At 49.3% G+C, this 57671-nt stretch carries 55 protein-coding genes, 3 tRNA genes, 1 pseudogene and 1 other annotated feature (2 of these 60 only partly in view); of the genes and pseudogenes, 23 read left to right on the top strand and 36 right to left on the bottom strand.

Annotated elements, in window-relative coordinates; genetic code table 11:
• A protein-coding gene (gene ribF / locus A9B99_RS14755; RefSeq protein WP_064598720.1) for a bifunctional riboflavin kinase/FAD synthetase crosses the window boundary here: on the bottom strand, positions 1–83 show its 5' end (the start). 853 nt of this gene lie to the left of the window's left edge; the window shows 83 of its 936 coding nt (coding positions 1–83); the start codon lies at positions 81–83; its stop codon lies beyond the left edge, outside the window.
• 329 nt (positions 84–412) lie between these two features.
• On the opposite strand from ribF, the gene rpsT reads away from it, so the two are divergent.
• Positions 413–676: a 30S ribosomal protein S20 gene (gene rpsT / locus A9B99_RS14750; protein WP_058912180.1), complete on the top strand. Its 264-nt coding sequence runs from the start codon at positions 413–415 to the stop codon at positions 674–676.
• Between the two features lie 68 nt (positions 677–744).
• Here the strand turns inward: rpsT and nhaR are convergent, their stop codons facing one another.
• From nhaR to dnaK, 4 genes are all read right to left on the bottom strand, one after another.
• The gene (nhaR, locus tag A9B99_RS14745) at positions 745–1650 is read right to left on the bottom strand and encodes a transcriptional activator NhaR (protein WP_064598718.1); all 906 of its coding nucleotides are present in this window, start codon (positions 1648–1650) and stop codon (positions 745–747) included.
• Between the two features lie 79 nt (positions 1651–1729).
• On the bottom strand, positions 1730–2899 hold the full coding sequence (gene nhaA, locus A9B99_RS14740; RefSeq protein WP_064598716.1) for a Na+/H+ antiporter NhaA: 1170 nt from the start codon (positions 2897–2899) through the stop codon (positions 1730–1732).
• 268 nt (positions 2900–3167) lie between these two features.
• Entirely contained in the window at positions 3168–4313 is a 1146-nt protein-coding gene (gene dnaJ / locus A9B99_RS14735; RefSeq protein ID WP_064598712.1) for a molecular chaperone DnaJ, read from the bottom strand.
• A gap of 247 nt (positions 4314–4560) precedes the next feature.
• Positions 4561–6477 (bottom strand): molecular chaperone DnaK, encoded by a 1917-nt coding sequence (gene dnaK, locus A9B99_RS14730; protein ID WP_064598710.1) that lies wholly within the window; start codon positions 6475–6477, stop codon positions 4561–4563.
• Between the two features lie 290 nt (positions 6478–6767).
• Between dnaK and satP the strand changes: the two genes are divergently transcribed.
• A complete protein-coding gene (gene satP / locus A9B99_RS14725) occupies positions 6768–7340 on the top strand; it encodes an acetate uptake transporter (protein ID WP_064598708.1) in 573 nt (190 codons plus the stop codon).
• A 50-nt stretch (positions 7341–7390) separates the two neighbouring features.
• Here satP and A9B99_RS14720 read toward each other — a convergent pair whose 3' ends face one another.
• From A9B99_RS14720 to tal, 3 genes are all read right to left on the bottom strand, one after another.
• Positions 7391–8701, bottom strand: a complete 1311-nt coding sequence (locus A9B99_RS14720; protein ID WP_064598706.1) for an MFS transporter — start codon at positions 8699–8701, stop codon at positions 7391–7393.
• Positions 8702–8828: 127 nt separating this feature from the next.
• Positions 8829–9416, bottom strand: a complete 588-nt coding sequence (gene mog / locus A9B99_RS14715) for a molybdopterin adenylyltransferase (RefSeq protein WP_064598704.1) — start codon at positions 9414–9416, stop codon at positions 8829–8831.
• Positions 9417–9544: 128 nt separating this feature from the next.
• Complete coding sequence (gene tal / locus A9B99_RS14710; protein ID WP_064598702.1) at positions 9545–10498, bottom strand: transaldolase; 954 nt, start codon at positions 10496–10498, stop codon at positions 9545–9547.
• A gap of 201 nt (positions 10499–10699) precedes the next feature.
• Between tal and A9B99_RS14705 the strand changes: the two genes are divergently transcribed.
• The 3 genes from A9B99_RS14705 (at position 10700) to A9B99_RS14695 (ending at position 14852) form a co-directional block, all read left to right on the top strand.
• Complete coding sequence (locus A9B99_RS14705; RefSeq protein WP_064598700.1) at positions 10700–12127, top strand: alanine/glycine:cation symporter family protein; 1428 nt, start codon at positions 10700–10702, stop codon at positions 12125–12127.
• Positions 12128–12218: 91 nt separating this feature from the next.
• Entirely contained in the window at positions 12219–12992 is a 774-nt protein-coding gene (gene yaaA / locus A9B99_RS14700) for a peroxide stress protein YaaA (protein ID WP_064599008.1), read from the top strand.
• Positions 12993–13301: 309 nt separating this feature from the next.
• Positions 13302–14852, top strand: coding sequence for an AbgT family transporter (locus A9B99_RS14695; protein ID WP_064598698.1), 1551 nt, complete (start codon positions 13302–13304; stop codon positions 14850–14852).
• Positions 14853–14947: 95 nt separating this feature from the next.
• Here A9B99_RS14695 and thrC read toward each other — a convergent pair whose 3' ends face one another.
• The 6 genes and pseudogenes from thrC to yjjY all read right to left on the bottom strand — a co-directional run bounded on the left by thrC (position 14948) and on the right by yjjY (position 21208).
• A complete protein-coding gene (gene thrC / locus A9B99_RS14690) occupies positions 14948–16234 on the bottom strand; it encodes a threonine synthase (protein ID WP_064598696.1) in 1287 nt (428 codons plus the stop codon).
• A 3-nt stretch (positions 16235–16237) separates the two neighbouring features.
• Positions 16238–17167: a homoserine kinase gene (gene thrB / locus A9B99_RS14685; RefSeq protein ID WP_064598695.1), complete on the bottom strand. Its 930-nt coding sequence runs from the start codon at positions 17165–17167 to the stop codon at positions 16238–16240.
• Positions 17168–17169: 2 nt separating this feature from the next.
• Positions 17170–19632, bottom strand: a complete 2463-nt coding sequence (gene thrA, locus A9B99_RS14680; protein WP_064598693.1) for a bifunctional aspartate kinase/homoserine dehydrogenase I — start codon at positions 19630–19632, stop codon at positions 17170–17172.
• A 25-nt stretch (positions 19633–19657) separates the two neighbouring features.
• Positions 19658–19774, bottom strand: a sequence feature (Thr leader region).
• A complete protein-coding gene (thrL, locus tag A9B99_RS24520) occupies positions 19713–19778 on the bottom strand; it encodes a thr operon leader peptide (RefSeq protein ID WP_414855556.1) in 66 nt (21 codons plus the stop codon). It overlaps the preceding feature by 62 nt.
• Before the next feature lie 205 nt (positions 19779–19983).
• Positions 19984–20670 (bottom strand): tRNA/rRNA methyltransferase, encoded by a 687-nt coding sequence (locus A9B99_RS14675; RefSeq protein ID WP_064598691.1) that lies wholly within the window; start codon positions 20668–20670, stop codon positions 19984–19986.
• A gap of 396 nt (positions 20671–21066) precedes the next feature.
• A pseudogene (yjjY, locus tag A9B99_RS23895) lies at positions 21067–21208 on the bottom strand (YjjY family protein).
• 97 nt (positions 21209–21305) lie between these two features.
• Here yjjY and arcA point away from each other — a divergent pair.
• A complete protein-coding gene (arcA, locus tag A9B99_RS14670; RefSeq protein WP_064598689.1) occupies positions 21306–22022 on the top strand; it encodes a two-component system response regulator ArcA in 717 nt (238 codons plus the stop codon).
• A gap of 64 nt (positions 22023–22086) precedes the next feature.
• Here the strand turns inward: arcA and creA are convergent, their stop codons facing one another.
• Entirely contained in the window at positions 22087–22554 is a 468-nt protein-coding gene (gene creA, locus A9B99_RS14665) for a protein CreA (protein WP_064598687.1), read from the bottom strand.
• Positions 22555–22759: 205 nt separating this feature from the next.
• Here creA and robA point away from each other — a divergent pair, with 205 nt between their 5' ends.
• Positions 22760–23629, top strand: coding sequence for an MDR efflux pump AcrAB transcriptional activator RobA (gene robA / locus A9B99_RS14660; protein WP_064598686.1), 870 nt, complete (start codon positions 22760–22762; stop codon positions 23627–23629).
• Between the two features lie 7 nt (positions 23630–23636).
• On the opposite strand, the gene gpmB is transcribed toward robA, so the two are convergent.
• Positions 23637–24284, bottom strand: a complete 648-nt coding sequence (gene gpmB / locus A9B99_RS14655) for a 2,3-diphosphoglycerate-dependent phosphoglycerate mutase GpmB (protein WP_064598684.1) — start codon at positions 24282–24284, stop codon at positions 23637–23639.
• A gap of 52 nt (positions 24285–24336) precedes the next feature.
• On the opposite strand from gpmB, the gene yjjX reads away from it, so the two are divergent.
• Positions 24337–24849, top strand: a complete 513-nt coding sequence (gene yjjX / locus A9B99_RS14650; protein WP_064598682.1) for an inosine/xanthosine triphosphatase — start codon at positions 24337–24339, stop codon at positions 24847–24849.
• 5 nt (positions 24850–24854) lie between these two features.
• Here the strand turns inward: yjjX and trpR are convergent, their stop codons facing one another.
• Together trpR and sltY are read right to left on the bottom strand one after the other, a co-directional pair.
• The gene (gene trpR, locus A9B99_RS14645; RefSeq protein ID WP_064598680.1) at positions 24855–25181 is read right to left on the bottom strand and encodes a trp operon repressor; all 327 of its coding nucleotides are present in this window, start codon (positions 25179–25181) and stop codon (positions 24855–24857) included.
• A 55-nt stretch (positions 25182–25236) separates the two neighbouring features.
• A complete protein-coding gene (sltY, locus tag A9B99_RS14640; RefSeq protein ID WP_064598678.1) occupies positions 25237–27171 on the bottom strand; it encodes a murein transglycosylase in 1935 nt (644 codons plus the stop codon).
• A gap of 234 nt (positions 27172–27405) precedes the next feature.
• Here sltY and ettA point away from each other — a divergent pair, with 234 nt between their 5' ends.
• Positions 27406–29073 (top strand): energy-dependent translational throttle protein EttA, encoded by a 1668-nt coding sequence (gene ettA / locus A9B99_RS14635; RefSeq protein WP_064598676.1) that lies wholly within the window; start codon positions 27406–27408, stop codon positions 29071–29073.
• A gap of 131 nt (positions 29074–29204) precedes the next feature.
• On the opposite strand, the gene nadR is transcribed toward ettA, so the two are convergent.
• From nadR to serB, 3 genes are all read right to left on the bottom strand, one after another.
• Positions 29205–30452, bottom strand: coding sequence for a multifunctional transcriptional regulator/nicotinamide-nucleotide adenylyltransferase/ribosylnicotinamide kinase NadR (nadR, locus tag A9B99_RS14630; RefSeq protein WP_064598674.1), 1248 nt, complete (start codon positions 30450–30452; stop codon positions 29205–29207).
• 151 nt (positions 30453–30603) lie between these two features.
• The gene (gene radA / locus A9B99_RS14625) at positions 30604–31995 is read right to left on the bottom strand and encodes a DNA repair protein RadA (RefSeq protein ID WP_064598672.1); all 1392 of its coding nucleotides are present in this window, start codon (positions 31993–31995) and stop codon (positions 30604–30606) included.
• A 29-nt stretch (positions 31996–32024) separates the two neighbouring features.
• Positions 32025–32996 carry a phosphoserine phosphatase gene (serB, locus tag A9B99_RS14620; RefSeq protein WP_064598670.1) on the bottom strand — a complete coding sequence of 324 codons (972 nt, stop codon included), beginning with the start codon at positions 32994–32996 and terminating at the stop codon, positions 32025–32027.
• 110 nt (positions 32997–33106) lie between these two features.
• On the opposite strand from serB, the gene A9B99_RS14615 reads away from it, so the two are divergent.
• The gene (locus tag A9B99_RS14615; protein ID WP_064598669.1) at positions 33107–33763 is read left to right on the top strand and encodes a YtjB family periplasmic protein; all 657 of its coding nucleotides are present in this window, start codon (positions 33107–33109) and stop codon (positions 33761–33763) included.
• A gap of 109 nt (positions 33764–33872) precedes the next feature.
• On the opposite strand, the gene deoD is transcribed toward A9B99_RS14615, so the two are convergent.
• From deoD to A9B99_RS14550, 13 genes are all read right to left on the bottom strand, one after another.
• Positions 33873–34592 carry a purine-nucleoside phosphorylase gene (gene deoD / locus A9B99_RS14610; protein WP_036106415.1) on the bottom strand — a complete coding sequence of 240 codons (720 nt, stop codon included), beginning with the start codon at positions 34590–34592 and terminating at the stop codon, positions 33873–33875.
• Between the two features lie 131 nt (positions 34593–34723).
• Complete coding sequence (gene deoB, locus A9B99_RS14605; RefSeq protein ID WP_064598668.1) at positions 34724–35947, bottom strand: phosphopentomutase; 1224 nt, start codon at positions 35945–35947, stop codon at positions 34724–34726.
• A 73-nt stretch (positions 35948–36020) separates the two neighbouring features.
• Positions 36021–37343 (bottom strand): thymidine phosphorylase, encoded by a 1323-nt coding sequence (deoA, locus tag A9B99_RS14600; RefSeq protein WP_064598666.1) that lies wholly within the window; start codon positions 37341–37343, stop codon positions 36021–36023.
• A gap of 53 nt (positions 37344–37396) precedes the next feature.
• Complete coding sequence (deoC, locus tag A9B99_RS14595; protein WP_064598664.1) at positions 37397–38176, bottom strand: deoxyribose-phosphate aldolase; 780 nt, start codon at positions 38174–38176, stop codon at positions 37397–37399.
• A 274-nt stretch (positions 38177–38450) separates the two neighbouring features.
• Positions 38451–39728 (bottom strand): NupC/NupG family nucleoside CNT transporter, encoded by a 1278-nt coding sequence (locus A9B99_RS14590; RefSeq protein ID WP_064598662.1) that lies wholly within the window; start codon positions 39726–39728, stop codon positions 38451–38453.
• Between the two features lie 159 nt (positions 39729–39887).
• On the bottom strand, positions 39888–40679 hold the full coding sequence (locus A9B99_RS14585; protein WP_064598660.1) for a TatD family hydrolase: 792 nt from the start codon (positions 40677–40679) through the stop codon (positions 39888–39890).
• The gene (locus A9B99_RS14580; RefSeq protein ID WP_064598658.1) at positions 40676–41740 is read right to left on the bottom strand and encodes a patatin-like phospholipase family protein; all 1065 of its coding nucleotides are present in this window, start codon (positions 41738–41740) and stop codon (positions 40676–40678) included. The genes A9B99_RS14585 and A9B99_RS14580 overlap by 4 nt, the downstream gene beginning before the upstream one ends.
• A gap of 104 nt (positions 41741–41844) precedes the next feature.
• Positions 41845–42006: a DUF1328 family protein gene (locus A9B99_RS14575; protein ID WP_064598656.1), complete on the bottom strand. Its 162-nt coding sequence runs from the start codon at positions 42004–42006 to the stop codon at positions 41845–41847.
• Positions 42007–42118: 112 nt separating this feature from the next.
• On the bottom strand, positions 42119–42736 hold the full coding sequence (gene osmY, locus A9B99_RS14570; RefSeq protein ID WP_064598654.1) for a molecular chaperone OsmY: 618 nt from the start codon (positions 42734–42736) through the stop codon (positions 42119–42121).
• 377 nt (positions 42737–43113) lie between these two features.
• Positions 43114–44703 (bottom strand): peptide chain release factor 3, encoded by a 1590-nt coding sequence (prfC, locus tag A9B99_RS14565; RefSeq protein WP_064598652.1) that lies wholly within the window; start codon positions 44701–44703, stop codon positions 43114–43116.
• A gap of 94 nt (positions 44704–44797) precedes the next feature.
• Positions 44798–45475, bottom strand: coding sequence for a pyrimidine 5'-nucleotidase (gene yjjG / locus A9B99_RS14560; protein WP_064598650.1), 678 nt, complete (start codon positions 45473–45475; stop codon positions 44798–44800).
• Positions 45476–45504: 29 nt separating this feature from the next.
• Positions 45505–45948 (bottom strand): ribosomal protein S18-alanine N-acetyltransferase, encoded by a 444-nt coding sequence (gene rimI, locus A9B99_RS14555; protein WP_064598648.1) that lies wholly within the window; start codon positions 45946–45948, stop codon positions 45505–45507.
• Positions 45917–46330 (bottom strand): DNA polymerase III subunit psi, encoded by a 414-nt coding sequence (locus A9B99_RS14550; protein WP_064598647.1) that lies wholly within the window; start codon positions 46328–46330, stop codon positions 45917–45919. The genes rimI and A9B99_RS14550 overlap by 32 nt, the downstream gene beginning before the upstream one ends.
• 104 nt (positions 46331–46434) lie before the next feature.
• On the opposite strand from A9B99_RS14550, the gene rsmC reads away from it, so the two are divergent.
• The 4 genes from rsmC to A9B99_RS14530 all read left to right on the top strand — a co-directional run bounded on the left by rsmC (position 46435) and on the right by A9B99_RS14530 (position 47913).
• Positions 46435–47463, top strand: coding sequence for a 16S rRNA (guanine(1207)-N(2))-methyltransferase RsmC (rsmC, locus tag A9B99_RS14545; protein ID WP_064598645.1), 1029 nt, complete (start codon positions 46435–46437; stop codon positions 47461–47463).
• Positions 47464–47599: 136 nt separating this feature from the next.
• Positions 47600–47686: transfer RNA gene (locus A9B99_RS14540), tRNA-Leu, on the top strand.
• A 26-nt stretch (positions 47687–47712) separates the two neighbouring features.
• Positions 47713–47799: transfer RNA gene (locus tag A9B99_RS14535), tRNA-Leu, on the top strand.
• Positions 47800–47826: 27 nt separating this feature from the next.
• Positions 47827–47913: transfer RNA gene (locus A9B99_RS14530), tRNA-Leu, on the top strand.
• Positions 47914–48023: 110 nt separating this feature from the next.
• Here the strand turns inward: A9B99_RS14530 and A9B99_RS14525 are convergent.
• Positions 48024–48269 carry a DUF1435 family protein gene (locus A9B99_RS14525; protein WP_231889199.1) on the bottom strand — a complete coding sequence of 82 codons (246 nt, stop codon included), beginning with the start codon at positions 48267–48269 and terminating at the stop codon, positions 48024–48026.
• 289 nt (positions 48270–48558) lie between these two features.
• Here A9B99_RS14525 and A9B99_RS14520 point away from each other — a divergent pair, with 289 nt between their 5' ends.
• Together A9B99_RS14520 and fhuF are read left to right on the top strand one after the other, a co-directional pair.
• Positions 48559–49629 (top strand): GGDEF domain-containing protein, encoded by a 1071-nt coding sequence (locus A9B99_RS14520; protein WP_064599006.1) that lies wholly within the window; start codon positions 48559–48561, stop codon positions 49627–49629.
• Between the two features lie 85 nt (positions 49630–49714).
• Positions 49715–50500 (top strand): siderophore-iron reductase FhuF, encoded by a 786-nt coding sequence (gene fhuF / locus A9B99_RS14515; protein WP_064598641.1) that lies wholly within the window; start codon positions 49715–49717, stop codon positions 50498–50500.
• A gap of 194 nt (positions 50501–50694) precedes the next feature.
• On the opposite strand, the gene A9B99_RS23890 is transcribed toward fhuF, so the two are convergent.
• Positions 50695–51354: a helix-turn-helix domain-containing protein gene (locus A9B99_RS23890; RefSeq protein ID WP_064598639.1), complete on the bottom strand. Its 660-nt coding sequence runs from the start codon at positions 51352–51354 to the stop codon at positions 50695–50697.
• A gap of 759 nt (positions 51355–52113) precedes the next feature.
• Here A9B99_RS23890 and A9B99_RS14505 point away from each other — a divergent pair.
• From A9B99_RS14505 to opgB, 7 genes are all read left to right on the top strand, one after another.
• A complete protein-coding gene (locus A9B99_RS14505) occupies positions 52114–52890 on the top strand; it encodes a threonine/serine exporter family protein (protein ID WP_064598636.1) in 777 nt (258 codons plus the stop codon).
• Positions 52881–53354: a threonine/serine exporter gene (locus A9B99_RS14500; RefSeq protein ID WP_064598633.1), complete on the top strand. Its 474-nt coding sequence runs from the start codon at positions 52881–52883 to the stop codon at positions 53352–53354. Before A9B99_RS14505 ends, A9B99_RS14500 begins: the two co-directional genes overlap by 10 nt.
• Before the next feature lie 263 nt (positions 53355–53617).
• Positions 53618–54046, top strand: coding sequence for an organic hydroperoxide resistance protein (locus tag A9B99_RS14495; RefSeq protein WP_064598630.1), 429 nt, complete (start codon positions 53618–53620; stop codon positions 54044–54046).
• Positions 54047–54224: 178 nt separating this feature from the next.
• Positions 54225–54770, top strand: coding sequence for a primosomal protein DnaT (dnaT, locus tag A9B99_RS14490; RefSeq protein ID WP_064598627.1), 546 nt, complete (start codon positions 54225–54227; stop codon positions 54768–54770).
• A gap of 2 nt (positions 54771–54772) precedes the next feature.
• Positions 54773–55516, top strand: a complete 744-nt coding sequence (gene dnaC / locus A9B99_RS14485) for a DNA replication protein DnaC (RefSeq protein ID WP_369936274.1) — start codon at positions 54773–54775, stop codon at positions 55514–55516.
• Positions 55517–55604: 88 nt separating this feature from the next.
• Positions 55605–56087 (top strand): YjjA family protein, encoded by a 483-nt coding sequence (locus A9B99_RS14480; protein WP_082917882.1) that lies wholly within the window; start codon positions 55605–55607, stop codon positions 56085–56087.
• A 633-nt stretch (positions 56088–56720) separates the two neighbouring features.
• Positions 56721–57671 carry the 5' end (the start) of a phosphatidylglycerol--membrane-oligosaccharide glycerophosphotransferase gene (gene opgB, locus A9B99_RS14470; RefSeq protein WP_064598619.1) on the top strand. It continues 1338 nt past the right edge of the window, so 951 of the gene's 2289 nt are visible here — the first part of the coding sequence; the start codon lies at positions 56721–56723; its stop codon lies beyond the right edge, outside the window.

Raw genomic sequence — 57671 nt, 5'->3', positions numbered from 1 at the left:
TGAACACCATCGAAATTTCCGATGGTTAACACACATCCGCGAGGTATCTGACTGAGATTATGTATGCCGCGTATCAGCTTCATGACTGGCTCAAAACTGTGGAAATTGGCGGATTATACCTTGTACAGCGGTTAAGGTTAACCCGCGATTGATGCTGGTAAGCGATAAACTGCCCGCCTTCAGGCTAAAGGCCGTTCTTTTTGTGTAAAAAGCACCTTACTGGGTACAATTTTCTCACTGCAGGACTATATTCGCAGCACGCAAACTGATAGAATCTTGCGCCACAATCAGGTAACAGGTGCCGCTTCATTAACGGCGCTTATTTGCACAAATCCATTGACAAAAGAAGGCTAAGAGGGCATATTCCTCGGCCTTTGAATCGTCCACATAGATTATATTTGGGAGTTGGACCTTGGCTAATATCAAATCAGCTAAGAAACGCGCCGTACAATCTGAGAAGCGCCGCAAGCACAATGCAAGCCGTCGCTCTATGATGCGCACCTTTATTAAAAAGGTATACGCGGCGATTGCAGCTGGCGACAAAGAAGCTGCACAGAAAGCATTTAACGAAATGCAACCGATCGTGGATCGTCAGGCCAGCAAAGGTCTGATCCACAAAAACAAAGCAGCGCGTCATAAAGCTAACCTGACTGCGCAGATCAACAAACTGGCTTAATATTGTTTGTTGTTGCTTTATAAAAAAACCGGCGCAAGCCGGTTTTTTTATTGCTCTGACATAAAGTCTCAGGTCACTTTTTCGGGCAGGCGAAACAAGGCGCTGTAATCACGATTGCAGATACGCTGTACTGCCGGATGCTGAATCATACGTTCAGCAAAAATGGCATGATACTCTTCCATTACGTTGTCGATACGCCCTATCTCGGTAATATTTTCGTCCTGATAAAAATCCTGCCCATACAGTGTAGGAGCCACAAAGATCGCGTTGTGCGCCGCACCAAAAGCTTTCATTAGCGCCGCATCGTCGAACTCACCCAGAATTTCCACCTTCAGCCCCTGCGAATTAATCCAGTTAAGGATTTGCCGTCCCAGCATAGAGCGTCGCCCGGGTATTAACAGCTTACGCTCCTCCAGGCAGGCAGGAAAAGCCTGGTGTGGCAACGGATGTTGCCCCCAAAAGCTAACACTGCACTCGCCAATTTTGACTGAGAACAACCCCTCTTGCTGGGTCGAATCTATAGGACAATCAGAAATAATCATATCCAGCTTATGCTGACCAAGTTGTTCCAGCAGCATTTCATGGGTGGACTCAAAGCAACGTAAATGAATTTGCTCATCCTCGACCACAACAGCATCCAGTACTCCACTGACCAGGCGCTTGGACAAGGCATCGGCCACCCCGACATCAAACAATAGATGTGACTCTTTGCGATAATTGATGATATCCAGCATCTCCTGGCTTAACGTGAACATACGGTCCGCATAGCGGAACACCAGTTCACCCAGTTCACTGGGTTCCAGGCCACGCCCCTTTCGTTTGAATAACTTTCCTTGTAAACGTTCCTCCAGCGCTTTGATTTGCCCGGTAATGGTTTGAGGCGTCAAATACAGCGCCTCTGCAGCACCTACAACAGATCCTTCCTTGTAGACATGCCAGAAATAATACAAGTGGTTAAAGTTTACATGAGACATTTTGTCACTCCCTGATAATGATTACACCACTGCCACCTCCTGGTGGCAGTGGGCATTGCTCACTTAAAAAAATGATACATCAGGTACGTGCGGCACTCCTTGCACGTAACAAGGCATATCCGGTGATTGCGGCAATAACAGAGCCAACCAGAATCCCCAACTTAGCAAGATTGATAAGCATCGGATCCAGGTCGCCAAACGCCAGTGACGCGATAAAAATTGACATGGTGAAACCAATACCGCACAGCACACCAATGGCCAAAATATCTTTGCCCGTAGTGCCTTCCGGCAAGGCGGCAAGCTTCAGTTTAATTGCCAGCCAACTAAACAGTGCAATGCCTACGGGTTTACCAATAAACAAGCCAGCAATAATGCCCAGAGGCAGAACAGAGAACATACCGTTCACATCGACGCCCGCTAACGACACACCTGCGTTGGCGAAGGCGAACAAGGGCAAAATCAAATAGGCCACCCACGGGTGCAACACATGCTCAAGTTCACGAGCTGGCGAGTGCCCATCTTTTTCTTTCAATGGGATAAGGAAGCCAACAATCACCCCGGCAAGGGTAGCATGAACGCCTGACTTCAGCACTGCTCCCCACAACACAGCCCCTACCAGAATATAAACCCCGGTACGCCGTACATTGAGCAGGTTCAGTACAACTAACACCGCAACTGCGGCTGCGGCCACCAGTAACGACATCACTGAAAGGTCACTGGTATAAAATAGCGCGATAATAATGATGGCACCCAGATCATCAATGATAGCTAACGCCATCAAAAATATTTTTAATGATGCCGGTACACGGTTACCCAGTAACGCCAAAATTCCCAGTGCGAAGGCAATATCTGTCGCGGCAGGAATCGCCCAGCCTTCACGGGTCACCGGGTCTGCACCGTTAAATAACAAATAAACCAGTGCAGGCACTACCATACCTCCCACAGCCGCGATAGCCGGGAAAGAGGACTGGCGCAGGCTTGCCAACGACCCCACCATCATTTCGCGTTTCACTTCCAGCCCTATGACCAGGAAGAAGATAGCCATCAGGAAATCATTCACCCACAACAGCAGGTTCTTATTGATCTCCAGTAAGCCAAACCGGAACTCCACAGGCAGAGACAGGAAGGACTGATAAGCCTGGCTGGTTGCGCCCAAATTAGCCATTAACATAGCCAGAGCCGCCGCAATGATGAGAATCACGCCACCAGACGCATCACTACTAAAAAAACGTTTTATGAATTTCGTCATGAATTACAACCTAACATTCACTGTTATACATTTCGGTTTAATAGAACTGTTAATAAGCATAGCGGGAGAAACTCATCGTAAAAAGCAGGTTATATAAGGTAGTAACTTCGGTTTTTACGATCATTCAGCGGGAGTAAGGTTGTATTTTTCGTATTGTTTACTTCTGTGTCATATTCAGCGTGGTACGAAATACAAAAAAGGAAAACCCGAATCAGTGTAAGCCGACCCGGGTTTTATCAGATGACCTGCATTACATTTATTATGGCAATTAGCGGGTTAAGTCATCGAAGAATTTTTTGACGCCATCGAAAAAGCTCTTGGAACGGGGGCTATTTTTTTCGCCAGTCGGTCCACCAAAGCTTTCCTGTAATTCTTGCAGTAGCTGTTTTTGGCGATCATTGAGACCAACCGGAGTTTCCACTACAACCCGGCACAGCAAATCCCCCTGGGCGCCACCACGCACAGATTTCACACCCTTACCACGCATCCGGAACAGCTTACCCGTCTGTGTTTCTCCCGGTACTTTTAGTTTCACCCGTCCATCCAGGGTTGGTACTTCAATTTCGCCCCCCAGTGCTGCCATGGCAAAATTAATTGGGACTTCACAGTACAGGTTGTTGCCTTCACGTTCAAAGATTGGGTGCTGTTTAACCTGAACCTGAACATACAGGTCCCCGGCTGGTGCGCCATGCTCCCCTGCTTCACCTTCACCTGACAGACGGATTCTGTCGCCGGTGTCCACCCCTGCCGGAATTTTAACAGACAAGGTTTTGCTCTTTTCGACACGACCGTGGCCATGGCAACTGTTGCAGGGATCTTTGATAATCGACCCACGCCCCTGGCAATGCGGACAGGTTTGCTGCACAGTGAAAAAGCCCTGGCGCATTTGAACCTGGCCTGAACCATGACAGGTTGGGCAGGTTTGCGGATTCGACCCGGGTTTCGCACCACTACCATGGCAGACATCACACTCTTCCAGCGTTGGAATACGGATTTCTTTTGTCACGCCACGGACAGCTTCTTCCAGCGTTAATTCCATGTTGTAACGCAAATCAGCGCCACGCGCGGCCCGCGTTCTGCGGCCACCGCCAAAGATATCGCCGAATACATCACCAAAGATGTCGCTGAAATCAGCACCGCCACCGCCGAAGCCACCACCCCCATAACCACCACCACCCATACCGCCTTGCTCAAAAGCAGCATGACCATACTGGTCATATGCGGCACGTTTCTGTGCATCAGTGAGAATTTCGTAAGCTTCTTTTATTTCTTTAAATTTTGCTTCGGCGTCTTTATCGCCCTGATTACGGTCAGGGTGATATTTCATTGCCAGGCGCTTGTAAGCCTTTTTGATTTCACGCTCTTCCGCTGTTTTCGGAACGCCCAAAACCTCGTAATAGTCTTTCTTCGCCATTGTGTGTCTGCCCTTAGAGCCTGTTCCACAGGCACTACAGTTATCGCTACATCAGGCAAATGCCTCACTACCCAGTGAGCAGGCAGCCAGAAAACATTGCCGGGAACGGCTCATACCTAATCTGAAGATAAAACCAAACTGCAGAATTAAGTCGCCTGACATACGTACACGGGCGTGGAGTTGCCTCTACGCCCGTGCTGGTTACCGATCATAAACGCTTGTATGACCGCGCCCGCAAGTTGGGCGATTATTTTTTATCTTTAACTTCTTCAAATTCTGCATCGACAACATCGTCGTCTTGTGCAGCATTGCTATCCGCTGAACCCGTATCAGCCTGCTGCTGAGCATGCTGCTGCTGAGCAATTTCCATCAGTTTTGCAGAAACCTGAGCCAGCGCCTGCATTTTTGCTTCGATCTCTGCTTTATCTTCACCTTTCAGTGCTTTATCCAGGTCACTCAAAGCAGCTTCGATTGCAGTTTTGTCATCTGCCGGCAGTTTGTCGCCAGCTTCTTCCACCTGCTTACGGGTGCTGTGCAGCAAATGGTCGGCCTGGTTACGGGTCTGAACCAGTTCTTCAAACTTACGGTCAGATTCAGCGTTAGCTTCTGCTTCACGTACCATTTTCTGGATTTCATCTTCATTCAAACCAGAAGAGGCTTTGATAGTAATCTGCTGCTCACGACCAGTGTTTTTGTCTTTTGCAGAAACGTGCAGAATACCGTCAGCATCGATATCGAAGGTAACTTCGATTTGCGGCATACCACGCGGCGCCGGGTTGATACCATCCAGGTTAAACTGCCCCAGAGATTTGTTATCAGCCGCACGTTTACGCTCACCCTGCAGAACATGGATGGTCACTGCTGACTGGTTATCTTCCGCTGTAGAGAACACCTGGCTGTGTTTAGTCGGGATAGTGGTGTTTTTAGTGATAAGCGCAGTCATCACACCACCCATGGTTTCAATACCCAACGACAACGGCGTAACATCCAGCAGCAGAACGTCTTTAACATCACCAGTCAGAACACCACCCTGAACCGCAGCACCAATTGCAACGGCTTCATCCGGGTTAACGTCTTTACGTGGTTCTTTACCAAAGAATTCAGCAACTTTCTTCTGAACCATTGGCATACGAGTCTGACCACCAACCAGGATAACGTCGTTGATATCGGATACAGACAAACCAGCATCCTGCAGTGCAACTTTCAACGGTTCAATTGAGCGTGAAACCAGGTCTTCAACCAAAGATTCCAGTTTGGCACGAGTCACTTTGATGTTCATGTGTTTCGGGCCAGTGGCATCTGCAGTGATATACGGCAGGTTCACATCAGTTTGCTGTGCAGAAGACAGCTCAATTTTTGCTTTTTCTGCCGCTTCTTTCAGACGCTGCATCGCAAGCGGGTCGTTACGCAGATCGATACCCTGATCTTTCTTAAATTCGTCAACCAGATAGTTGATAAGACGGCTGTCGAAGTCTTCACCACCCAGGTGAGTATCACCGTTGGTTGCCAGAACTTCGAAGGTTTTTTCGCCATCAACTTCATCAATTTCAATGATAGAGATGTCGAAAGTACCGCCACCCAGGTCGTACACAGCGATAGTACGGTTACCGGTTTCTTTATCCAGGCCGTAAGCCAGTGCAGCGGCAGTAGGTTCGTTGATAATACGTTTTACTTCCAGCCCTGCGATACGGCCAGCATCTTTAGTTGCCTGACGCTGAGCATCGTTGAAGTAAGCAGGGACAGTGATAACAGCTTCAGTTACGGGTTCACCCAGGTAGTCTTCTGCTGTCTTTTTCATTTTTTTCAAAACTTCAGCAGAAATCTGCGGCGGAGCCATTTTTTGGCCTTTCACGTCCAGCCATGCATCGCCATTATCAGCAGCCAGGATTTTGTACGGCATAATAGTTACATCGCGCTGAACTTCTTCATCCTGGAAGCGGCGACCAATCAGGCGTTTAATCGCAAACAAGGTGTTTTGCGGGTTAGTCACTGCCTGACGTTTAGCCGGCTGACCAACCAGGGTTTCACCATCCTGAGTATAAGCAATGATTGAAGGCGTAGTACGATCACCTTCAGCGTTTTCCAGAACTCGTGCCTGGGTGCCGTCCATAATCGCTACACAAGAGTTGGTTGTACCCAGGTCGATACCAATAATTTTACCCATCTAAACGTCTCCACTAAAAAATCGCTTCATGTGGTTGTGAACCTGTTATGCGGCCAAAAAACAGTGTTTCAACTGCCTTTACCGTCTTTTTTTCAGATTCAACAACTTTCGATAACCAGAAGATGGGGGCATACAACTCACCATCAAGGGGGGAGTGAAAAAAATTTTTTAATTCATAGCCGATAGGATCATAGACGTGACATAAAACACTAATTACGATACTGCGCCCTGACAGACCTATAAGGGCAATCTACAGTTTTATTGGTTTTACTCACTTTATTAGAGGCATTATGGGCAACACTACGCTGGCTAACCCCGCTCCACTGGGTTTAATGGGCTTCGGTATGACTACCGTTCTGCTTAATCTGCACAATATTGGGTTTTATCCCCTGGATAGTATTATTCTTGCCATGGGCATTTTTTACGGCGGTATTGCACAAATCTTCGCAGGGCTGCTGGAATTTAAGAAAGGCAATACATTTGGGCTAACTGCTTTCACCTCTTACGGCAGTTTCTGGTTGACCCTTGTAGCAATTATTGTATTACCTCACTTCGGCGTTGCTGACGCAGCAAACCCACATTTTCTCGGCCTCTATTTGGGTTTGTGGGGTGTATTCACACTGTTTATGTTCTTCGGCACACTGAAAGGCGCACGCGCATTACAATTTGTCTTCCTGAGCCTGACAGTGCTGTTTATGCTGTTATGTCTGGGGCATATGACTGATAACGAAAGCATTGTTCATGTTGCAGGCTGGATTGGGCTGGTATGTGGCGCAAGCGCGATTTACCTGGCTATGGGCGAAGTATTGAACGAGCAATTTGGTCGCACCATTCTGCCAATCGGCGCCGCTTCAAATCACTGAGTCACAGGGTAAAAATGGTTAAAGTGGCACATCACAGTGCCACTTTTTTATCATGCGGTTGTCCCCGCTTTTTCCGTCGCCTGCATGCTTGCTTTATCCAGCATATTAGGTAACACCAGCCCAATACCAATTCCAAGTAATGATAGCGCCACTACATACCATGACGGTGCCATAGGCGATATGCTCATCAGGACAGTGACCAGTACTGGTGTCAGGCCACCGAAAATGGCGTATGCAAAGTTGTAGGAAAAAGAAATGCCGGTAAACCGAACTTCTGCCGGAAATGACCGCACCATAACAAAAGGAACCGCGCCTACAACACCAACGCTGAAACCCGCCAGCCCATATAATTCAAACAGGTACTCAGGCATAACAGTGGCAAGGTGGTAGAAGCACCATGACGATACTGCCAGCAGGATCCCCCCCACAGTAAAAGTGCGGCTGGCGCCGAAGCGGTCTGCCGCCAGCCCGGCTACCAGGCACCCCATGCACAACATCACAGTAGCCACACTATTTGCCTGTAGTGTTAATGCGGGAGCCAGGCCCGTCTGTTTTTGCAACCACACGGGTGACATCAAGATAACCACGACAATACCGGCAGACAACAACCAGGTGAGCAGCATAGAAACAGCCACTGCTTTCTTGTGATGTATCACAACCGATTTCAGGGGCAATTCTTCAGCCAGCGCTTTTTGGCGCTGCATTTCAATAAATACGGGAGTTTCCTGCAACCAGCGGCGCAAATACATAGCGACCAGACCGAATCCCCCACCAATAAAGAAAGGAATACGCCAGGCCCAGTCATGAATGGCACTTTTGGTAAATGCAGTATTAATGATAGTCGCGACAACCGAGCCCAACAGAATCCCCACTGTCAACCCGGCGGTCAATGTTCCGCAGGCAATACCAATGCGTTTGGAAGGAACATGTTCTGCCACAAAAACCCAGGCACCTGGAACCTCACCACCAATCGCCGCCCCTTGCAATACGCGCATTAGCAACAAAAGCAATGGTGCTGCCACCCCCAACGAGTTGTATGTGGGTAATAAACCAATAGCGAGCGTGGGGAGGGCCATGAGTAAAATACTCAGGGTAAACATCTGCTTACGGCCAGCTTTATCACCAAAGTGCGCCATCACAATACCACCTAATGGGCGCGCCAGATAACCTGCAGCAAAAATACCGAATGTTTGCACTTGCCGCAGCCAGTCTGGCATATCTGCCGGAAAAAACAGCGCCCCTACCACCGCCGCAAAAAAGACAAAGATGATGAAATCATAAAACTCCAGCGCACCCCCCAGGGCAGCCAGAGTCAACGTTTTATAATCCTGCCGGTTCAGAGCTCTGTTCGTATCAGACATAAAAAACCATTTGTAAATAGATGGAAGAAAGATTTATTTACAAAAAACTGTAAAGTAAAACTTACTATATCGTCAAAAATACATAACGCCCACTACAAATCGCTTTTATACCAGACAGTCTCTAAAATCAGGATTCACTACTGCGAATAGCACTCTTCGGACGAAAAGCTGCTACAACTGCGGGGTTAGTTTCCACATAAGGCCCCTCCATCAACTGTATACAATAGGGTACACTCGCGAAGATACCTGGTATCAAAACCGTTCCATCCGCTGATTTCACCCCTTCCAGTGTTTCCTGAATGGATTTAGGCTGCCCGGGCAGGTTAAGAATAAGCGCCTGTTTACGGATAACACCGACCTGTCGGGATAAAATCGCCGTAGGTACAAAATGCAGGCTAATCTGGCGCATTTGTTCCCCAAACCCCGGCATTTGGCGATCAGCAACAGCGAGGGTGGCATCTGGTGTAACATCCCTGCGCGCCGGGCCGGTTCCCCCAGTGGTAAAGACCAGGTGGCACCCCATTTCATCAACCAGCTCACACAATGTTTGCTCAATGACCAGCTGTTCATCAGGAATCAGACGGGTTTCGAACATAAATGGTGTAGTCAGTGCGCTGGCAAGCCAGCTTTCCAGTGCCGGGATACCTTTATCCTGGTAAACACCACTGGAAGCACGGTCAGAAACAGAAACAAGGCCAATACGGAGTGTGCTCATAATCAATTCCGGTCAGTAAACATAATGTTCTGATGATACACCGTGATACAGAGCGCAGACAAAAATGCAGGCAAGAAAGACGAGAAGAGATAATCATACGGCCGGGGCACCGGCCGTATTCAGGGCAATTACAGTAAATCGCCCACCATTTTTTCCAGTTTCCCCTGGTCAACAGCAAACTTACGGATGCCTTCGGCCAGTTTATCAACTGCCATAGGATCCTGGTTGTGCTGCCACAGGAACTGAGATTCCGTCATACGTTCCGGACGCGCTTTCACTTCACCAGAGTAAGACAGCTTACGCTCAACAGCGCCCTGTGCTTCAGAGAGCTCTTTCAACAATGCAGGAGCAATGGTCAGGCGATCACAACCAGCCAGTTCCAATATTTCGCCTACATTACGGAAGCTTGCCCCCATGACAACAGTTTCATAGCCATGTTGTTTGTAATATTCGTAAATTTCAGAAACAGAAACCACACCCGGGTCTTCGCTTGCGGCGTACTCTTTTTTATCGGTATTCGCTTTATACCAGTCAAGAATACGGCCAACAAAAGGAGAAATCAGATACACACCAGCTTCAGCACAAGCGCGAGCCTGAGCAAAAGAAAACAGCAATGTCAGGTTGCAGTTGATGCCTTCTTTTTCCAGTTGTTCTGCTGCACGAATTCCCTGCCAGGTTGATGCCAGTTTGATCAGAATACGATCATTACTAATACCGGCATCGTTATACAGCTTGATCAGGCGTTTCGCCTTAGCAATGCTGGCTTCAGTATCGTAAGACAGACGTGCATCCACTTCGGTGGAAATACGGCCAGGGATTAATTTAAGAATTTCGAGACCAATGTTTACAGCCAGTTTGTCTGTTGCATCAACCAGTTGCTGTTCACGGTCACTGCTTTGATCGCGAGCCCAGGTTACGGCTTCATCGATTAACTTGCGGTATTCCGGGATCTGCGCAGCATTAAGAATCAGAGATGGGTTAGTGGTGGCATCCTGCGGCTGGTAAAGTTTCATTGCCGCGATGTCTCCGGTATCAGCAACAACCGTAGTCAGCTGACGCAAGGAGGTCAATTTATCCGTCATGATTATTCACTCATCAAAACTGCTTGTTAGGGAGATGTAACCGGTCTGACCCGATGATAACACGGTGTGTTTCAGGTGCAACCTGCAGCAAACGCCACGGGCTCATTATGGTAAACTCCACTCACAAACTGTACGCCCCCGGTTGGATTCAGCCGTCATGGCGTGAACTGTTCCAGAAAATTGATGTTTTAAAAGGAAAAAATGCAGGACTTTCTGGCATTTATCAACCAAGTGCTGTGGGGAGCAATTTTACTCTACCTGGTTCCGGCCACCGGAATCTGGTTTACGTTGCGCTGTAGCTTTATTCAGTTTCGTTACTTTTTACCGGCTGTCAAAAGTCTGAAAATCACCTTTCGCACCAAAAATAAAAATATCACGCCTTTTCAGTCAATTTGCACCAGTATGGCGGCGCGTGTTGGCAGCGGAAATTTGGCTGGTGTGGTTATTGCGCTGGCCGGAGGTGGCCCCGGCGCACTCTTCTGGATGTGGTTTGCAGCCCTCACAGGTATGGCGACAACATTTGCGGAATGTACCCTGGCACAATTGTACAAAACACCTAATAAAAACGGTGGATTCCGCGGAGGCCCGGCCTGGTATATGGCTCATGGCCTGGGTATGCGCTGGATGGGCATTGCATTTTCATTATTCTTACTGGTTGCTTTCGGGCTGGTATTTAATACTGTTCAGGCCAACGCCATTGCTGTGGTGATGTCAGGTTCATTCTCTGTTACTCCGATAATCAGCGGCAGTGTGCTGGCCATTATTGCCTGTCTGGTTTTCACCCGTGGGTTACCTGGAATTGCCAGGATCCTACAATGGTTGGTGCCACTCATGGCCATACTGTGGATTAGTGTCAGCCTGTGCGTTATGTTTACCCATATTGAACAAGTCCCTGGCGTGATGCGGCGGGTTATCGAATATGCCTTTGGCTGGCAGCAAGTCACATCGGGCGCTCTGGGTTATACCCTGAGCCAGGCAATTGCAAGCGGTCTGCAACGAGCCATGTTCTCCAATGAATCTGGCATGGGCTCAACCCCAAATGCAGCCGCTGCTGCAGAAGCCATCCCTGCTCACCCGGCTTCTCAGGGTATTGTTCAAATGGCGGGAGTAATGTTTGACACATTTGGTATCTGTACCGCAACTGCCGCTATTGTTCTGCTCTCGGACAGCAATACCGATGTGATTGACCGGGCAAACAGTATCAATATGCTACAAAATGCGCTCAGCACACTTTCCGGAGCATGGGGAGCAGACTTTGTTGCTTTTATTACCGTGTTATTCGCATTCACTTCTGTGCTGGCGAACTACAGCTATGCAGAGAACAACCTGTCATTTTTACACCTGGATTCTCCCCGTATCGTGACATTGCTTCGGGTGATAGTCAGCCTGACATTACTGGCCGGAGCCCTTTCCAGTATCGACCTGGTGTGGTCGCTGGCAGATATTATTATGGCGTTCATGGCAATCACCAACCTGACAGCGATTTTGCTGCTTTCGCCCGTCGTGCGCGACGTCACCCTGGATTACCATCGGCAACGAAAACTGGGCCAGACACCAACGTTTGATCCCGACAGGTTCCCTGATATTAGCGGGCAGTTATTCCCAGGCGTTTGGAAGGTGAAAAAATAAAAACATCTCAACCAATCATAACCATTGATAAGCCGCCACTGAAAATTTGCTACAGTGGGCACAAAGAAAAAGCAATATGGAGCACGCAGTTATGCTGATTTTAATTTCCCCTGCAAAGACACTGGATTACCAAAGCCCACTGGCAACCACTCGCTTCACCCACCCCGAACTGCTGGATTACAGCCAGCAATTAATCACTGAAGCCCGTAAATTAAGTGAGGCACAAATCGCGTCATTAATGGGAATCAGCGATAAACTGGCGTCATTAAACGCGACGCGTTTTCACGACTGGCAGGCCAGTTTCACGCCGGAAAATGCCCGCCAGGCAATCCTTGCCTTCAAGGGCGATGTGTACACAGGTTTACAGGCGGAATCCTTTTCTGAAGCCGATTTCGATTTTGCTCAGTCGCATTTAAGAATGCTGTCAGGATTATATGGCGTACTACGCCCACTGGATCTGATGCAGCCTTACCGGCTGGAAATGGGCATTCGCCTGGCGAACCCTAAAGGCAAAGATCTCTACCAGTTTTGGGGAGATACCATTACAGATAAACTGAACCAGCACATCACTGAACAACAAGAGCAGGCTGTGGTGAACCTTGCGTCAGATGAATACTTCAAATCGGTAAAAATCACAAAACTGAAGGCGCCCATCATCAAACCGGTGTTCCTTGATGAAAAAAATGGCAAATACAAAGTCATCAGCTTCTATGCCAAAAAAGCCCGTGGCTTGATGAGCCGGTTTATCATTCAGCACCGCCTGACCACCCCCGATCAGCTCGCAGGGTTTAACGAGGAAGGCTATACCTTCGACAGCGCAACCTCGACGGACCAGGAGCTGGTCTTCCGCCGCCCGGAACAATAAAGCATCAGGCTGGCCCTCCGCCAGCCACACTACCTTGCTCTCATTCTTGTCATTATATTCCCCTGCTATTTTGCTTAAGTTCAAGATTTATACTTTATAATTCGCTTTTAATCATATTATCCACTATAAAAGCCATGCATTTTAAATGGCTATGAAGACCAACAACGGACTATCCCCAACAGATGCTGGGTGTAATACATGCCAAGACTCTGGCCAAACTCACATCTGGTGCAGCCAATAGCTGAGCAATCTGTTCCCAAGAGCTATTGCCGCAAAATACGAGGGATCCATGCACAACAGAGGAATATCATGCAAAGCACAACAAGGAACAAGGAAGGGCGTTTTTTATCAGGTTTTCTTAATGCTGTAGAAAAAGCCGGGAATAAATTACCCGAACCGGCACTGATCTTTTTTTATATGTTGCTGGGAGTGATGGTGCTGTCTCTCGTTCTCTCCTGGGTTGATTTCGGCATTATTAATCCAGTAACCAGTGAAGCCGTTAAGGTCAACAACCTGCTGGCGCCAGCAGCGCTGGTTAGCTCACTCACCAATATGATAACCACCTTCACAACGTTTGCTCCTCTGGGGATTGTGTTAGTTGCCATGCTGGGTGTGGGGGTTGCTGAACGCTCCGGTTTTATCAACACCGCGCTGAAAAAGATGCTGAATGTCACCCCGCGCCGGTTATTAACCCCCATGCTTATCTTTGTTGCCATGTTCAGCCATGTAGCTGCAGATGCCGGTTACGTATTGGTGATTCCACTGGGCGCGATTATTTTTATGTCTGCCGGGCGACATCCCCTGGTCGGTATTGCCGCAGCGTTTTCCGGTGTCTCGGGTGGTTTCGCCGCGAATATGGTACCAACCGGTAACGATGCATTGTTGCAGGGCTTCACTCAGGCAGCAGCACAACTACTGGACAACACTTACACCGTTAACACGCTGTGTAACCTGTTTTTCGGGATTGCATCATCAATTGTGATTACCCTTGCGGGGTGGTGGGTAACAGAACGTATCGTTGAACCTCGCGTATCCAAAATGCCAATAGATGGCGATTATGTTCATGATGAAGATATGTCGAGCTATTCTGCAAAAGAGAGCAAAGCATTTATTTTGGCAACGCTTGTCATGCTCCTTGGGTTGGGTTTGCTCGCCGCTGTCTCCTGGCCGGCTGACTCCATTATGCGTGGGGAAGATGGTTCACTGACGGGCTACAGCGCGCCAATCATGAAAGCGATTGTGCCGCTTATTTTCCTGGTATTTATCATCCCCGGCACTGTCTACGGCTATGCATCAGGCACATTCAGCAAAGGCAAAGATGTTATTGATGCCATGAATGACACCATGAGCAAAATGGGGTCTTACATGGTAATGGCTTTCTTTTGTGCCATGTTTATCAAAGCGTTTGGCGATTCCAATATTGGTACGCTGTTAGCGCTGGCAGGTGCCGATGCCCTGAAAGCGATGTCGCTACCCGGGGGCGTAACTATTATTGGCATGATTGTGCTGACTGCAGTTGTAAATATTCTGATTGGTTCGGCTTCAGCTAAGTGGGCACTGCTTTCGCCTATCATGGTACCAATGCTGATGGCTGTCGGAATCTCACCGGAATTAACTCAGGCTGCTTTCCGCATTGGGGATTCGACGACCAACATCATTACGCCGTTAATGGTCTTTTTTCCGTTAGTGGTAGTTTACTGCCAGCGCTATGTCAAAAGTGCTGGTGTCGGCACTCTGGTTTCCATGATGTTGCCTTATTCCATGGTTCTGTTCGTTGTCTGGAGCTTGTTCCTGCTCCTGTGGTGGGGACTGGGTATGCCACTGGGCCTGGCCGCACCTTATACGTATCCGGCTCCCTGATCAGGCAATCATGTCCTGGCTAAAGTTATAAAGTAAAAAAAAAGGCCACTTCACTGAAGTTGGCCTTTCATATATTTCAATGTGCTCAGGCGTGATTATTTGCCGCGCAGCATAAATGTGCGCAACTGTGCATAATCGGCTGGTAAGAAGTGAGACAGCAGTTCAAGATCAGCCCTTGCAGCCAGCTCTTCAGGCAATGGCAGCGTTTTATCCAGGATAACCTCAACACTTTCTTTAAATTTAGCCGGATGCGCTGTACCAAGGAACAGCCCGTATTCTCCGTTATGTAACTGGTCACGTAATGCCCGGTAGGCAATTGCCGCATGAGGTTCTGAAACATAACCGAGTTCGTCCAGAGTACGCATAGTGGCTTTCGTTGTGTCGTCATCAACAGTGGCATAACCCAACTCATTCAGGCGCCAAATCTTACGACGGAATAACTCTTCCACGCGCGGCCAGTTATTGGGCTGGCTGACATCCATGGCATTAGAGAGCGTAGCAACTGTCGCGTTAGGCGCCCATTCACCACCAGCCAAATAGCGCGGAACGGTATCATTCGCGTTCGTTGCTGCAATAAAACGTTTAATCGGTAAACCCAGTGATTTAGCCAGCAGGCCGGCAGTCAAATCGCCAAAATTACCGCTGGGCACAGACACTACCAGTTGGTTCCGGGCTTCTTGTGGCAGTTGCGCTACCGCTTCAAAATAGTAACAAATTTGCGCCAGTAACCGACTGATGTTAATCGAGTTAGCAGAATTCAACCCAAGCGCTACTTTCAGCTCTTCATCATCAAAAGCCTGTTTAACCAAAGCCTGGCACGCATCGAAATCGCCTTTAACAGCAACCGTTTCGATATTACCCCCGAGAGTGCAGAACAATTTTTCCTGCAACGGGCTGATTTTCCCTTCCGGGTAAAGAATCACCACGCGCACATTCGGCAGGCCGAAGAAAGCATGGGCAACAGCGGCACCGGTGTCACCGGAAGTTGCGGTCAGAATAGTGACCGGCTTGTCTCCACTAATATGTGCGAGGACCTGAGCCATAAAGCGGCCGCCAAAGTCTTTGAACGCCAGTGTGGGCCCATGGAACAACTCCAGGCAACCCACATCACTTTCTACTGGCTTGACTGGCGCCGGGAAAGTAAATGCAGCCTTAACCAGAGCCGCCAGTTGTGCCTCAGAAATTTCATCACCAATAAATGCTGACAGAATCTTGCTACTACGCGTGACGAAATCCATCTCCAGCATTTCATCAATGTCGGTGAGGCTGAATTCAGGAAGCTCATGAGGGAAAAACAGGCCCTGATTACGGCCAAGCCCCTGAGTTACGGCCTGTGAAAAGCTGACCTGCTCATTGTGATCTTTCAGATTATAGAGTTTCATTACTTATCCCATTACTCGTGCACCTGCCGTATCGAGACGGCAGATATGTACAAAGCCTTCCTGATTCTGGACGTAATTCTGGCTTAACCAGTCTGCGACCCGTTGGGCGGCACCAGTCTGGTTGCAGACGGCAAACATCGTCGGCCCAGAGCCAGAAATGCCACATGCCAGTGCTCCCAGTTCCGTCGCTGCCTGGCGCGCGGCTTCAAAGCCAGGCAATAACTGAGTTCGATAAGGTTCAGCAATTACATCCTTCATTAACGCTGCAGCAAGATCCGGCTGACCAGTATGACAGGCATGAATAAACCCCCCCAAATAGCGACCATGACGGATACAATCCTGGCGGCGATATTCAGCAGGAAGAATCGCCCGGGCCTGTGCTGTAGACACTTTAATTCCCGGGTAAGCCATCACCCATTGCCAGTCATCAAAACCTGGCACCGACTGGCTGATTATCCCTTGTTCTTCCAGCATAAGTTGCATTCCCCCCAGAAAACAGGGAGCAACGTTGTCGTAATGCACACTGCCGGAAATGCGCCCTTCCATTTCCCCCATCAGGCCAAGCAGTGCCGTGTCATCCAAAGGATTGCCACAAAACTCATTCATTGCCATCAACGCAGCAACCACCGAGCAGGCACTGGACCCAAGCCCGGACCCGATAGGCATATTTTTTTCCAGCGTCATCGCTACCGGAACCTGTTTGCCGATGGCCTGACAAAAACGTTCCCAGCACTGCCAGACAATATTATCCTCAGCCCGGGGTGGCAATTTGCTGACAAAACGCCCAACATTTTTCAGTGAAAAAGTGTTAGCAGGTTCCACTGAAACACAATCACCCAGCAATGCGCCATCCAGAGGAGACACTGCCGCGCCTAATACATCAAACCCTACACTCACATTGCCAATGGAGGCAGGTGCGTACACAGTAACCATTCTTAAACTCCCAACTTCCATGACAAAGTGCGCAGCAGGTCGGCAAATACCCCGGCAGCCGTCACATCATTTCCTGCACCATACCCACGTAACACCAACGGTAACGGGTGGTAGTAATGGCTGTAAAATGCAAGCGCGTTTTCGCCATTTTTTACTTTGAACAAAGGATCGTTGCCATCAACAGCGTCGATTTTCACCACACAACGCCCGTCTTCCTGAATCTGACCGACATAACGCAGAACCTTGCCTTCATCGCGCGCCTTAGCAATGCGGGCAGAAAAGAGATCATCCAGTTCAGGTAAACGTGCCATAAATTGAGTAACATCACCCGAAGAATCGAAGTCAGGCGGCAGCACCGGCTCAACAATAATGTCGTCAAGCTCAAGTTCGTGGCCATTTTCCCTTGCAAGGATCAATAACTTGCGCGCTACATCCATACCCGACAAGTCATCACGCGGGTCCGGCTCGGTATACCCCAGCTCCCGTGCAACGCGAGTTGCCTCTGACAGTGACACACCTTCATCCAGTTTGCCAAAGATAAAAGAAAGCGAACCAGACAAAATACCCGAGAAATGCTGCAATTCATCACCGGCGTCCAGTAAGTTCTGCAAGTTTTCAATAACCGGCAACCCTGCGCCTACGTTGGTATCATAAAGGAACTTACGGCGTGATTTTTCTGCGGCCTGTCGCAACTCATGGTAATAAGCCATGGATGAGGTATTCGCCTTTTTATTCGGCGTAACCACATGAAAACCTTCTCGCAGAAAATCAACATATTGGTCAGCGACTGACTGGTTTGATGTGCAGTCAACTATCACCGGATTCAGCAGGTGATATTCTTTTACCAGGCGAATAAGACGGCCCAGATTAAAGGGTTCTTTGGCCTCACCCAACATAGACTGCCAGTTTTCCAAATCCAGGCCATGCACGTTAGTCAGAAGCGCCCGGGAGTTCGCCACACCACAAACACGCAAATCAATGTGCTTGCGCTTGAGCCAGGGTTGCTGACGTTTAATCTGCTCGATCAACGCACTACCAACACCACCCACGCCAATCACAAAAACTTCAACAACCTGGTCCGTATTGAATAACATCTGATGGGTAACCCGAACCCCGGTCGTTGCATCATCATTATTGACCACAACCGAGATTGAGCGCTCCGAAGACCCCTGGGCAATGGCAACAATGTTGATATTCGCACGAGCCAGTGCAGCGAAGAATTTAGCAGAGATACCGCGCAGGGTGCGCATACCGTCACCGACGACCGAGATAATGGCCAGCCGCTCAGTTATCATAAACGGTTCCAGCAGCCCTTCTTTCAGTTCAAGGTAAAACTCATCTTCAAGCGCTTTGCTCGCCCGCGAACATTCAGACTGCGGTACACAAAAGCTGATGCTGTACTCAGAAGATGACTGGGTTATCAATACCACAGAAATACCATTACGCGACATGGCAGCAAACACTCGGGCGGCCATTCCCACCATGCCTTTCATGCCCGGCCCCGACACACTGAACATCGCCATATTATTCAGATTACTGATACCTTTTACCGGCAGGTTATCATCATCTTTATTGGCTCCAATTAAGGTTCCTGGTGCATCAGGGTTTCCGGTGTTTTTAATCAGGCAGGGAATTTGAAACTGGGCGATGGGGGTGATGGTGCGGGGATGAAGGACTTTAGCGCCGAAGTAAGAAAGCTCCATGGCCTCCTGATACGACATCGATTTCAATAACCTCGCATCGGGTACCTGCCGCGGGTCACAAGTGTAGACGCCGTCGACATCGGTCCAGATTTCGCAACAATCCGCCCTCAGGCAGGCTGCCAGTACAGCGGCAGAATAGTCAGAGCCATTGCGGCCCAACACCACCAGTTCATTTTTTTCATTACCGGCAGTAAAACCGGCCATCAGGATCATATTGCCTGCAGGAATCCGACTGGCTGCGATACGGCGAGTCGATTCAGGGATATCTACGGTAGATTCCAGGTAGTGACCATTGGCAAGCAGTTTTTCGACGGGATCAATTACCGATACTTGATGACCGCGAGCAGTAAGTAGTGCCGCCATAATCGCAATGGATAATTTTTCCCCACGCGAGATAAACGCAGCGTTAATGCTGTCAGGGCATTGCCCCAGCAAGCTGATACCATGCAGAACATGCTTAATCTGGGCAAATTCATGCTCAACAACATTTTTCATTTCAACCAGAGGGAAACCGGGCTGAAGCTGAGCCAGTCCGTTAAGCAAATCCGCAAAGATTTGCCCGGCGTCGCTGATATTCGGCATGGCGTCCTGGCCGCTAATGGTTTTTTCTATCATCGCGACCAAATGGTTTGTAATTTTCGCCGGCGCAGAAAGCACGGTGGCGACCTGTTCCTGTTGCGCCTTGCTTTCCAGAATCTCAGCTACGCACAGAAAACGTTGTGCGTTTGCTACTGAAGTACCGCCGAATTTCAACACTCGCATGGTTGTTACCCCTTGAACATAAGCCGAAAAAAAAGCCCGCACTGTTCAGGTGCGGGCTTTTTCTGTATTTCCTGTATGCGTCAGCCCGCACCGTTACCTGTTGTAATGGTGGTAATAATAATGGTTGTCACCAGGCTGAAATGCATCATAGATGTCGTGTGCTCGAATTCTTAATATGAATTGCCTATATTGGTTAAAGTATTATGCGGGTTAAGTCAATATTTTTTTATTTTTACCACTTTCTGTGACATTACCGACAGATCCCGCTTTTTATCTTTTCACCTTGATAAAACACTGTTAACTACCCGATTACCCATTCATTCATTGGGTATTCATGAATTCACCAACAGGTTACTCTGGTAGTTTTTTTTCAATATCATGAGCCAGTTGGTGCAACATTGCGATATCCCGTTGCGCTAATCCGCCAAGCCGTTGTTGCAGCCAGTCGCTGAGCTTATGGTCATCGGCTACATCCAGTTTATCTAACAAACCAGCCAGGCGGTGACGCAATGCGGTTAACTGTCCTGGATCGGTTTTAGGGCAAGTTTCCGGGACCGTATTAATTAGAGATGCTAATTGGTAGCAATACACCATCACTGCCTGTCCCAGGTTCAGCGACGGGTAATCAGCAACCATAGGCACACCAGAAAGAATATCTGCCAGGGCCAGTTCTTCATTTGTCAGCCCGCTGTCTTCCCGGCCAAATACCACTGCGGCAGAACGCAGCCACTGCTGTTTTTCTTCCAGCACCGGCACCAGTTGCTGGGGAGTGGCATAGTAGTGGTAGCGTGCCCGGTTCCGGGCTGTTGTCGCAATAGTCAAATCAATATCAGCAACAGCCGTAGCAAGATCAGGGAAAACCTCAATATTATCAATAATATCACCCGAACCATGCGCTACCCATCTTGTTGCAGGTTCAAGGTGAGCCTTGCTATCAACGATACGCAGTGTAGTAAACCCCATGGTTTTCATCGCCCGGGCAGCTGCACCAATATTCTCGGGACGGGCGGGGGATACCAGAATAATAACGAATTGCATACGCTTCTCTTTTCGTGTTTTTCGAATGATTTAACATTGCCAGCCAAACATATTACGCAGAAAAAATTTACTTTATTGCAACATTTTTCAGAGTATTAGTGAGATAATCAGATTAAAAATTCTAACCAGAAAAGCTATGACAGGGCTCCCTTACCAATAAGAAAAATCTGCATATCCTTATGTTTAATATAAAAAAATTACATAAAAATAAGACTTGTCAATTTCATTTCTATTGTTTATTAATTATAATGCCTGATTATACCGGTGTTTACGTAAATGTTGCTCAGTTTAGTCACACTGTCTGGTGATATCATCAGAGTGTTAACGTGCTACAATTGAACTTGATATATGTCAACGAAGCGTAGTTTTATTGGGTGTTGCTGTCGTATGACTCTGTTATGTCGCTGTTAAAATAGCTACCATAGTGGCCGTTTTCGACACAGCAGGGTCGCAAGGGAAAAGTACCCATGACCAGGCTAATGATGTTGTTGACGTTGATGGATTATGCATCAAGAACACAATTATGTACTTTAGTCATGTTACGCCGGCATGTTAATTTTTCACATGCACTTTCAGGCAGGCCCGGGACTTTTGTACTCCTGTTTCGATTTAGTTGGCAATTTTAGGTAGCAAACATGCAGACCCCGCACATTCTTATCGTCGAAGACGAATTGGTTACACGTAACACATTAAAAAGTATTTTCGAAGCAGAAGGTTACGATGTTTTCGAAGCGACAGATGGCGCTGAAATGCATCAGATTCTGTCCGAGAATGACGTCAACCTGGTTATCATGGACATCAACCTGCCTGGCAAGAATGGCCTGCTGCTCGCCCGTGAATTGCGTGAACAGGCAAATGTCGCACTGATGTTCCTGACAGGGCGTGACAACGAAGTCGATAAAATCCTCGGGTTGGAAATTGGCGCGGATGATTACATCACCAAACCTTTTAACCCTCGTGAACTGACTATTCGTGCACGTAACCTGCTGTCCCGCACCATGAATCTGGGAACCACAACGGAAGAACGCCGTGCAGTGGAAACCTACAAGTTTAATGGCTGGGAGTTGGATATCAACAGCCGTTCTTTGATTAGCCCCAACGGTGAGCAGTATAAACTGCCGCGCAGTGAATTCCGTGCCATGCTGCATTTTTGTGAGAATCCGGGAAAAATCCAGACTCGCGCAGAGCTGCTGAAGAAAATGACTGGCCGAGAACTGAAACCGCATGACCGTACAGTTGACGTGACGATTCGCCGGATTCGCAAGCATTTCGAATCCACGCCAGATACTCCAGAAATTATTGCGACCATTCATGGTGAAGGTTACCGCTTCTGTGGCGATCTTCAGGAGTAATTTCCCCTACACCTGGTGAAATTAAAAAAGGGCTTAATGCCCTTTTTTGTTGCCTGCTTATTGCTTATTTCCACGGCATAATGGGTACCGCACTTATCGCGTTTTTTGGCGAGCCATCCACTAACTTATCCGAATATGCCAGGTAAGCCAGCGTGTTGCGCTTTTTATCGTAAAACCGAACTACCTGTAACTTCTTGAACACCAGCGATGTCCGTTTTTTAAAGACAATCTCACCTTCCTTTTTGCCTTTACTGATTGCATCACTCAGCTCAATGGGCCCGGTTTGCTGGCAGGAAATTGCCGCATCCGAGGTATCTTCAGCCAGCCCCAACCCGCCTTTTATCCCTCCGGTTTTCGCCCGACTAAGGTAGCAAGTCACATTTTTTACATCCGGGTCATCAAATGCTTCCACAACGATTTTGTGATCCGGGCCGATCAGTTTGAATACTGTATCAACAGAGCCTATTTCTTCCGCATGAGCAACACTCAGGGCGCTCAGGACGGTGGTGAAAAAAAGAATAGAATATTTCATATTGTTACCAATTCCGAAATTACCGATATGTGATTATTTAATATTCGAGAATTTCTTCTTGAAGATCATGATTTTGTAAGGAAAACCCTAAGTTTCTCCAAAGGTAAAGCCATTGTGCACAAAGAAAACTGCACGCCAGAAGAAAATAAAAAGTGCTATTATTCCGCGTCGTTATACCCCGAGCTTATCAGGATGAGGATAATATATGGATCAGGTTGGGATCATTAGTGATTTGCTTAACTGGCTTGAAAGCCATCTGGACCAACCTTTGTCGCTCGACAATGTGGCGGCTAAAGCAGGGTACTCCAAGTGGCATTTGCAACGAATGTTCAAAGATGTGACCGGCCAGGCAATTGGTGCCTATATCCGTGCCCGTCGCCTATCCAAATCAGCGGTAGCACTCAAACTGACTGCCAGGCCAATACTGGATATTGCCTTACAATACCGGTTTGATTCCCAGCAAACTTTTACCCGGGCATTTAAAAAACAATTCGCACTGACACCAGCACTCTATCGCCGCTCACCTGAATGGAACGCCTCGGGCATACGCCCGCCAATCCGCCTGGATAATACCCCACTTCCAGAAGCCACCTTTATTACCCTGCCAGATACTGAACTGGTTGGGGTGACACAGAGCTATAGTTGTACTCTTGAACAAATCACCCAGTATCGCCACGAAATGCGTATTCAGTTCTGGCGGGCATTTCTTGCCAATACAACCAATATTCCACCTGTGCTTTATGGCCTTGCAGAACCACGCCCCAGTACAGAGAAAGACGATGAGCAGGAAGTCTTTTACACCACGGCATTACCGCCTGAAATCGCCAAAAGTTATGTGCAGAATGCCCATCCGGTAGTACTGGCTGGCGGCGATTACGTAAAATTTGTTTATGAAGGTGAGCCCGACGAACTGCAATCATTTATCCTGACTGTGTATGGCACCTGTATGCCAACACTGGGCCTGATTCGCCGTGAAGGGCAGGATATTGAGCGGCTGCAACCAGAGTTCGACAATGGTTCTGACCAGCCGCCTTCACGCATCCGTTGTGACTACCTGATTCCGGTACGCCGCTAACAGACACTCAGCGCTGCAATTCATCCATTGCCGGGGCATCAAGGTGCGAAACATCCCCGGCGGTTTCAACCACCCATCCGGGAGCCAGCCATGCGCTCTGCTGGTAATCCACCCGGGAGAGAGAGCAGTTACGCAACCTCAGACGCCGTTCTGCATAAGGCGGTAGCCCGAGGATAGTGCTCACCAGACACCCCAGCGCCATGCCATGGCTTACCAGCAGCGGGCGGCTTTGTGGCGGTAACTCAAGGCAGGCACTCAAAGCAGCATGCATACGCTGGCTCAGTTCCGTCATTGATTCCCCCTGAGGGATTCGCCCGTCTGGAGTACCATCAACTAAACGCCGCCGCCAGGACTCCTCTTCTTCAGTGAGGCTGTCGATATCGCGTTTTTCCAGCACCCCCATATCCAGCTCGCGCAAGCGGTCATCCACAACATAATCACACCCGATGGCTTGCGCAATAATGCGTGCCGTTTGCTGCGTTCTCCCCAAATCACTGGAGATAATATGCGTAATACCCAGATTCCTGACACGTTGAGCAACCTGCTGTGCCTGCTGGATACCTTTCCCGGTCAGCCCACTGTCAGACTGACCCTGAATGCGTCGTTCCACATTCCACTGCGTTTCGCCATGGCGAACAAGATAGACCTGTAACATGTACTTTATCCGTTATACTACTCTGATGTTTTCATTAGGCGTTTACTAAATTATGTACCAGGTTGTCACAGCCACCAAAAATCCAGCCAAAATTAACGCAATTTTACAAGCATTTGAAATTATCTATGGCGAAGGATCTTGCCACATTATTGCCGCAGACGTCGAGAGCGGCGTCCCGGAACAACCCATGGGTAGTGCCGAAACGCTGACTGGCGCACGCCAGCGTGTTATTAATGCCCGCAGGGTTTATCCTCAGGCAGACTTCTGGGTCGCTATCGAAGCAGGCATAGATGAGGGTAGCACGTTCAGCTGGGTGGTCATTGAAAATTCAGATAAGCGCGGAGAAGCTCGCTCTGCATCGCTGCCTTTGCCGGAGCCAGTTCTGGCAGCCGTTGCCCAGGGCGAAACGCTGGGTGATGTTATTAGTGCGACCACGGGTATTGAGCAACTCGGGCGGAAAGAAGGCGCTATCGGGATTTTTACGAAAGGAGCACTGACCAGAAGTAGTGTATACAGCCAGGCCGTTGTGCTGGCACTCAGCCCTTTCCACCACACGGCCTATTAAGAGGATTAATCTCCGTCGAGCAATTTCTCTTCAAGCCACTGGCGCAATGCGAGAGGGGCGGTTTTCAGGCTATTCGAACCTCTTGTGATTGTGGCAATACCTGCGCCCAGCTCACTTTTCAATTCACGCTGGCTCATTTTTCCGCGAAGCAGCTCTTCAATAATACGCACACGGGTACCTAACGCCGTGCGCTCATCAGGTGTGAGGAGCAAAGTCAGAAGTGGAAGGTGAAGTTCTTCACCAAAAGAAGCCTGCAATAACTCCACAAAACGGAGCCATTCCTGATTGGCGTGTTCTTCCTGCGGAGAAGAGAACGACGTCTGCTGAGTCATGTTATGCCACCATACTATTTAACTAGTACAGCAGCATAACACACTCCTGAAAAAATCAGTAATGCTGCTGCCACTCCTGTTGCGTCAGTAACGGCGAGTTATCACCATCGAAATAGCGGTAATAAGCATCATAAGCGAGTACATTCTTCACATAACGTCGGGTTTCTGAGAAAGGGATACTCTCAATAAACGCAACGGCGTCAATTCGACCGGAACTGTTACCCTGCCAACTTCGCACCCGGCCAGGACCGGCATTATATGCCGCGGAGGCAAATATCCGGTTATCACCAAACTGCTGATACACATACTGCAGATATTGCGTACCAATTTTAATGTTGGTGTCCGGGTCGAGTAACTGGCTACTGCTGCTGTACCCCGGAATATTGAACATTTTCACAGTATGTGTTGCCGTTGCTGGCATTAACTGCATCAAACCAGTGGCACCAACAGGCGAGCGCACTTTTGGGTTCCAGGCGCTTTCCTGGCGGGCAATAGCCATGGCATAAGTGCTGGAGATATCTTTACCGCTGACATAATGGTCAAACGTTGCCTTCCATGCAGGAGGGAAACGCTCCGTCAGGTTATCCCATAATTTACCAGCAATCGTCGCCTGCACACTTAAATCCCACCAACCTTGCTTCAGGGCATAATGCGCTAAAGCGGCCTGTTCTTCGGGCGGACGGCTGGCAATATAGCCAGCCCATTCACTACGCGCCGTATTATCAAGGTTCCAGTACATCAGTTCACGAATCCGTGCCAGCACTGGCCCGTTAACCAATGTGCCACTGGCTTCGGGAGCATCATTAACCGTTAACTGGTAAGGCACCCCCAGGCGCTGTGCCGCAACCATTGGGTAAAACCCCCGGGATTTCATCAAATCCTGCAAAATAGCCCGGCCTTCCGTTTCACGGCCACGTTCAAGCAAGAGTACGGCCTGCCAGTAACGCCACTCATCTTCCTGTTTAGCATCCATCGAGAGGCGTGATAACCAGGTATTCAACCCGGCTCTGTCACCCTCACCTAACGCCATACGAATACGCCGCTCAATTAATGAATCTGAGCCTGAACGCATAATGACGTCATCTCGCCAGCGCGCCTGTTCATCGGTAATGTCATTGCCAAACAAGCGCCAGGCCACGATATCTTTCAGACTTTGCGCCTGATTATCGTCCAGCCCGGCTGCCTGAACTAATGCCGGGATCATGGCCCGGGCATTTTCCACATCCTGGCGAGCCACGCTGGCAAATGCCAGCTCAACCATGTGGCGGGTAAAGTCAGAAGGTTTGACTGTGCGTGCGAATGAGAGGACCGTTTGCGGGTCATCCGCAAGGCTAATTACCGAAGAAGACAACGTCAGGTCATTATCCGGTAGCTGTCCTGCCAGCGCATTTACCAGCGCGGTATTACCTGCTTTCATCGCCAGCACAATACGAGATAAATAATCATCGACAGTCTGTTGACCGGAAGCACGCCAGGCAGTGAACAAATTCTCACAGGTTAATGGCAGAGTACGGCCTGTTTGCCACAATTTATGCGCCCCCACCCATGCGGCACTGGTCTGCCCGGTCTGCCATTTGGCATTGTAATAATTACACTTTGCTTCAGTTGTTGAGGGTTCTGTTGGGCTGAACGCCAGCAAACCTTTCCAGTCACTTCGACGTGCCAGTTCATTAATAAAGCGCGTGGTCAGTGCCCTGCTGATGGGCATTGTGGGGTACTGTTGGATGAACTGTGTAACAGCGACTGCAGTTTCATTCTGTAAGTCTGATGTCAATGCCCGATATTCAAGATAAGGATACAGGGGATAATCCTTCAGGCCCGGCATCATTTGCTGAACAACATCCATCTGCCGTTGATCCCAGGCCTGTTTTATTGCGCTGTAACGCTGACGCTGTGCATCCAGTGAATCTGCCCAAACCACATGGCTGACAGTAAGCAGGCAGAGGCTTGCAGCCGCGAAGCGCCAGATACCCTGTTTTGCTTTCCCCACAACAACTCCTTAATCTTCTTGTACGTCAGGATGCCCGAAACACCCTTCAGGAAATATCATGCTAACCAGGCAAAAAGTAATCTGCCATGCCACAAACACTTTTTTACGTAATTCTTTTTCTCAAGCGGATATCCTCCTTCCGTGCTGATGGCTGGGATTAAGGCAAGAAAAAGGCTAAACTTCGCCAGTGTTACTCAATACCCTAAATCACGATTAAAGAGGCGAAGTCGCAACGTGGCTCAATTCGTATATACCATGCATCGTGTCGGCAAAGTGGTTCCGCCGAAACGGCACATTCTTAAGAATATTTCTCTGAGCTTCTTCCCCGGCGCCAAAATCGGTGTGCTGGGTCTTAATGGTGCCGGTAAATCAACACTGCTGCGCATCATGGCTGGCATTGATACCGACATTGAAGGTGAAGCCCGCCCTCAGCCTGGCATCAAAATCGGTTACCTGCCGCAAGAACCTCAGCTCAACCATGAACACACTGTTCGCGAATCTATTGAAGAAGCCGTCGCGGATGTCGTCGGTGCGCTTAAGCGCCTTGATGAAGTCTATGCTTTGTATGCAGACCCGGATGCAGACTTCGACAAACTGGCTGCCGAGCAAGGTAAGTTAGAAGAGATAATCCAGGCGCATGATGGCCACAACCTGAATAACCAGTTGGAACGGGCAGCAGATGCGCTCCGGTTACCAGACTGGGACGCGAAAATCGCGAATTTATCCGGGGGTGAACGCCGTCGTGTGGCTCTGTGCCGCCTGCTGCTGGAAAAACCTGACATGTTGTTGCTGGACGAACCAACCAACCACCTGGATGCTGAATCAGTGGCCTGGCTGGAACGTTTCCTGCACGACTTCGAAGGCACCGTGGTGGCGATTACCCATGACCGTTACTTCCTGGATAATGTTGCAGGCTGGATCCTTGAACTTGACCGTGGTGAAGGTATTCCCTGGGAAGGGAACTACTCTTCCTGGCTGGAGCAGAAAGATCAACGTCTGGCACAAGAAGCCTCTGCTGAAGCCGCACGTCGTAAATCCATCGAGAAAGAACTGGAATGGGTTCGCCAGGGCGCCCGTGGCCGTCAGTCTAAAGGTAAAGCACGTCTGGCCCGTTTTGAAGAACTCAACAACGTGGAATACCAGAAACGTAATGAAACCAGCGAACTGTTTATTCCACCAGGCCCTCGTCTGGGCGACAAAGTGCTGGAAGTGGAAAACCTCACCAAGTCTTACGGTGATCGTGTCCTGATTGACAATCTCTCTTTCTCTATTCCGAAAGGCGCTATTGTTGGGATTATCGGCCCTAACGGCGCGGGTAAATCTACCCTGTTCCGTATGATAACCGGCCAGGAACAACCCAACAGCGGGAATATCACACTGGGTGATACCGTAAAAATTGCAGCAGTAGAGCAGTTCCGTGATGCCATGGACAACAAGAAGACTGTCTGGGAAGAAGTCTCCGGTGGCCTGGATATTATGAAGATTGGTAACTTTGAAATCCCCAGCCGTGCTTATGTGGGGCGCTTTAACTTCAAAGGCACTGATCAGGGTAAACGAGTGGGTGAACTGTCTGGTGGTGAACGTGGGCGCCTGCACCTGGCAAAACTGTTACAGGTCGGCGGCAACATGTTGCTGCTCGACGAACCGACCAACGACCTGGATGTAGAAACCCTGCGGGCACTGGAAAACGCCCTGCTGGAGTTCCCGGGTTGTGCCATGGTTATTTCCCATGACCGTTGGTTCCTGGACCGTATTGCGACGCATATTCTGGACTACCAGGATGAAGGCAAAGTTGAATTCTTCGAAGGTAACTTTACCGAGTACGAAGAATACAAAAAACGCACGCTGGGTGCTGAAGCTCTCGAGCCAAAACGCATCAAATATAAGCGTATTACTAAATAGTTTACTGCTTATTACTTCTCAGCCACCTTATACAGGTGGCTGTTTTCTTTATTCTTCCGTTTTATTTTCGTTGCGAGCAAGTTCAGAGTATGCTTGCCATCAAGCCACAGACTCAGAAACAAAGGTGTATTTTATTGCCCGGAACTCTCTTCACCCATCAACTGACGCACCAGGCTGACACATCGCAAAAAGCGTGTATCGTAATCCGTATCATCAACGTGGGCATAAACAATGCCATTGTCCTGCAGCATAGAAACTAACTGTGCCTGAAAAGCCTTACGTTCACGTTCACTACCATTCCCGGAACGGCGAAAATCCCCGGCCACCCATGGCATGTTGTTTTCCAGCAAAATCACCAGGTCAAACCGATATTCATCAATCATCGCCTGCACAAAAGGATGTTCCCGCCCTTCATTCGCCTTGCAGAAGGCCTGAATAGTGACGAAGTCAGTATCAATGAACACCACCTTATTGGCATATTTAACTGCGAAATCAATATATTGAGAATGACCAATGGCAATCTTATCATAGTCAGTATATTGCAATGCCCTGCCGTCTCCCCCCAAATGAGAAAAGACATACTCGCGGCCAAATTCCCAGGCGCTGGTGGTATTGAAGATATTTGCCAGTTTGTTCACCATGGTGGATTTCCCGCTGGACTCGCCGCCCAAAATAGCCACAGTGCGTACAAAAAAGGGTTTTACTTCAGTAGGAATGTAATCCCATAAACGGAAAGGGTTTTCACGAATTTGCCCGCCACTGATGTTCATAAACGTGCGATCCGGATCGACCAGCACCGTGTTGATCCCTAAGTGTTCCAGGTACTGCGGTGCGTCTGAGGCTTCTGAAGTATAAATCTGGTCCGGGAAAATACCTTCACTGTCCATAAATGCTTTAATGCCCGCACTCCAGACATCCCAGCCCCAGGGATAAGGCTCCATGCCCTCTTCATTAAATGCATGAATATGGATATTTTTCTGGTACTTGAAAGTTTGCAGCAACCAGCGCAAACGGTCACTGATAGTGGGCTGTTGTGACATCGCACTGGCTTCAAACAACTCGCGATCCCGCGTCTCGTCATAACCCATAATGATGTGCAGCTCATCAACCTGGCTGCAGGCGCGCTGAATTAAATAGATATGGCCAGTGTGCAAAGGGTAAAACTTGCCAAATACCACCCCAACGCGCTTCTCTACCCGGGGGAATTCCAGGCTAAGGAACCGGTGCAAAGCCTCCAGTTTTTGGGCGCTGGGGCTTTTAATTTTGGCGTTTAATAATTGGCTCAAATAGCCCTTCGTCATGCCACTGGCATCAGCGACTTGCTGGAGTGTGCAGCCCTTCTGGCGAATAGCGTGTTTTAAATATTCAAACGATGACAAGCGTTGCCTCCTGCAATCTCCGGGGAATACCTGCCTTTGTGCAATATACGCAGGAACAAGTAAGAATAACCAGGTTCGGTTTCAGCCCACCACCTGTTGAATCGCGGGGCTAAAACCTGGTGGCTACCAAAAGAAGCAACCACCCATGTTGTTATGTGACAAACAAATCATCAAATACAGCCAGCGCATCCGCCAGTTTTTTTACACCAAAGATTTCCATTCCCGCAGGTGGGCGTTTTGGCACATTGGCGTGGGGAACAATCGCCCGGCGAAAACCATGTTTAGACGCTTCAGTGATACGCTCCTGTCCACTTGGCACTGGGCGAATCTCCCCGGAAAGGCCAACCTCGCCAAACACCACCAGGTCTTGCGGCAACGGGCGATCTCTCAGGCTGGAAACAATCGCCAGCAAGAGTGCCAAATCAACACTGGTTTCTGCAACTTTTACGCCGCCAACCACATTAACAAATACATCCTGGTCTGCCATTTGTAACCCACCGTGGCGGTGCAGCACAGCCAGCAAAATCGCCAGGCGGTTTTGTTCAAGCCCGACAGCAACCCGCCGCGGGTTTGACATCATAGACTGATCCACCAGCGCCTGGATTTCTACCAGTAGTGGACGGGTACCTTCCCAAACCACCATCACAGAACTGCCTGACGTCAGCTCATCACCCCGGCTGAGGAAAATTGCTGACGGGTTGCTCACTTCGCGCATCCCCTGCTCAGTCATGGCAAAAACACCCAGCTCATTTACAGCACCAAAGCGATTTTTATGGCTGCGCAATGTACGAAAACGCGAGTCTGCATCGCCATCCAGCAACACAGAACAGTCAATACAGTGCTCCAGCACTTTTGGACCGGCCAGCGAGCCATCTTTCGTTACATGCCCCACCATAATCACTGCCACCCCACGCGTTTTCGCATAGCGCGTCAGATAAGCGGCCGTTTCCCGTACCTGTGCCACACTGCCCGGCGATGACTGAATATCCGCCATATGCATCACCTGAATGGAGTCAATAACCATCAGTTTTGGCTGTTCCTGGTCAGCCACCAGGCAAATCTGTTCAATACTGGTTTCTGACAGCATATTCAGATTCGTACCCGGTAAACCCAGGCGATGGGCTCGCATAGCAACCTGCTGGAGCGACTCTTCCCCGGTGACATACAGCGTTTTCATTTGTTCAGCAAGTTTACACAGGGTTTGCAGCAGCAGGGTGGATTTCCCCGCACCAGGATTACCACCAATTAAAATGGCGCTTCCCGGCACCACACCGCCCCCCAGGACCCGGTCAAACTCTTTAAAGCCCGTAGAAAAACGGGGTAGTTCCTCCAGGCTGATTTCCGACAGCTTTTGCACTTTGCTGACACCAGCATTGCCCGCATAGCCTGACAACTTTTCGTTGCGGGCAACCTGAGGGGATGCCGCTATTCGCACCTCGGTAATGGTATTCCAGGCATGGCATGCGCTGCACTGCCCCTGCCAGCGCGGGTAATCCGCACCACACTCATTACAGACAAACGCTCTTTTCGGTGCTTTTGCCACCAGATTACCTCACTCTTGTTACTGCCGGGTTATTCCTGTTTAAGGCTGCCAGAAAGAATACAGAATACCCCGAGAAGATCCGCGTGGCGGATAGTGACTTCTGTTTTTTCATTCACTTTTGGCTTCGCATGGTAGGCAATTCCCAGCCCGGCCGCTTTAATCATTAATAAATCATTGGCGCCATCGCCAATTGCCACCGTTTGTGAAGGGTCGATTTTCCAGGTATCAGCAAGTTGCTTCAGGGTATCGGCTTTATAACGCGCATCCACAATCGGACCAACCACTTCTCCGGTGAGTTTACCCTTAGCAATCCCCATTTGGTTTGCCACCGCAGCACATAAATTCAGTTGATTTTTCAGATGATCAGCAAAAAAGGTAAAGCCACCAGAAGCAATGGCCACCTGCCAGCCAAAGGCGTGCAGTTTCGCCACCATAGCGGTCAGCCCGGGCATCAGTGGCAGGGTATCCAGCACTTGCTGAAGGATACCGGCATCAGCACCTTTCAGGGTGCCTACACGCTCGCGCAAGCTGGCGGCAAAATCCAGCTCGCCACGCATAGCACGCTCTGTCACTGCTGCGACTTGTTCGCCAGTACCAGCCAGTTTGGCAATTTCATCAATACACTCAATCTGGATGGCTGTTGAGTCCATATCCATAACCAGCAACCCGGGCACACGCAGGTTAGGCAATTTCCCCAGGGGCGCAACATCCAGACCTGCATCATGTGCCAGTTTGGTCGCTCTGTGAGTCAGCGAACCCGCCAGGCGAACAACCTGGTACTCTTCAACATCCCAGGCGGAGACAATCACCATAGCGGCGCCCAGCTTACGCTGATATTTAGTCAGGCTATTTTTATCCAGACCGCGCCCGTACAGGAGCCAGCCAGTCCGGCCAGCGCGGTAATCCAGCGGCATCACTTCATCGCCACTGAGCGAAAGCGGCAGTCCGGGCCACAAGGAAACATCGTTGGGCAAATCGCACCATGTCAGGCTATTTGACATTACAGCTCCTGTAAAAATCGAATTCATGCCGGAATAAAACAACGCATGAGGCTACCCTGTGATGCCTGCTTCTGGCAACATGCAGACAGCAATTTTTCAATAGGTGAGCTATGGCACTGGCTAAACTGAAATTCCGTGTGCATCGTACATTAATTATCTTAATTTGCCTGGCTTTGCTGGTTGCATTAATGCAAGGCGCGTCGTGGTTCAGTCAGAGCCACCAAAAAACCCGTAATTTGCAGTTTGAAGAGCTGGCTAACACCCTGGCGATACAGGTCAGTTACCGCCTGGTTCCCCTGCTCAAAGGGGATACCCCGGATGAAAAGCATATTGCAGTCATTCTGCGCAATTTAACTCAGCAAGGGCGTATTCTCGATGCGGGTGTCTACGATTCGCAAGGAAATTTAATCGTTAAGGCTGGCGAAAATGTCAATGTGCGAGACAGGCTGGCTTTAGATGGAAAAAAGGCAGGTAGCTATTTCAACCAACAAATCGTCCAGCCCGTTGAAGACAAAAACACGCTACTGGGTTATTTGCGTTTAACGCTCGACACCCATTCCCTGCCAACCGACGCACGCCAGGTGGATAACACGACCAATATTTTGCGCCTGATGATGCTGTTATGTGTCGCCATTGGCATTATTCTCGCCCGTGTCTTATTGCAGGGTAAACGTACACGCTGGCAGCAGTCGCCGTTCCTGCTTACTGCCAGTAAGTCGGTCAAAGAAGAAGATAACGCTCCCCCCGAAAGTCAAGACAAGCCCTGATCCGTTGCCACGATGCAACTAGCCGTTATTTATCAGGAAAAGGAGCGTAAAAAACGGAGGGGAATGTGTTGTGCCAGGCTCGCTGGCACAACAAAAAAACAGCGCGTTATCAGGCTTTATCACCCAACAATACCGATTCCAGGGCAATCTTTATCATGTCATTAAAGGTAGTCTGGCGTTCTTCTGCGGTAGTTTGCTCGTGAGTACGGATATGGTCCGACACCGTGCAAATCGCCAGCGCTTTCGCGCCAAACTCAGCCGCCACACCATAAATACCCGCCGCCTCCATTTCCACGCCCAGGATGCCATATTGCTCCATCACATCAAACATGGAAGGGTCCGGAGAGTAGAACAGGTCGGCGGAAAACAAATTACCAACACGGGCATCCACACCCAATGCTTTTGCGGCATCAACCGCATTACGCACCATGTCAAAATCTGCCAGCGCGGCAAAATCATGGTCTTTAAAACGAATGCGGTTTACTTTGGAATCCGTACTGGCCCCCATACCAATGACAACATCTCGCAAATGGACGTCCTGGCGTACAGCACCACATGAGCCGACACGGATAATTTTCTTCACACCAAACTCAGTTATCAGCTCTTTGGTGTAAATAGAGCAGGATGGGATCCCCATACCGTGGCCCATTACGGAGATTTTGCGGCCTTTATAAGTGCCAGTAAAACCTAACATACCACGAACATTATTGACTTCCCGAACATCTTCCAGGAAGGTTTCAGCAATGTGTTTGGCACGCAGCGGGTCCCCCGGCATCAAAACGACGTCAGCGAAATCACCCATTTCTGCATTAATATGTGGCGTTGCCATTGTTATATTCCTTAATCAGTAATCAGCGTCAAGACGGTCACTTGTCAAAACCAGGCACAGAGCGCAGCAGGCTGCTGCTGGCACAGCATTCTGACATGGGCGGTTCATTCCCCGCCCACAGCTACCGTCACTCACAACATATTTTTGCCATAGTCCATGGCAGAGGTACCAAAATAGTGGGCCAGTGTCTGCCCGATATCGGCAAAGGTATCGCGATGCCCCAAAGACCCGGGCTGCACATGTGGGCCGGCAATTAATACCGGAATGTGCTCGCGAGTATGATCAGTGCCAGCCCAGGTTGGATCGCAACCATGGTCGGCTGTCAGGATCAGCAGATCATCCCCTTCAAGCAAAGCCAGTAACTCAGGCAGGCGGCGGTCGAACAGTTCCAGACCGGCAGCATACCCGGCCACATCACGGCGGTGCCCCCAGGAAGAGTCAAAATCGACAAAGTTGGTAAACACAATCGTGTTATCCCCTGCCGCTTTCATTTCTGCCAGCGTCGCGTCAAATAACGCATCCAGCCCGGTTGCTTTCACCTTTTTAGTGATACCCACATTGGCATAGATATCCGCAATTTTACCCACAGACACCACCTGGCCTTGCTTTTCGTCCACCAACTTTTTCAGCACGGTTGGTGACGGTGGCTCAACAGCCAGGTCATGGCGGTTTCCGGTACGTTCAAAGGCTCCGGCTTTTTCACCCACAAAAGGACGCGCAATAACACGGCCAATGTTATAGCCCCCGTTGGTCAGCACCTCACGCGCGATTTCGCACAAGTCGTACAGGCGTTGCAGACCGAAGGTTTCTTCATGGCAGGCAATCTGGAAAACGGAGTCAGCGGAGGTATAGAAAATCGGTTTCCCGGTTTTCATATGCTCTTCCCCCAGTTTGTCGAGAATGACGGTACCCGAAGAGTGGCAGTTACCCAGGTAACCAGGCAGGTCAGCACGTTGTACCAGCTCATCCAGCAACTCCTGGGGGAAGCTGTTTTCTACGTCGCTGAAATACCCCCAGTCAAACAACACAGGCACACCGGCTATTTCCCAGTGCCCGGAAGGCGTGTCTTTGCCAGAAGAGAGTTCGTGTGCCCAGCCATATGCACCAGTAATTACTGCATTACCGTCCATACCAGCCGGGAGGCTCCCGGTGGAACCTTCGTGGGCTTTTGCAAGGCCCAGTTGAGTCAGATTAGGTAAATGAAGCGGGCCATGACGGCCTTTGTCTGCCTCGCCGTTAGCACAGGCCTGAGCAATATGGCCCAGTGTATCTGAGCCTGCATCACCGAATTTATCGGCATCTTCAGTTGCGCCAATGCCGAACGAGTCCAGCACCATAATGAATGCACGTTTCATAATTTCTCCTGCATCGTTGCCAGCAAGTGGCAACCGATGGCGCTAAAAGAAAGTGATCAGATCAGTATGCCAGTTATTGGGTGATAGTGCTATATACCACCGGAGTGTCAGCCACAGGAGTGCTACCGATGGTGATGGCAGTTTTCACCATTTGTGCCGCAGCCAGCCATTGTTCTTCACCGCGTGCATGGACAATTGCCAGAGGGCGCTGCTCATCAATTTTCTCGCCCAGACGCACAACATCAGACAACCCGACGCTGTAATCAATCTCATCGCTGGCCTGATGGCGCCCTCCCCCCAAAGTCACCACAGCCATGCCGAGCATACGGGTATCCATCGCACTCACATAGCCACTGGTGTCGGCAAACACGGCTTTACTGAGCATGGCTTCAGGCAGGTAACGGTCATAATGCTCAACGAAATCGGCAGGCCCGCGCTGTGCGGCAACCATGCGGCCAAAACACTCTGCGGCTTTACCGTTATCCAGCACGTCATTCAGCATCTTCCGGGCGGCTGTTTCATTGGGAGCCAGTTTGCCAGACAACAGCATCTCAACGCATAACGCCATAGTGACAGCCTCCAGGCGCGGATTACGCTGCTCTCCCGTGAGGAAGCGCACGGCTTCCCGCACTTCCAGCGCATTCCCCGCCGATGAAGCCAGCACCTGGTTCATGTCTGTGAGCAAAGCGGTGGTGCGCACACCTGCGCCATTCGCAACAGAGACAATTGCCCGGGCCAGTGCTTCAGACTGTTCATAAGTTGGCATAAATGCGCCGCTACCTACTTTGATATCCATCACCAGCGCATCCAGCCCTTCAGCCAGCTTTTTCGCCAGAATAGAGGCAGTTATCAACGGGATAGAATCTACCGTTGCGGTGATATCCCGGGTGGCATAAAAGCGGCGGTCAGCCGGAGCCAGGGAATTAGTTTGCCCAATAATGGCCACGCCAACAGAAGAAATGATGTTGCGAAAATGCGTATCGTCCGGGTAAATATCAAAGCCGGGAATGGATTCCAGTTTATCCAGAGTGCCGCCAGTGTGGCCCAGCCCTCGCCCGGAAATCATCGGCACATACCCACCACAGGCTGCTACCATGGGGCCTAACATCAGAGAAGTCACATCGCCCACACCACCCGTGGAGTGCTTATCCACAACCGGACCATGCAAATTGAGCGCTGACCAGTCCAACACCGTGCCTGAATCCCGCATTGCCATTGTCAGCGAGACACGTTCAGACATCGTCATATCATGGAAAAAAATTGTCATCGCCAGGGCTGCGATTTGCCCTTCTGAAACGGTGTTATCGCGGATCCCGTTGACAAAAAAACGGATCTCTTCGTCACTGAGCGGGTGTCCATCACGTTTTTTACGGATAATTTCCTGGGCAAGAAACACTGTCGCCTCCTGAAGGTGTCAGGGAGCCAGGGCGGGCCTGCTCCCTGGAAGAATCAATATTGACTGTTGCTCTGGCCGTCACCGTGACCAAGAGCTTTCAATAAACTGGCAAGCAGGCTGGAAGCACCGAAGCGGAAATGGCGGGCATCTGCCCACTTTTCGCCAAGAATGTCGTCAGCCATTTGCAAATACAGTTGTGCATCTTCGGCGGTACGCACGCCGCCTGCAGGTTTAAAGCCCACGGTTTCCTGAACGCCCATATCCCGAATGACTTCCATCATCAGGCGCGCACTTTCCGGTGTCGCGTTAACCGGCACTTTCCCGGTAGATGTCTTAATAAAGTCGGCTCCAGCATTAATGGCAATGGCAGAAGCCTTGCGAATCAGTGCTTCCGTTTTTAACTCACCGGTTTCAATAATGACTTTCAGCAGTACATTCGCAGCCTGGCAGGCAGCTTTACAGGCACTGACCAGCGCAAACCCGGTATCTTCATCACCAGCCATTAATGTGCGGTAAGGAAACACAACATCCACTTCATCCGCGCCATACGCAATGGCTGCACGGGTTTCTGCCAGCGCAATCTCGATGTCATCGTTGCCATGGGGGAAATTGGTCACTGTTGCAATCCGCACATCCGGCGTTCCCTGGGCCTTCAGCGCTTTACGGGCTACGGGAATAAAGCGCGGATAAATACAAATGGCCGCAGGTGTTCCCACGGGTGTTTTGGCCTGGCGGCACAACGCGATAACTTTTTCATCCGTGTCATCGTCATTCAGGGTGGTTAAATCCATTAAGTGCAGTGCCCGCAGGCTGCTGCTGGTTAAATCATTCATCATCGTCTCCAACGAAAAGCATGGCACAGGCGCCCGGAATCAGAGCTTAAACTCACCACACTCTTTCAGTTTCGCAATATGCAATGTTAAAATTCTAACATTCATCACCAGCCATGTTTTGTGGAGGGTTTCGCAAAACAGCGAACTCTGGCGATGTTCCTGCAACAATTATATGCGACAGACAAGATAAAATCACGTTTGCAAAAAATGAGAAAGGCCGGTTATCCCCCGGCCTTTTTGGCATCGCCAAATGTTATAAAAATAACAAAATGTTCTACATTGACAGGAATACCCCGGCAATGGTTGCACTCATCAGGTTAGATAGTGTCCCGGCGGCAACCGCCTTTAAGCCCATGCGCGCGACATCATGGCGACGGCCCGGCGCCATACTGCCTAACCCACCAATCAGGATGGCAATGGAAGACAGATTGGCAAAACCACACAATGCAAAGGAGATAATCGCTTTGGTGTGAGCAGACAATACTTGCAGGCCAGCAGCTGCCACGGTTGCGTCATCGTGGAGGTAAGCGCCAAAATTCAGGTAGGCTACAAACTCGTTAATGATCAGTTTCTGCCCAATAAAGGAACCAGCGACCGTCGCTTCATTCCACGGCACACCAATAATCCAGGCCAGAGGAGAAAATACCCAGCCCAGAATCAGCTGCATGGAGAGTTCCGGGTGATTAAACCAGCCACCTACGCCCGACAAAATACCGTTGAGCAAAGCAATCAACGCAACAAACGCTAACAGCATTGCCCCGACATTCAGCGCCAGTTGCATACCAGAAGAGGCACCAGAGGCCGCAGCATCAAGCACATTGCTTGGGCGGTCAGGATCGTTTTCACCAATTTTCAGATCCGGCGCATCATGAGGCGTTTCAGTTTCCGGCACAATCAGTTTGGCAAACAGCAGGCCACCAGGAGCCGCCATGAACGAAGCCGCAATCAAATACTCCAGAGGAACACCCATCTGTGCATAACCAGCCAGCACAGAACCGGCAACCGAGGCCAGGCCGCCACACATGACGGCAAACAATTCTGAACGTGTCATTGTGGCTATATAAGGCCGTACAACCAGCGGCGCTTCAGTCTGACCAACAAAGATATTCGCTGTGGCAGAGAGTGACTCAGTGCGCGAGGTTTTCAACACATAACGCAAACCACCGCCAAGAATACGGATGACCAGTTGCATGATCCCCAGGTAATACAGCACAGCAATCAGTGATGAGAAGAAGACAATAATGGGCAGAACGCGCAACGCAAAGACAAAGCCCTGGTTACCAAACACCTCGAACATTTTGTCGGAAGCCAGGCCACCGAACAGGAATGAAATCCCGTCATTGCCGTAGGCAATCACTTTCGCAACGCCTTCCGACATTGCCAACAGAACCTTACGCCCAACAGGCACATAAAGAACCAGTGCACCAATTAATACCTGAATAACCCAGGCACCAATTACAGTGCGAAAATTAATAGCTTTACGGTTACTTGAAAGGAGCACGCCTATCAGTAACAACACGATCATGCCCACTAACCCCATGAGGATTTGCATAGATAGATTCCTGCGCCTGAGAGAAATATTCGTTAACAGAATTATTGGTTGAAAACGCAGGCATTATAACGGCAGGCAATCACTAAATTGATATATGAATCACGTTATCTACGCAACAAATACAAACGTTAATCTTATACAGTGACATAGATCACACTTTTAAGTGGTTTGCGCAACCAATGGGAAAAGTGCGCAAGTATTTTTCCACACAGCTTCAGCTATTTCCTCCGGATATTCACTACGCAACTGACAAAGTATGTCAAAAATCATCGCAACCCTCTCCGGGCGGTTAGGCTGCCCCTGCCAGCCATTGAGAGGCATATCCGGCGCATCCGTTTCGAGCACCAGCGCGTCAAGCGGCAATCTGGCAATGGCTTTACGTGTTTTCGCTGCCCGGGGGTAGGTAATTGTCCCCCCCACACCAATGTAATAACCAAGCTCCACAAAACGTATTGCCTGTTCAAAACTACCGGAAAAACCATGTACCACACCGGTTTTAGGTAAGGAGGCCCGGCGTAATAACATTGCCAGTTTGTCATGAGTGCGCCGTGAATGAAGAATAACCGGCAACTGCCAGCGTTTTGCCAGCGCAAACTGTGCTTCCAGCATAGCTATCTGCTTCGGCAGGTCAGGCGTTTCACGGTATGCATCCAGCCCGGTTTCCCCCACCGCCACTACTTTTTCAGGCTGCTGCGCTAACAGGCGTTCCAGTGCCGGCAATGCGTCATCGTGATGCTGTTCGATATACATAGGATGCAGGCCCAGCGCGGCATAGACCGTCGGGTGTCGGCTTGCCAGCGACAACACCGTGCTAAACCTCCCGGCACTGATTGCCGGAACAATAATTTTCTCCACACCTGCGCTTGCGGCACGCGCCAGGCTTGCCGTTTCATTGCCAGTAAACGGAGGAAAATCAAAATGGCAGTGGGTATCGATAAACCGGTATGTCACGCACTGTCTCCCTGTTCCAGGCAGTCATCGCGGCCAAAAGTGTCATCATTTGCCTGGCCTGCTGGCACAACATCATTGGCGGCCTCACCCGGAATAATCAATTTACTGGCGGCAGGTAACTGCGTTGCCGCCGGGTGCTCTGTAGTTAACCATTTTGCGATAGTCGCCAGAAAATAGCGCCCACACAACCGCCCGGTTTTATAGTCGGCGCGTAACGCAGGCAGGCGGCTTCCCAGCGCCATACTTTTCAGCGCCACCGGTGGGTATATTTCAATCACATTCACCCCATCGGGGGGTGACTCAATAAACTGCTGCGTTGCGCTGTAACAGGCTTCATGGTGCTGAACCAGGTTAACCAGAGGTTGCAGACTACTTTCACCTAACCAGCGTTGCATACGTTGAAACCACTGCGGTGTGTAATACATTTGCGAAGGCACCGTGCGAATAACCACCACGGTTTTTGCTCCACGACGCACAGCCTCCCTCACCGGGATAGCATCACTAATTCCCCCATCCTGATAACTGATACCATTCAGCGTCACGCCATGACGGTAAAAACCCGGTATCGCGCTGGAAGCACGGATAAGGTCCATCCAGGTATCTGCATCAGGAGTAAAATATTCTGGCGTGTAATCATCACTACGGCAGGCACACAGATAGAAACGTTTACCCTCGTCAAACAGCCTGGCCGCCTTGTCCATTGCCAGCGGCATGGCTTTCGCAGTGGAGTCCACCAGCCAGTCGAGGTCAATAAGGTGCCCACCGCGCATAAAGCGCACCGGGTCAAAAAACGCTCTTTGGGTGGTATAACGGGTGATAACACGCCAGGCATAGCCCCGCTGCCCGCACAGCCAGGAAGACAAGTTCTGCGCACCAGCAGATGTTCCATAGAAATCATCAAACGGATTGAAGCCGGCACGCAGAAACTCATCAAGCACACCAGCAGTAAAAATTCCTCGCTGCCCACCACCTTCACATACCAGCGCCATTTTACCTGGTTCAAAGGGCCTTAACGAGAGTGGGGAGAGTTCCCCGAGTGTCACCGGTATATATTGTCCCATGGGCGTTCTGCCTGGTTAGTGATACAAAAGGAATGATTCAGACATTAAAAAGCCAGTCGCCCGGACTGGCTCTTACTCAACCATGTTGTACCACACTTTCCTGTCTATGGACGCCGACGACCAGTAAAAAGGCTGACCAAAAAGAGTACAATGCCGACAACAAAGACTATCTTCGCAGCCCATGCGGCGGTACCTGCCAGAGCACCAAAGCCTAAAGCCGCCGCAATCACAGCCACAATTAAGAAAATAATTCCCCAACGAAACATAAACGCTCCTTACCCAAAGTGAATAATGATTGCCACCGGTCAGTGCACCAGTAACACCTGGTTGGTTCGCGTCGGGCCTGCCTTTAGCAAGCCCGGGTCCGTCTGACTACTCTTACGATTTAACTTTTAGTTCATTTTTGACGCTTTTCACGCCATCAATGGCCTTGGCAATGGTTTCTGCACGCTGCGCCTGCGCATTGTTATCCACCGTACCAGTAAGCAGCACCACACCCTGGGTGGTTTCCACTTTTATTTTGCGCGACGGCACAATGTCATCGGCAAGGAATTTCGCCTTAATTTCACTGGTTGTTGCGGTATCACCGGCATAACCTTTCAGGCTTTGTGAATCGCTGTCTTTAACCTGCAACTTGTCACTGACTGATTTCACGCCATCCACACCTCTGGCAACATTCACTGCCGTTTCAGCCAGTTTCTGGCTGGTGACAAACCCGCTTAAGGTCACGATACCTTTGTTCGTATCGACGGAAATATCGGTACTTTTAACCGAATCATTATTCATTAAAGCCGTTTTCACTTTTGCCGTTATGGCACTGTCATCCATGAAATTACCGACTTTAGTGACAGAATTATCGATTTTTTGTCCCGCTGAATCCGCCATGGTCTGAGCATCTGAAGTGATGGTACTTTCAGCAAATGCTGTACCACTCGCCAGAACAGAACCCAACGTAATTGCCAGCAGAGAGTGAGAAACCTTGTTTGTCATTTTCATCGATTCTTTCCTTATGTTTGCTCAGTATTTGAGCCAGTGCTGGTGGTAACCAGCCGCTATTCACCACACCTGAAAAACGCAATGATGGTGAATAAATTCAACAAAAGAACAATTAACCAGGATTTAAAACCGTAATAAATATATTTATTAGCGTTTTAAACCAGAACTTACTGTCAGGAGTAACTATAGTTCACTGACAGTAAAAAACGATCGGATAAACAGAAAAAACTGCTGAACAGGGCTAATTTCGAGGGTTTTTAAGAACATTCTGCGCAAAAAACACAATGACAGAAAGGATATAAAAAAGCCTGACCAGCATTAATGTCGCGGGCCAGGCTCTGGCAAAACCGGTACTCACCGGTTAGCAAAATACCCTGTTAGTGTTCGCGCGTTTTGCGGAATGTCACGTCAGGGTAACGTTCCTGGGTCAGGTTGAGGTTAACCATGGTTGGTGCGATATATGCCAGGTTATCTCCCCCATCCAGCGCCAGTTGTGCTTCATTTTTGCGTTTAAATTCTTCGAATTTTTTCACGTCTGAGCATTCAACCCAACGGGCAGTGGCAACGTTGACAGATTCATAAATAGCTTCAACGTTGTATTCACTTTTCAGACGCGCCACAACGACATCAAACTGCAGCACACCAACCGCACCAACTATCAAATCGTTATTGATAAGCGGACGGAACACCTGCACCGCACCTTCTTCCGACAGTTGTACCAACCCCTTGAGCAACTGTTTTTGTTTCAGCGGGTCGCGCAGGCGAATGCGGCGGAACAACTCAGGGGCGAAGTTCGGGATCCCGGTAAACTTCATGTTTTCACCCTGCGTGAAGGTGTCACCAATCTGGATAGTGCCATGGTTATGCAAACCAAGGATATCGCCAGGATAGGCTTCTTCAACATGAGCGCGGTCACCTGCCATAAAGGTCAGGGCATCAGAAATCACCACATCTTTGCCAGTACGCACCTGGCGCAGTTTCATACCTTTTTCATACTTACCAGACACCACGCGCATAAATGCCACACGGTCGCGGTGTTTCGGGTCCATATTGGCCTGAATTTTGAAAACAAAGCCGGTGAATTTCTCTTCCCGGGCTTCAACTGTACGCGCATCAGTCTGGCGTGGCATAGGCGTTGGAGCCCAGGAAACCAGGCCATCAAGCATATGATCAACACCAAAGTTACCCAGCGCGGTACCGAAGAATACTGGCGTAATATCACCGCTCAGGAACAGGTCTTCATCAAACTCATTGGAAGCCCCTTTCACCAGTTCCAGCTCATCACGTAATTGCCCGGCCAAATCATCACCCACAGCTTTATCCAACTCAGGATTATCCAGGCCTTTAACAATGCGAACTTCCTGAATAGTGTGGCCCTGGCCGCTCTGGTACAGGTAGGTTTCGTCTTTATACAGGTGATACACGCCTTTAAACAATTTTCCACAACCAATCGGCCAGGTGATGGGTGCGCAGGAGATCTTCAGTTCGTTTTCGACTTCATCCAGCAACTCCATTGGGTCGCGGATATCACGGTCGAGTTTGTTCATAAACGTCAGGATAGGCGTATCACGCAAGCGTGTGACCTCCATCAGTTTACGGGTACGGTCTTCAACACCTTTGGCCGCATCAATCACCATCAGGCAGCAGTCTACCGCGGTCAGAGTACGGTAAGTATCTTCAGAGAAGTCTTCGTGCCCTGGGGTATCGAGCAGGTTAACCAGACAGTCGTGATACGGGAACTGCATGACCGATGTGGTGATAGAAATCCCACGCTGCTTTTCCATTTCCATCCAGTCAGATTTTGCATGATGGCTGGAGCCACGGCCTTTCACGGTCCCTGCGGTCTGAATAGCCTGTCCGAACAACAATACTTTCTCAGTAATGGTTGTTTTACCCGCATCCGGGTGAGAAATAATGGCAAAAGTGCGGCGGCGGGCCACCTCTTGCTCGAAAGGAGACAACGTCATAATTCAGTCTTCTGTGTCAGGGCGCGAAGCATGTTCACGCCACAAGGATTGGTAAAAATGTGCGCTATTTTACCCAACAGTCCGGGCCAGACAATCATTGTTTACACAGGCGTTGCTCCAGTTCGCTAAGCGTTGTCACCTGCCAGTCTGGTGTAATCCCTTCGGGGAGTGTGCGCTGATGGCTGTTGACCCAGCAAGTTGCCAGACCTGCATTGATTCCACCAAGAATATCGGACTCGGGTGTATCCCCAACCATTAACACACGTTCCCGGGGCGGATTTCCCATTTTATTCAGTGCGTAATCGAAGATTGAAACATCCGGTTTCGCCACACCCACCTGCTCAGAAATCACCAGCAGGTCGAACAAATGCGCGGTACCCGTTCGCGCCAGGCGGCGTTCCTGTAGCGCCGTAAATCCGTTGGTGATGATACCCATTTTCACTTTGCCATGCAGAGCATTGAGCAGGGAGATAGCGCCAGGCAAAGGCATACAAATTTCCGCCATGGCATTTAAAAAGGCATCATTCAGTTCAGCAGGTGGCACACGTAGTTTATCGGCCCACCCCTGGAAGCGTTGGTGCTGTAATTGTAACGCGCTAATCGCACCATTTTGATAATCCACCCACAACGGTTTATTTACCGCCTGATAATCCTGGAAATCTTCGGATGTGAATGTAACGCTATAATCCAGAAACATTCTTTGTAAGCCGCTGAATGCGTCAAATGTAAACAGCGTTTCATCGGCATCAAACAGAATCCAGTCCCACTGCATGGCTTCGCTCCGTTGTTTCTCGTTTTTACTCACCCCAGCGGCAGAGCCATGACAATGGCATCCTCACGCCCGGTTGCGCACGGATAGTAATTACGGCGCACGGTGACTTCGTTAAACCCTAATCGCTCATATAAGGCGCGGGCGCCCTGGTTCGATTCACGGACTTCCAGCCACAATGTTAAAACATCAGACTGTTCCAGCGCCGCTATTAAATAATCAAGCAGCTCTCGCCCCAGCCCTTTACGTTGCCAGGCAGGATCAACGGCAATATTGAACAAGGTCGCCTCATCCAGCACGACCTGGGTGATGGCAAACGCCACCAACTGACCATCCACCCATAAGCCATAATTGCGGTAACGCTCACCCTGGTTGCTGATAAGCGTTTTTTCACTCCATGGGAAAGCATGGCTGCGTTGTTCAATCGCCCAGGCAGCGGCGAGATCAGCCTGCGTCAGGGAAGAGATCGTGTTCATGTTGGCAAATTTGTTTCCACAGCGCCTGGCGCGCCTGGTGGTCCTGATAAAGTTCATCCAGCCCGGGCGAAGACAAATTTACCCCGGGTAACGCCACAGTGCATGAGGCCCCCAGCCACCAGGTATGGCAGCGGCTGCCAGACGGTAACATGCCAACCCGTTCAGGGGATAACAACATGACCTGCTCTGCTGAGAGTTGCAAACTACGCAGAACATCCTGAATAAAAGGGTTGTGTAATTCAGGTAATGGCCGGGCGACTATCAATAGCCGCACCGCAGACGGCACTGTGATAGCAACCTCACCTTGCAACACGCCCGGGCGACGTAGCACCCATTGGGTGATGCCCAGTTGCTGCAATTGCCAGTCTCGTCGGGATGTCATGTGTAGCCTTGTTTCTCGTCAGAAGGGCGCAAATATAGCAAATCCGTCGAATCTGCGCCAACAAACCACTATAATCACGCCTCAGAATATTAAGGAGACAATTAATGTCAGCGTATACCCCTGCCAGTGAAGTACTGCTGCGCAACAGTGATGATTTTCAGGACAGCCATATTTTATTTGCAGGTGACCTGCAAGACATGTTGCCCGCACAACTCCCCTGCGCCTCAGCCAGAGTATTTACTCAACAATATCATCACTGGCAACAGCTACATGCGCAAATGGGTGAACAGGCTAGTTGGGGTATGTATGCAGAGGCCGAACAGGTTGCTGGCTGCGATACGCTGATTTATTACTGGCCGAAAAACAAGCCTGAGGCACATTACCAGTTAATGAACCTGCTGGCTCTGCTCCCCATTGGCAGCCATATTTTTGTTGTGGGTGAAAACCGTAGTGGGATCCGTAGCGCAGAACAAATGATTGAAGCATTTAGCCCATTAACCAAAGTTGACAGCGCACGCCGTTGTGGTCTTTACCATGGTCAACTTGAAAAATACCCCACATTCTCTCCTGACGCCTGGTGGGGTGAATACCAGGCCGACGGTGTTACGGTAAAAACACTCCCGGGCGTTTTTAGCCGTGACGGTCTGGACTCTGGCAGTCAACTGCTCCTGTCCACCTTCACACCGCACACCAAAGGCAAAGTGCTGGATGTCGGTTGTGGTGCTGGTGTACTGGCCGCATCACTGGCGGCACACTCGCCTAAAGTGCGTCTGACATTATGCGATGTCAGCGCTGCGGCGATTGAAGCCACTAAAGCCACGCTGCAGGCTAATGAAGTAGAAGGCCAGGTTCTGGCCAGTAATGTATTTAGTGACATCCAGGGCCGGTTTGACATGATAATCTCAAACCCACCGTTTCATGATGGGATCCAGACCAGTCTGGACGCGGCCCAGCAGTTAATCCGCGGTGCGGCGCGTCACCTGAATATTGGTGGGGAGTTACGCATCGTCGCCAACGCTTTTCTTCCTTATCCAAAGGTGTTGGATGAAACCTTTGGCAGCCATGAAGTCATTGCTCAAACCGGGCGTTTTAAAGTCTATAGCGCCATACTGCGACGTCCTGGTAAAAAATAACGCAAAGTGTGGGGTGTTTCCTGATGCCGTTTTTTACACCATTCAGAAAAACGGCATGTAATTAACAGTTGACGAATAGCAGAAAACCACTAGAATGCGCCTCCGTGGTTACAACACTTTCATGTGTTGATGGTATGCGAAGGTGGCGGAATTGGTAGACGCGCTAGCTTCAGGTGTTAGTGTCCTTTCGGACGTGAGGGTTCAAGTCCCTCCCCTCGCACCAATAATCACTGATATCGTTCGCACTGCGCGAAGGTGGCGGAATTGGTAGACGCGCTAGCTTCAGGTGTTAGTGTTCTTACGGACGTGAGGGTTCAAGTCCCTCCCCTCGCACCAATGCGAAAACGATATATCTCTTACTGTGCGAAGGTGGCGGAATTGGTAGACGCGCTAGCTTCAGGTGTTAGTGTCCTTTCGGACGTGAGGGTTCAAGTCCCTCCCCTCGCACCAGTTCTCTGAATTTTCCCTGTCGTCTTGTGTCATTATTGTCTGTTTGCCTTTATCTCTCCGTTTCTCTATATCAAAGCGCATTACCGGCGGCGATACTGCATAACTTGTGCTCAGGGGAAAACTGGCCATGCCAGCATAGCTTTTAGCAACAATACAGCACCGCTCCCCAGCGCCATCGCAGAAGAGAGTAAAATAAAATGCCGCAGCCGGGGGTGCCACAACATGGCGGCCGTGATTAATAACGCCACCGCAGTTAACACTCTCCATAACGAAAATGGCAGGTCAATAAACGCGAGGCCAAGAATCACCCCGCTTCCCAGTATTACTCCCCATCCCCCTTCAAGATACTTGCACATCACTTCCCCACTACAGGCAGCAAATTGATAACAAGTATCATATGCTAATGGTTATCATTTTCAATTAAATCTTGAATTCCAGGAACCGGGACACAGCGTTATCAAAATGACAAATAAGGCCAGGGTGACAGATTATTCTTAAGATGATAAATTGAGCGATTACGCATAACACTCATCCGACCTCGTTCTGGCTGAACGCCCACGGTTTAAGCCTTTAGATAAGGTCTGGACGTGAAGCCATGTAATATCTTTGATATTGCTATATATTTTATTCTTATCACTAATTTTTATGACAACACCATCATGGCAAGGCCTGATGAAAGAAAAATATCGACTTTCATTACGCCTGTTTTTGCTCCTGAACGCGCTGAGCTCAATTTATTGCATGCTCAACCCGTTAGCCAACAAAGCGCATATTATTGTGCGTACTCCTGTTGCAATGATTTTCATTGGCAGTACTTTTCTGCTTATCACAAATGTTAAAAATAAAAATTTACGTGTCCATATAAATATCATCTCACTGATATTCGGTATTTTTTGGGCCTGGAATGCCGTACTGGCACAACATGCTTTACAGACCACAGACCTTTCATGGTTTATGGTCACATTGCTGGCGGTTCTGTTTATTGGGGCAATTGCGTTTATCAATAACTTAGTCAGTTTCCTGCTGCATTGTCTGCCTACCACACTAACCATTCTGTTTCTTTCCAACTGGGAATACTGGGTGCCGGTGTTGTTTGCTTTCGCATTACCAACCATTGGCATCGCCATTCACCAGATAATTAAACAGCGTAACGACCGGTTTATTCTGAGCCTGCTTAACACTCTGGAAGCAGAAAAAGAAACGTTAATCGATCTCAGTATGATAGACCCTCTCACCGGGCTGTATAATCGGCGGGGTTTTGAGAACCGGACAGAAAACGCCTTAGCGGATCCCTCGTCTGTACATACATTATTACTGTTGGATATTGACCATTTCAAAGCTTATAACGACCATTACGGGCACATGATGGGCGACCAGGCATTGACGCGTGTTTCTGCGGCCATTCGCGATGCCGTTCGTTCCAGAGACATTGTTGGCCGCTATGGTGGTGAAGAGTTTATGGTCTTACTGGTCAATACAACGCCGCAGCAAGCCAGCGAAACGGCGGAACGCATTCGCCAGCGGGTTTATGATCTCTCTATTCCACATATGTTTAATGAAAGTGTCGCAACCAATGTAACAATCAGCATTGGTACCGCGCAGGTCAAAAATAATGATATGGAAACAGCCCTGAGCCAGGCAGACCAGGCGCTTTACAGTGCAAAAAATCAGGGGCGCAACAGTATTCTGTCCTTCGATACCTGGAGTGTAGCCTGATACCCGGGTAGCAACGCTTGTATGTGTTCAATATCGTGGTTAGTATTGGTAATTATTATCATTAATATTTACATTACTAACCACTATGGCTTATCTTGCGTTTCGCGAACCAGCAGAAAAATGGGAAACAGTTCCCCGCTTATTCCCCCGCACCCTGTCTGACAAAGTAAAGATAACCTTTACGCGCTATAGTCCATGGTTTAATGATTTTATTTTCCCGGGCACCTCTACGCCCTCAGGCACCCTGACGCTGGCTGAGTGGTCGCAGCCAGCGGAACTGGCCGCCTTACTGGAACGCTACGCCAGCCATTGTTACCGTGATACGCCCGAGAAAAAACAGCAGAATAAGCCCCTGCTTTCTCTATGGGCTCAATGGTACACCGGGCTACTGGTTCCCCCTCTGATGCTGGCGCAACTGACCATGCCATGCTCTCTTGACCTCTCACCAGAACGGGTCCGTGTGCGTTTTCATGAAACAGGCCGGGCAGAAAAATTCTGGCTGAATGTTCAGCCAGCACAACACAGTGCACCACAGGATGCCATTGCCCGCATAGAAGACCTGATAGAAACCGGGATCACTCCTGTGATCTCCGCCCTGGAAGCAACCGGCCATATCAACGGCAAGCTTGTCTGGAGCAACCTGGGTTACATTGTTAACTGGTTTCTTAATGAAATGAGCAAATTCCACTCCCAGGAAGAGCTCAATACACTGCATCACCACTGCTTCTGCTCAGCGCAATTACGCACCGGGCGTGCTAACCCACTTTTTCGCACCATGCTGGAACGGGAAGGTCAGTGGGTACGGCGCACATGCTGCCAGCGTAACCGCCTGCCGGGCGTGCAACAATGCGGTGACTGCACACTTGCATAAGTGTCAGTAAGCCGCGACAGACTGGTTGTAGTTGCGCTTGCCTCTGGGGCACACCCTGCTGAACCCGTGCAGATTACCAGAGTAAGGTGCCTGCCATTAACCGGTTATACAAACAGACACTGGTTTGCGGGAAAACACAAATGGGCCACAAAGGCCCATTTGCAGAAATGCGACGACAGACTGGTTGCCATGCCTCAAAACTCAGTAGAGAGCTCTACTTTTCCGGCTTCACTGTTAATCCATGCATACATATCAGCATTGCTTCGCAGCGATAAACGACGCAAGGCACTCCGTTTCTGCGCGCTGATCGTTTTATTGCTTTTTTGCAGCACATTCGCCACCTGGTTCACTCCAAGCCCACGCCCAAGCAAGCGCAAAACACGTTTTTCCGACGCTGTCAGTTTATATTGCCCCCTGGTTGCCCGGAGGTTGCCGCACGCGTCAGTGTCTACATCTGTTTCCCCAGAGGAATACATACAATCCAGAAGTGGATGCAACAAATCTACCAGTTCAGATTCAGGAACCAGTAAAGGAATCAAATGGATATTGGGTAAGCCATGCCATTTTTCATATTGTTGCTCATCTGCAGAGATCAACATTACCCACTGGCATCTTTGCCCACTATGAACACTTTCCAAATAGTGATAATAAACATTATCACTTTGTCTTTCATCGGAAAGATCATAAAAAATGATATCGTTATTAGTGGTTATACTAACCTGACCATCGAGTTTTTCATCAAAAACATTCAGATTAATATTATCGAAATTTCTTAAAATCAACGTTTCAATCCCGGCTGCGATTATTGCTGAACGACTAATAATCACACCGTCTTTATAGCTTCCTGCTGTCATATTTTTCTCCTGTTGATATCTGAAATCTATACCCTGCGTCGTTTCTGATGACTTACAGAGCCCTATGCAACTCTGGCATTTAAAATGACATTAATTTTTAAAAATCAATTAACTAGAAAAAACCCACATCATCATGATAACGATGGGCACCAGAAAACCGCATGACACGGAGTACAGACCTGGATAAGTTGAATAGAAAAGACATAACTTTAAAAAACCAGAACTATATTTAAATACAGAACCTGTTCAGATGAACATTATGCCTATAATCCCACGCCACACATGAATAAAACCTAAACACTACGCAATATGCAGCAAGATGAATACAACCAGGGTGCTTTACAATTATAACACGGCACATTTAAGCAAATAATTAATAGACCACAGTAAAAAAGTTTTGATGGAATATTCCTGGCTTGAAAAGTCAAAAAGTAAAAAAATCATTAATACAACGTTAAAGAAAACACACATTCAGGACATAAATCACCTCCACTGCCCGGGCACACTTTTCCGTGTAACTTTTACTCTGCCATCATCAGCAAAATGTTCACCAGACGGTTTCCCATTGCAGGTAAATATCTTAAATTGAATAAGTGTTGAACGGAGAAACCTTCTCACTAACAGTGCCTGTACCTCTTAAAACAGGTCATACACCCGGCAGTTTGTGCGGGTAGCCGCTCTGCACAAAATCTCCGGCACCTCGCGTGCGCATTGGTAGCCGCGCTTTTATCTCTACTTTTGGTTTTGGCAGGTCTGAAAATGGAAGCAATAGCGGTTAAACAGCGTGAAGTAACCCGGCTGTGTATTCAGTGCGCACTCTTTCTGCTTCAGCACGGCGCAGAAAGCGCACTGGTGGAAGAACTCTCCGGGCGTCTGGGCAAAGCCCTCGGAATGGATAGCGTGGAAAGCGCTATTTCAGCTAATGCCATTGTTCTGACCACTATCGTTGATGATCATTGTCTGACCTCCACGCGCAAAAATATTGACCGCGGGATCAATATGCATGTGGTTACCCAGGTACAGCACATTGTCATTATGGCTGAACACAAACTATTGGATGATAAAGACGTCAGGCGCCGTTTTGCTCATATCCGCCCTTTGCGTTATCCCCGCTGGCTGGTCGTGCTAATGGTGGGGCTCTCTTGTGGGTGCTTTTGTAAACTGAATAATGGTGGTTGGGATGGCGCTTTTATCGCTTTCCTTGCCAGTAGCGTTGCTATGTTTGTTCGCCAGGTGCTCACTCACCGCCATTTCCACCCTCAGATTAACTTTTGTATCACCGCGTTTGTTGCAACAACGCTATCCGGGTTATTGCTTTCCACTCCTTTGTTTCGCAACACGTCCACCATTGCCATGGCGGCCAGTGTTTTACTATTAGTGCCGGGTTTTCCATTGATTAATGCCGTTGCTGATATGTTCAAAGGCCATATCAATACCGGTCTTGCTCGCTGGGCTATGGCAAGCCTGCTTACCCTGGCAACCTGCATTGGTGTGGTCACGGCACTGGCACTGTGGGGGTTACGCGGATGGGCATAATGACGTTCTTATTGAGTCTGCTGCAGGATATGGCGCTGGCCTCTATTCCGGCAGTCGGTTTTGCCATGGTGTTCAACGTGCCACTCAGAGCATTGCCTTACTGTGCTTTGTTGGGAGCCATTGGTCACGGAGCCCGGTTTATTCTGATGCACTTTGGTGGCAACATTGAGTGGAGCACATTTCTCGCATCCATTCTGGTCGGCTGCATTGGGATTCAGTGGTCGCGCTGGTACCTAGCTCATCCCAAAGTTTTCACTGTTGCGGCTGTCATACCCATGTTTCCGGGTATTTATGCCTATACCGCCATGATATCCGCAGTAAAACTGAGCCACTTTGGCTACACACAACCACTGATGATAATGCTGGTGACCAATTTTCTGAAAGCCGCATTTATTGTCGGTGCGCTATCTATTGGTTTATCCCTGCCTGGCTTATGGTTGTATCGCAAACGCCCGCGGGTTTAACCGGCGGCGGCGGGTTTTCACCACAAATCACAAAGTTGTGCCAGGATTGATAGAGCTTAGATGAAATAAAAAATAACTTGCAATTAAATAGTGCGCTATTTAAATTATCGACAGAGCAAGGCTGAACTGTCGCGCGCAGGCAATCAACATTGTGCCCTGCAGCCCAGAGATTCGGGAGCTATCTACGGCATCGTTTCAGTCACTTTTATCACCGCCAGATAAGTCGCTTACGACTTAATAGCGAAATATACAAAGGAGTAAACATGTCTTTAGAACAAGTGGTTTACCGGGCAAAAGCAAAAGCCACCGGGGGCCGTGACGGCCGCGCTGTTTCATCTGATGGAGTACTGGATGTCAAACTCGGTGTGCCAAAAGAAATGGGCGGAGCCGGTGGTGAAGTTACCAACCCCGAACAACTTTTTGCCGCTGGTTACTCGGCATGCTTTTTAGGCGCGATGAAATTCGTTGCTGGCCGCGATAAAATCGCTCTGCCAAAAGAGGCCTTTATTGAAGGTGAAGTGGGCATAGGCCCGATTCCTGACGGCTTTGGCATTGAAGCTACGCTGAATATCCACCTGCCCGGCATGGACAGTGCTGAAGCCAAAAAACTGGTTGATGCCGCTCATATCGTCTGCCCGTATTCCAATGCCACCCGCGGTAACATTGATGTGACGCTGAATATCATTAACTAAGCGTTGTTACCCCGGCAGCCAGGCCGCTTGTGCGGTCTGGCGATATCTGTTTTTCTCGTCACACTGATTCAATGCTTTCCTTTCAATCTGTCCCACAGGTTATGCTACTATCTGCTGGTATGTTCCCGTTCTTTTTTGCCTGAAAGGGCGCAGTCAAATTCAGCTTTGAGATGGTGTTATGTCTTCCAGAACGCTTACCCCGGATGTTATTGGTCTTGATCAATTTAATGATGACCCGCTTTCTGCTCTGAAGCAGGCGGAAAACGGTGCTATTGCTGTTTTCCATAACAACCGCCCGGCATTCTATGCACTGACACCGCAAAGGCTTGCTGCACTGTTAGCTATTGAAGCGGCACAACAGCAACCCGTCCCCCTGGCAGATATTACTCTGGATGACTCACTTTTCAGTGACGCCCCTTTACCCACCGGCCCGGTTCCCCTGGGGAAATTTGCTATGTATTCAGGCTGGGCGCCGGATGCCGATTTTCTCCGCCAGGCTGCATTGTGGGGCATTATATTAGCCACACCCGTTGCGGCAGAGGAACTGGCGGCATTCACAGCATACTGGCAGGCGGAAGGCAAAGTATTCCATCATATTCAGTGGCAACAAAAACTGGCGCGCCATCTGCAAATCAGCCGTCAGGCCAACGGCAACACAGCACGGCGGGATATTTCGCAAATATCACGTCCGGACGAAAGCATTCCTGACGGTTTCCGGGGGTAATGATGGTAAAAAAAGCAACCGACCTGCTATCCCGTGTCCGGCGCCATATTCCTGATGGCGTTCGCCCCGCGTTTACCACACCCCAGGAGTGGCACCAGTGGCAACTTGAACAAGGCCGACAGCGCTCGCTGGCGCTCGCACGGGAAAACCAGGCGATGAAAATGCAACGCACCTTCAAGCGCTCAGGCATTCGTGAATTGCATATTAATTGCTCGTTTGATAATTATCTTGTCGAGTGTGAAGGCCAGGCTCTGGCACTGGCGCGTGCACGTAAGTATGCCGATGAATTCGAAGGAAACATTGCCAGCTTTGTCTTTTCAGGCAAACCCGGCACCGGGAAAAACCACCTGGCTGCAGCTATTTGCAACGCATTGTTATTACATGGGAAATCTGTACTGATTATAACCGTGGCAGATATCATGTCGGCGATGAAAGGCACCTTCAGTGAAGGGGCTGAAACCACAGAAGAGCGCCTGATAGAAGACCTGAGCAGAGTGGACTTACTGGTCATTGATGAAATTGGTGTCCAGACAGAATCCCGTTACGAAAAAGTCATTATTAACCAGATTGTTGACCGGCGCTCTTCTTCCAAGAGGCCAACAGGCATGCTTACCAATTTGAATATTAACGAGATGAACCAGCTATTGGGCGAGCGGGTAATGGATCGTATGCGGCTGGGCAACAGCCTGTGGGTCATTTTCAACTGGGACAGTCACCGCAGCCGGGTTACCGGAAAAGAGTACTAAAATCCGAATTATTGGGCAGGCAGCAGCACTGCCCGAAATCAGGTTTATACTAGAGCCACAATGATTGGCTTCCCTGATGGATTTTCTTATGAGCGTTAAGCAACCTGTACGTCTTTCTCTTGCGCTAGCCTTTGGGCTGGTATCGGCAACAGCCAGCGCCGTAAATCTGCAGCAACTCTCCAGCTCAGCAGAGCAATTAATGGGCAGTAGCACTGGCAGTGCGAACAATAGCAACACCTCTTCACTGACCAGCCTGCTGGGCAGCAGTAATTCCCTGAGTGCGGGAAATATGAACAATGCGGCGGGAATACTGCAGTATTGCATGAAACAAAAACTGGTGAATGCAACCTCCGCAGATAACGTAAAAAATCAGTTACTTAATAAGCTTGGGCTGGAAAACCAGAGTAGCAGCACCTCACAGGATTACCAACAAGGGTTAGCTGGCCTGCTGAACAGCAAAGAGGGTCAACAAATTAACCTTGATTCACTGGGTAATTCAGAACTGGGTAAAAAGGTGAAAGCCAAAGCCTGTGATTTGGTACTGAAGCAGGGAGCCAGTTTCATATCTTAACTTACTGTATAAAAAGAAAAAGCGCAGAAATCTGCGCTTTTTTTCTCAAATGCAACGCGCTGTTCAACTATCAACGCCGTTTTACACGATGCCGCACACGATCTGTATCCAGCATACGTTTACTGACTTCACGATAATGTTTGAAAAAACAAAACATTACGAAAGCAAACAGTCCCGCAAGACTAATAATATATAACCACATAAAGGTATCCACGATTGCTGTGCGGAATAAAGGGAAAATATCCCCAATAAAGTTGCAGTAATGTAGCATGGAGACCTTTCAGATTATCCTGAGGAAAGTCTGAAAATCATTATGTTTTAACATGATATCTTGCTAAAGAAGATCAGACAAAACCGCACTAATCCAGATTAAACACTAAAAAAAAACCTGTTTCAGGGGATAAGTCCAGAATAAAGCGCCACACCACAATAAACTTTCCTGGCTAAATCACTAAGGGAAGTCCGAAGTTTCTCTGTTTGATGACATACCCACATACACATTAAAAAAACCTCTTACTGCAGCACATTTTTGTTGCAGAAAAATTGCACGGCGTATTAACTCAGGCTAGATTAGGCTGCCCAGGATAGTCGCTCGCCTGAAGAGCCCCCGGGTATTCAGATGAGGAACCCGTAGTGTCAGAAGTTATCTCGTTTTTTCTGTTTGTCGCATCTATCGTTGTTTATACGTGGAAGGCTGGCCGCCACACCTGGTGGTTTATCTCTACGATTGTGGTACTTATTGTCTTTGTTTTGCTGAATATCGTGCTTTATGCCAGCAATTATTTTACTGGCGAAGGGATCAACGATGCTGTGCTGTACACTCTCACCAGTAGCCTCACAGGTGCAGGTATACACAAATATATCCTACCGGGTATCGCTCTTGTTGCGCTTCTGGTGGGCCTTTTTTTCGGGTTGTCCTGGTTGTTACGCCGCCGTAAATACGCACCACATCACCGTGGCTACAGCTTGCTGGCGTTAATTCTGGCGCTGGCCTCTGTTGATGCCAGCCCGGCATTTCGCCAGCTGTCTGAACTGGTGAAATCCCAATCCCGTCAGGGTGACCCGGATTTTGCTGTTTACTATAAAGAACCCAACAAAACGATTCCTTCCCCTCATCTGAATTTGGTGTACATCTATGGGGAAAGCCTTGAGCGCACTTACTTTGATAACGAGGCATTTCCCGGCCTGACGCCTGAACTTGGCGCACTCAAGCAGGATGCCATTGATTTCAGCAAAACCGGTCAGCTACCGGGCATGGACTACACCATCGCAGGTATGGTGGCGTCACAGTGTGGCATTCCCCTTTTTGCGCCATTTGAAGGTAATTCATCGGCCTCGATGTCCACTTTTTTCCCACAAAACATTTGCCTTGGCGACATTCTGAAGAATTCTGGCTACGAAAACTATTTTATGCAGGGCGCCAATCTACGTTTTGCCGGGAAAGATGTATTCCTCAAATCTCACGGTTTCGACTACCTCTACGGTTCGGAAGAACTCAAGCAGAGAGTCAGTGATCCGGCGTATAAAAATGACTGGGGTTACTACGACGACACCGTACTGGATGAAGTGTGGCAGCAGTTTGTC

Source organism: Mangrovibacter phragmitis (genome assembly GCF_001655675.1).
GTDB lineage: Bacteria > Pseudomonadota > Gammaproteobacteria > Enterobacterales > Enterobacteriaceae > Mangrovibacter > Mangrovibacter phragmitis.
Note: the sequence above shows the minus strand (reverse complement) of the source record. Positions and strands in the feature narration are given on the sequence as shown.

What these genes read in the sequence shown, in the direction of transcription:
- osmY (WP_064598654.1), bottom strand. Translation starts at nt 42,736, where the DNA reads ATGAAAATGACAAACAAGGTTTCTCACTCTCTGCTGGCAATTACGTTG.
- A9B99_RS14480 (WP_082917882.1), top strand. Translation starts at nt 55,605, where the DNA reads ATGAGCGTTAAGCAACCTGTACGTCTTTCTCTTGCGCTAGCCTTTGGG.
- nhaA (WP_064598716.1), bottom strand. Translation starts at nt 2,899, where the DNA reads ATGACGAAATTCATAAAACGTTTTTTTAGTAGTGATGCGTCTGGTGGC.
- yjjG (WP_064598650.1), bottom strand. Translation starts at nt 45,475, where the DNA reads ATGCAGTGGGACTGGATTCTGTTTGATGCCGATGAAACGCTGTTTACA.
- rsmC (WP_064598645.1), top strand. Translation starts at nt 46,435, where the DNA reads ATGTCAGCGTATACCCCTGCCAGTGAAGTACTGCTGCGCAACAGTGAT.
- yjjX (WP_064598682.1), top strand. Translation starts at nt 24,337, where the DNA reads ATGTACCAGGTTGTCACAGCCACCAAAAATCCAGCCAAAATTAACGCA.
- dnaC (WP_369936274.1), top strand. Translation starts at nt 54,773, where the DNA reads ATGGTAAAAAAAGCAACCGACCTGCTATCCCGTGTCCGGCGCCATATT.
- prfC (WP_064598652.1), bottom strand. Translation starts at nt 44,703, where the DNA reads ATGACGTTGTCTCCTTTCGAGCAAGAGGTGGCCCGCCGCCGCACTTTT.
- serB (WP_064598670.1), bottom strand. Translation starts at nt 32,996, where the DNA reads ATGTCAAATAGCCTGACATGGTGCGATTTGCCCAACGATGTTTCCTTG.
- satP (WP_064598708.1), top strand. Translation starts at nt 6,768, where the DNA reads ATGGGCAACACTACGCTGGCTAACCCCGCTCCACTGGGTTTAATGGGC.
- trpR (WP_064598680.1), bottom strand. Translation starts at nt 25,181, where the DNA reads ATGACTCAGCAGACGTCGTTCTCTTCTCCGCAGGAAGAACACGCCAAT.
- dnaK (WP_064598710.1), bottom strand. Translation starts at nt 6,477, where the DNA reads ATGGGTAAAATTATTGGTATCGACCTGGGTACAACCAACTCTTGTGTA.
- A9B99_RS14590 (WP_064598662.1), bottom strand. Translation starts at nt 39,728, where the DNA reads ATGCAAATCCTCATGGGGTTAGTGGGCATGATCGTGTTGTTACTGATA.
- A9B99_RS23890 (WP_064598639.1), bottom strand. Translation starts at nt 51,354, where the DNA reads ATGACAGCAGGAAGCTATAAAGACGGTGTGATTATTAGTCGTTCAGCA.
- A9B99_RS14705 (WP_064598700.1), top strand. Translation starts at nt 10,700, where the DNA reads ATGCAGGACTTTCTGGCATTTATCAACCAAGTGCTGTGGGGAGCAATT.
- A9B99_RS14720 (WP_064598706.1), bottom strand. Translation starts at nt 8,701, where the DNA reads ATGTCTGATACGAACAGAGCTCTGAACCGGCAGGATTATAAAACGTTG.
- A9B99_RS14520 (WP_064599006.1), top strand. Translation starts at nt 48,559, where the DNA reads ATGACAACACCATCATGGCAAGGCCTGATGAAAGAAAAATATCGACTT.
- rimI (WP_064598648.1), bottom strand. Translation starts at nt 45,948, where the DNA reads ATGAACACGATCTCTTCCCTGACGCAGGCTGATCTCGCCGCTGCCTGG.
- A9B99_RS14500 (WP_064598633.1), top strand. Translation starts at nt 52,881, where the DNA reads ATGGGCATAATGACGTTCTTATTGAGTCTGCTGCAGGATATGGCGCTG.
- dnaT (WP_064598627.1), top strand. Translation starts at nt 54,225, where the DNA reads ATGTCTTCCAGAACGCTTACCCCGGATGTTATTGGTCTTGATCAATTT.
- mog (WP_064598704.1), bottom strand. Translation starts at nt 9,416, where the DNA reads ATGAGCACACTCCGTATTGGCCTTGTTTCTGTTTCTGACCGTGCTTCC.
- A9B99_RS14550 (WP_064598647.1), bottom strand. Translation starts at nt 46,330, where the DNA reads ATGACATCCCGACGAGACTGGCAATTGCAGCAACTGGGCATCACCCAA.
- fhuF (WP_064598641.1), top strand. Translation starts at nt 49,715, where the DNA reads ATGGCTTATCTTGCGTTTCGCGAACCAGCAGAAAAATGGGAAACAGTT.
- A9B99_RS14580 (WP_064598658.1), bottom strand. Translation starts at nt 41,740, where the DNA reads ATGGGACAATATATACCGGTGACACTCGGGGAACTCTCCCCACTCTCG.
- robA (WP_064598686.1), top strand. Translation starts at nt 22,760, where the DNA reads ATGGATCAGGTTGGGATCATTAGTGATTTGCTTAACTGGCTTGAAAGC.
- arcA (WP_064598689.1), top strand. Translation starts at nt 21,306, where the DNA reads ATGCAGACCCCGCACATTCTTATCGTCGAAGACGAATTGGTTACACGT.
- A9B99_RS14675 (WP_064598691.1), bottom strand. Translation starts at nt 20,670, where the DNA reads ATGCAATTCGTTATTATTCTGGTATCCCCCGCCCGTCCCGAGAATATT.
- A9B99_RS14505 (WP_064598636.1), top strand. Translation starts at nt 52,114, where the DNA reads ATGGAAGCAATAGCGGTTAAACAGCGTGAAGTAACCCGGCTGTGTATT.
- thrC (WP_064598696.1), bottom strand. Translation starts at nt 16,234, where the DNA reads ATGAAACTCTATAATCTGAAAGATCACAATGAGCAGGTCAGCTTTTCA.
- tal (WP_064598702.1), bottom strand. Translation starts at nt 10,498, where the DNA reads ATGACGGATAAATTGACCTCCTTGCGTCAGCTGACTACGGTTGTTGCT.
- A9B99_RS14615 (WP_064598669.1), top strand. Translation starts at nt 33,107, where the DNA reads ATGGCACTGGCTAAACTGAAATTCCGTGTGCATCGTACATTAATTATC.
- A9B99_RS14695 (WP_064598698.1), top strand. Translation starts at nt 13,302, where the DNA reads ATGCAAAGCACAACAAGGAACAAGGAAGGGCGTTTTTTATCAGGTTTT.
- dnaJ (WP_064598712.1), bottom strand. Translation starts at nt 4,313, where the DNA reads ATGGCGAAGAAAGACTATTACGAGGTTTTGGGCGTTCCGAAAACAGCG.
- A9B99_RS14525 (WP_231889199.1), bottom strand. Translation starts at nt 48,269, where the DNA reads ATGTGCAAGTATCTTGAAGGGGGATGGGGAGTAATACTGGGAAGCGGG.
- deoD (WP_036106415.1), bottom strand. Translation starts at nt 34,592, where the DNA reads ATGGCAACGCCACATATTAATGCAGAAATGGGTGATTTCGCTGACGTC.
- deoC (WP_064598664.1), bottom strand. Translation starts at nt 38,176, where the DNA reads ATGAATGATTTAACCAGCAGCAGCCTGCGGGCACTGCACTTAATGGAT.
- thrA (WP_064598693.1), bottom strand. Translation starts at nt 19,632, where the DNA reads ATGCGAGTGTTGAAATTCGGCGGTACTTCAGTAGCAAACGCACAACGT.
- gpmB (WP_064598684.1), bottom strand. Translation starts at nt 24,284, where the DNA reads ATGTTACAGGTCTATCTTGTTCGCCATGGCGAAACGCAGTGGAATGTG.
- A9B99_RS14495 (WP_064598630.1), top strand. Translation starts at nt 53,618, where the DNA reads ATGTCTTTAGAACAAGTGGTTTACCGGGCAAAAGCAAAAGCCACCGGG.
- deoB (WP_064598668.1), bottom strand. Translation starts at nt 35,947, where the DNA reads ATGAAACGTGCATTCATTATGGTGCTGGACTCGTTCGGCATTGGCGCA.
- yaaA (WP_064599008.1), top strand. Translation starts at nt 12,219, where the DNA reads ATGCTGATTTTAATTTCCCCTGCAAAGACACTGGATTACCAAAGCCCA.
- A9B99_RS14575 (WP_064598656.1), bottom strand. Translation starts at nt 42,006, where the DNA reads ATGTTTCGTTGGGGAATTATTTTCTTAATTGTGGCTGTGATTGCGGCG.
- creA (WP_064598687.1), bottom strand. Translation starts at nt 22,554, where the DNA reads ATGAAATATTCTATTCTTTTTTTCACCACCGTCCTGAGCGCCCTGAGT.
- nhaR (WP_064598718.1), bottom strand. Translation starts at nt 1,650, where the DNA reads ATGTCTCATGTAAACTTTAACCACTTGTATTATTTCTGGCATGTCTAC.
- thrB (WP_064598695.1), bottom strand. Translation starts at nt 17,167, where the DNA reads ATGGTTACTGTGTACGCACCTGCCTCCATTGGCAATGTGAGTGTAGGG.